The organism is Pseudomonas sp. Van50 (genome assembly GCF_055390755.1).
Genome location: NZ_AP024343.1, coordinates 1599730 through 1656113 on the forward strand (window position 1 = coordinate 1599730; position 56384 = coordinate 1656113).

A 56384-nucleotide genomic window follows, 5' to 3' on the forward strand; every position below is an offset into this window, starting at 1 on the left:
GCGGTGCATGCCGAAGCGCCGACGGCTGAGCAGACCGATTGGCCGCAGATCGTCGGGCTTTATGATGTGCTGCTGCGGGCCGTGCCGTCGCCGGTGATCGAACTCAACCGCGCTGCCGCCCTGGCCAAGCGTGACGGACCGGAAGTCGGCTTGCGCCTGGTCGAGGCGATCCTGGAGCGTGGGGAATTACTCGACTATCACCTGGCCTATTCGGCGCAGGCGGAATTCTGTCGTCAACTGGGACGATTGGACGAGGCGAGGGCCGCGTACCGCCGCGCGCTCGAACTGACGCAGCAGTTGCCGGAACGGCGGTTTATCGAAGGGCGGCTTGCCGGGTTGCAGCCATGAACCACAGTGACGCCCCTTGTGGGAGCGAGCTTGCTCGCGATAGCGGAAGATCAGACACATCAAATGTCGACTGATATGCCCCCATCGCGAGCAAGCTCGCTCCCACAGGTTTTGTGGCTTGGCTGGCTGCGTTGACCCGCAGCCAGCCGGCGTTGATCAGAACTCGTGATCAGCGTTGTCCGGGTTCAGGTCGCTGATGCCCAGTTTGCCCGCAGCCTGTTCGATCGAACCGGTCTGCTTGACCAGTGCGGCGATGGCGTCGCGCACGATCTGGTTACCGGCAGTGTTGCCGGCGGCGATCAACTGGTCGTAGTGCTCACCCTTGTTGGCGTGATCGACCATGACCTGGATCTTGGCTTCGGTGTCGGCCAGGTTGGCCTTGAGCGCGGTGTCCGCGGCCGGGTCGGCCTTGGCGACCAGGGACGACAGGCTGGCGCCGGTCATCTTGGTGCCGTCGACACGGGTGTATTCGCCCAGGTACACGTTACGCACGCCCTTGGCATCGTAGAAGTGCGAGTTGTGGGTGTTGTCGCTGAAGCAATCCTGCTCGTCTTCCGGCGAGTTGGCTTCCAGGGACACCTTCATGCGCTCGCCCGCCAGTTCACCCAGGGACAGGCTGCCCATGCCGAACAGCATCTTGCGCAGGCCGCTTTCGGCCGGCTCGGCTTCCAGGGTGGCGCGGTAGTTGTCGGCCACGTTCGGCTTCCAGTTGCCGACCATTTCCTGCAGGTCATTGACCAGCAGTTGGGTCACGGACTTGAGGTAGGCACGACGACGGTCGTTGTGGCCGCCAGTGGCACCGGCGCCTTCCAGGTAATCCGAAGCGGGGCGATTGCCGGCGCCCGGGCCGGTGCCGTTGAGGTCCTGGCCCCACAGCAGGAATTCGATGGCGTGGTAGCCGGTGGCGACGTTGGCCTCGGAACCGCCCAGCTCGTTCAGGCTGGCGAGTTTTTCCGGGGTGATGTCCTTGACGTCGACCTTGTCTTCGCCAACCTGGACTTCGGTATTGGCGATGATGTTGGCGGTGGCGCCCGGGTTACCCAAGGCGTGCTCGTAGGATTTGTCGACGTAGTCGATCAGGCCTTCGTCCAGGGGCCAGGCGTTCACCTGGCCTTCCCAGTCGTCGATGATGGTGTTGCCGAAGCGGAACACTTCGCTTTGCAGGTACGGTACGCGTGCGGCGACCCAGGCAGCCTTGGCGGCTTTCAAGGTATCGGCGTTCGGCTTGGCCAGGAACGCGTCGACGGCGGTTTGCAGGGTCTTCGCAGTGGATTCGGCATCGCTGTAGACGGCATAGACGATGTCGGCATAGTGCGCGACAACGGCCTTGGCGGCGGCTTCGTCGACTTTGCCGGCGGCAGCAGGGGCGACCGGTGCCGAGGTGCTGGCGGCCGGCGTTGGCGCTTGCGGCGCGGCGGCCTTGTCTTTGCCTTCGCCGCAACCGGCGAGGGAAATAGCGATGGCCAGCAGACTGGCGGTAGCCAGGGGCATACGAATCATGGCGAACATCCTGCTTCGGTGATGGATGGGACAGGCGCGAGGGTGCGCAAAACTGCGACATAATGCGAAAGATTTGCATTATGTGTAAAGGGTTATGGTTGTAAATATTTCTTATTTAATGAAGGGATCGGCAGCGTCTGTAGGAGCTGCCGAGCGAAGCGAGGCTGCGATCTTTCCCCTGCCGATTGAGTCCCAGGCGAAAATCAAAGGATCGCAGGCTTCGCCAGTTCCTGCAGGAACGTGGCAGAAGAGAGGAATCAGAGGATGGACACCTTGCTGCGCTCGGCCTGCTTCAGGTAAAGGCCCAATTCCCGCGCCGGTAGCGGCTTGCTGTAGTAGTAGCCCTGACCTTCGTGGCAGCCCTCGGCGATGATGTAGGCTTCCTGCTCGACCGTCTCGACGCCCTCGGCAATGACCTGCATCCCCAGGCTCTTGCCCAATTGGATGATGGCCCGGACGATGGTTGCGTCGTCTTCGTCGTCGAGCAGGTCCTGGACGAAGCTCTTGTCGATCTTGATCTTGTCCAGCGGCAGGCTCTTGAGGTAGCTCAGGGACGAGTAGCCGGTGCCGAAGTCATCGATGGCAATCAGCGCCCCGGAGCGACGCAGGCTCAGCAAGTGCTGGGCCGCGGTGGTGATGTCTTCCATCAGGCCGGTCTCGGTGACTTCCAGCTCCAGGCTGCGCGGCGGCAGCCGGTACATCTGCAGGAGATTGTTCACCACCCGTGGCAGTTCGGCGTGGTGCAATTGCACTGTCGACAGATTGACCGCCATGCGCAGGTCGAGGAAACCCTGGTCGTGCCATTCGCGCAATTGCCTGCACGCCTGGTCCAGCACCCATTCACCGATGGCGATGATGGTGCCGTTCTGCTCGGCCAGGGGAATGAACAGGTCCGGCGGCACCAGGCCGTGCTCGGGGTGGTGCCAGCGGATCAGGGCTTCAGTGCCCACTACCCGCAGGTCGCGGTAGCTGATCTGTGGCTGGTACACCAGGGTGAACTGCTCGCGGGCCAGGGCCTCGCGCAGGTCTTTTTCCAGTTCGCGACGGCGGCGCATCTCGCTGTCGACGCTGGCAATGTAGAACTGGTAGCGATTGCGCGAGCGGCTCTTGGCCAGGGTCATGGTCTGCTCGGCTTTCTGCAACAGTTTCTCGGTGCTGTCGCCGTCTTCGGGGAAGAGGGTGATGCCGATGGTGGCCCGCAGGCGGATTTGTTGATCGTCGATGGCGAACGGCGCTTCCAGGTCATCGAGGATGCTCTGGGCCAGTTCGGCGGCCTCGTAAGGCTGTTCGATGTCGGCCTGGACCAGGGCGAACTGGTCGCCCCCCAGCCGCGCCAGTGCGCCGAGCCGCCCACTGTGGGCCCGCAGGCGATCGGCCAGGGCCAGCAGCAACTGATCGCCGGTCTGATAGCTGAACTGTTCGTTGATGCCCTTGAAATCATCCAGCCCTACACACAACACCGCCACCCGACGTTGCAGGCGTCCGGCGTCCACCAGGATCTTGTCCAGTTGCTGTTGAAGTTGCTGACGGTTGGGCAGCCCGGTGAGAAAGTCGTACTGGGCCATTCGCAGCAGGCTGTTTTCCGCTTCGTGGCGCAGGTGCGTGTTGCGCTCGATGGATTCGAGCAGTTGGTTGGCCGTGTTGATCCACAGGCCCAGTTCGTTTTGCTCGTGGCCGCGCAACTGCGGGATCTTGTGCGCACTGGGGCGATCGGGGTTGATTTCGGTCAGGTGTTCGATGATCCGCGACAACGGCTTGGTCAGCAGCCAGTGATAGACCAGGTACAGCACCAGGCCCATGGCCAGGGCCCGCAGCATCCCGGAGATGAAGATGATCACCGAGCTGACGATGAAACCTTCGCCGTAGGTGGCCGTGTCGAGGGTAATGCTCAGGTCGCCGTAATATTCGCTGTAGGGGCCACGCCCTACCAGCTGCGTGGTGAAGGTGCGCTCCTTGCCCAGGATCAGGTCGGTCAGCCAGCGGCTTTCGGAGTGCTGCAAGGGGCGGGTTTTTTCGGCGAGCATGGTTTCGCGGGGATGGCCGATGGAGGCCATGCGCACGGCTTCGTCCTGGAACAGGCCTTCGATCACTTGCATGCCCATTTCCCGGTCCAGGCTGTAGACGGCCTGGGTCGATGGATCGCGGAACATGTCGAGGATACGCTGGGCGTCACTGGCGACGGCCTGGTTGGTTTTGTAGGCATCGAACACGATCTGGGCGCAGCTCAAGACCATGCCAACGATCAATGCCGAAAGGAGCACGACCCGGAGCAACTTCACAGACAAGCTGTTCTTGAGTTCCAGCTTCAAAGAGTGGTTCCTTGTTCCGTGCGGGTAGCGTCAAGTTGCCATGAGTATTGGCAATCCTGTGATGTCAGTCAAAGGGACAATCAAACACAAGGGTTTTCGCTTGAAACCTGACCGATATACGTTCTTTCCAGAGTGATTGCTCTACGACCATTGTGTCGGTTGAAAGGCACCGCAACTTGAGGCCCGTCGGGATTTTTTCTTGGATTCCAGACACGAGGTATTTGCCTGGCGATCAATTTTGTCGCGCAAAAAAAACCCGGCACGGCGCCGGGTTTCCTTTGTCTGGCATCGAGCTTAGGCAGTAAAGGCTTTGCCTTCGAACTGCTCGGCGACGAATTTCCAGTTGACCAGGTTCCAGAACGCTTCGACGTATTTCGGACGAACGTTGCGGTAGTCAATGTAGTAGGCGTGTTCCCACACATCGCAGGTCAGCAGCGGGGTGTCGCCGCTGGTCAGCGGGTTGCCGGCACCGATGGTGCTGGCCAGGGCCAGGGAACCGTCAGCCTTTTTCACCAGCCAGCCCCAGCCGGAACCGAAGGTGCCGATGGAGGTCTTGCTGAATTCTTCCTTGAACTTGTCGAACGAACCGAATGCCTTGTTAATGGCTTCAGCCAGGGCGCCGGTTGGTTGACCGCCGGCGTTTGGCGCCAGGCAGTTCCAGTAGAAGGTGTGGTTCCAGACCTGAGCGGCGTTGTTGAAGATACCGCCCGAGGAAGTCTTGACGATTTCTTCCAGGGTCTTGCCTTCGAACTCGGTGCCAGGCACCAGGTTGTTCAGGTTCACGACGTAGGTGTTGTGGTGCTTGTCGTGGTGGTATTCCAGAGTTTCTTTGGAAATGTGTGGCGCCAGTGCGTCGTGTGGATAGGGCAGCGGCGGCAATTCGAAAGCCATGGTGATTCTCCTAATCAGGTCAGTTGCGGTGAGCGCAAGGCCGATCACGGGCGGCCAGACTAGCGCCGGGGAGTTTGTACTCTTTGCGGCGCAGGAGTCGGATCATAGCACCGGGGGTGCGGCATAACCACGCAACAACTGTGTGGAATAGAGGTTCCAGAGCGGTTTGGAATAATCAGCCGGCGACAATCAATTGCATCGCCACGGTAAACATCATCACCGCCACCAACAGGTCCAGGATCCGCCAGGTGCTTGGACGGGCCAACCAGGGAGCCAGCCATGCGGCGCCGATGGCCAGGGTGAGGAACCACAGCAGCGAGGCACTGGCCGCGCCCACCACATAGGCGCCGGGCACGCTCTGCTGGGCCCCGAGGGAACCGATCAGCAGCACGGTGTCGAGGTAGACGTGGGGGTTGAGCAGCGTCACCGCCAGCGCGCTGAGCAACACTGCCCGCAGCGAGCGCACAGCCTGGTTCTCACCCTGTTGCAGGCTCTGCTTCGAACAGGCCCGGCGCAAGGCCAGACTGCCGTACCAGAGCAGGAACGCCGCGCCGCCCCAGCGGGCAATCGACAGCAATAACGGGCTCTGGGCCAGCAAGGTCGCCAAGCCGAACACTCCGGCGGCGACCAACAGGGCGTCGCAGGCGATGCACAGCGCCGCGACCGGCAAGTGGTGCTCGCGGCGCAGGCTCTGGGCCAGCACGAATGCGTTCTGGGCGCCGATGGCCATGATCAGCCCGAGCGCCACCAAGAGCCCGTTCACATAGCTTTGCCACATCGTTTTATCCCCCGGTCAGTTGATGAATTGCTGGCCATTCTCCTGTGGCGAGCTGTATAAGAAAAACCAATATTGCTGATTGCTCATTAGAGAAACTGATGTTCGATTACAAATTGCTTTCTGCCCTGGCCGCCGTGGTCGAGCAGGCCGGTTTCGAGCGCGCGGCCCAAGTGCTGGGTTTGTCGCAATCGGCCATTTCCCAACGGATCAAACTGCTGGAGGCGCGTGTCGGGCAGCCCGTTCTGGTGCGTGCCACACCGCCAGCGCCCACGGAAATCGGCCGTCGGTTGCTCAACCACGTGCAACAGGTGCGGCTGCTTGAGCGCGACCTGCAGAGCCTGGTGCCGGCGCTGGATGAAGAGGGGCTGCCGGAGCGTCTGCGCATCGCCTTGAACGCCGACAGCCTGGCAACCTGGTGGGCCGCTGCCGTGGGAGATTTCTGCGCCGACCATCACCTGTTGCTCGACCTGGTGGTAGAAGACCAGACCGTGGGCCTCAAACGCATGCGCGCCGGTGAAGTGGCGGCCTGTGTCTGCGCCAGCGAACGCCCGGTGGCGGGGGCTCGCAGCGTGTTGTTGGGGGCGATGCGTTACCGGGCGTTGGCCAGCCCGGCCTTCATCGCCCGGCACTTTCCCGACGGCGTGCGGGCCGATCAACTGGCTCGTACGCCGGCATTGGTGTTTGGCCCGGATGATTTCCTGCAGCATCGCTACCTTGCGTCCGTGGGCGTGGAGGGCGGTTTCGAGCATCATTTATGCCCCTCGTCCGAAGGTTTCATCCGTCTTGCCGAGGTGGGGTTGGGCTGGGGGCTGGTGCCAGAGCTGCAAGTGCGCGAACAGCTGGAACGAGGCGTGCTGGTGGAATTGTTGGCAGATAAACCGATCGATGTGCCGCTGTACTGGCATCATTGGCGCAATGGTGGGCAGTTGCTCGGCTTATTGACTGAGCGATTGATCGCAGCGGCAAGCAGCACGCTGCAAGCGGTAAGTGAAAAGCGCTTGGTTTGAAGCTTGTGGCTTGTAGCTCGAATCTGATTTTTAGGAGCATGCATGAAGATTTTGGTCACCGGCGCGAGCGGCTTCATTGGCGGGCGCTTTGCGCGTTTCGCCCTGGAGCAGGGCCTGGATGTACGGGTCACCGGTCGCCGGGCCGAGAGCGTGGAACACCTGGTGCGTCGTGGTGCGCAGTTCGTCCAAGGCGATCTGAACGACCCTCTGCTGGCCCGCGACCTGTGCCTGGATGTCGAGGCCGTGGTGCATTGCGCCGGCTCCGTGGGGCTGTGGGGCCGCTATCAGGATTTCCACCAGGGCAATGTCCAAGTCACGGAAAATGTTGTCGAAGCCTGTCTCAAGCAGAAGGTGCGCCGCCTGGTTCATCTGTCCTCGCCGTCCATTTACTTCGACGGCCGTGACCACCTCGGGTTGACCGAAGAACAGGTGCCCAAGCGCTTCAAGCACCCTTACGCCGCCACCAAGTACCTGGCCGAGCAGAAAGTCTTCGGCGCCCAGGAGTTCGGCCTCGAAGTGCTGGCCCTGCGCCCGCGTTTCGTGACCGGCGCCGGTGACATGAGCATTTTCCCGCGCCTGCTGAAAATGCAGCGCAAGGGCCGACTGGCCATTGTCGGCAACGGGTTGAACAAAGTGGACTTCACCAGTGTGCAGAACCTCAACGAAGCGTTGCTCAGCAGCCTGTTGGCCACCGATTCAGCCTTGGGCAAGGCCTACAACATCAGCAACGGCGCACCGGTTCCGCTGTGGGATGTGGTCAATTATGTGATGCGCCAGATGGAAGTCCCACAGGTCCGACGTTATCGTTCCTACGGTCTGGCTTACAGCGTCGCGGCCCTGAATGAAGTTGTCTGCAAATTGTGGCCGGGCCGCCCCGAACCGACGCTGTCGCGCCTGGGCATGCAGGTCATGAACAAAAATTTCACCCTGGATATCAGTCGCGCCCGGCATTATCTCGATTACGATCCGCAGGTCAGCCTGTGGACCGCCCTCGATGAATTTTGCGCCTGGTGGGGTGTCCAAACAGCCCGCTGATCGGCCCATCATGAACCGAGTGCCAGGTTCGGGGTCAATCGGTGCGGCGGGCGAGAGGGTTATACTCGCCGCATCAAGCCATTATCGGTTTCCCAAAGGTCGAACCATGCCCATGCGTAACGATGCCAACGACGACTTCGATGATGTACCGAGCCTGCGGATGCGGGCCGACATTCCCGATGACGATGATTTCATGCCCAGCCGCCAGCCCCACGTGCAAGCGCGCCCGGCGCCCGTTGCCGCGGCCAAGGTCAAGGGGGCCAGCACCGGGCCGCTGTGGGCGTTGGTCGGCGCGCTGCTGTGTGCATTCGGTTTCCTGGCCTGGTGGAGCTTCCAGCAGATTTCCCTGATGGAGCAGCAGTTGGTGGCGACCCAGGAAAGCTTCGCCCGGATCAGTGAGGATGCGGCGGGGCGCTTGCAGGACATTTCCGGCAAGGTGGTCGCCGGGCAGTCCAACGTCATGAGCGACAGTGAAGCCTTGAAGCTGCAGATCAAACAGTTGGACACCAAGCTGCAGGAACAGGGGCGGCAGTTCGACGGCAAGCTGCAGGAGCAGTACAAACTACAGCAGGCCACGTTCGGCCCCTCTGCCGACCTGGACAAGGAACTGGCCCAACTCATCGCCCAGGCCTCGGAACAGCAGAACACCAACACGCAGTTGCAAGCGTCCAACAAGGAACTCCAGGCCCAGGTCAAGGCGCTGGTGGCTGAAGTGACCGCCCTGAAGAGCCAGGGCGAGGGTGGTGCCTTGGATGCCCAGCTCAAGAGCATCGGTGCTGACATCACCGCCCTGAAAAGAGCCACCTCAAACTCTGCCATCGACCGCCTGGAACAGGACGTGATCGTGCTCAAGAGCCAGCAGGACAAGGGCGGCAACACGGCCGAGTTCGACGCCTTCCGCGGTCAGGTCACCCGTAACATCAACACCTTGCAGGCGCAGATCCAGAACTTGCAGCAGCAACTCCGCGCTGGGGCTCAATAAGCCGTTTGTGCGCGCCAGTGCGCATCATTTCTGAATGTGCCGCCGCTATCGCGAGCAAGCTCGCTCCCACAGGGTCAGCACCCTCCAATGTGGGAGCGAGCTTGCTCGCGATGACATCCTGTCAGTCAATATCAATACCCACTGACTCACCAGGCTCCCCAGCAATCCCCTGAATACTCCAACATCACCCCACGCCGTCTACGCTCTTGAAACACCAACAAGAACGAGGGGCGCACGCATGGGTTTTTTTCACAGGATGGCCTGGCTGGGTGCAATGCTCATGCTGGGGCTGGCTCAGGCCCAGGCGGCCACGGCGGACGATGGCCAGGCGGCCCGGGCGCTGCTGGAGAAGGCCTTGGCCTATTACCACGACAACGGCGACAAAGCCTTTGCCGCGTTCAGTCGCCAAGGGGAATTCGTCGACAAGGATCGCTACGTGTTCGTGGTGGATACCCAGGGTGTGATGCTCGCCAGCGGCGGGCCGTCCCAGGCGTTGATCGGGCGGGACGTGTCCGACGTGCTGGGGCCGGATTTGCGCAAAGCCTTCAAGGACGCCTTGAAAACCCCCGAGGCCAGTGGCATCCAGCAAGCCGAGTACCGCTGGCAGAACTGGACGGACGGCAAGGTCGAGCGCAAGCATGTGTATTTCCAGCGTGTCGGCGAGCGAATCCTGGCTGTCGGCTACTACCTGCCCCGGGCTTCCGCCGAACAGGCCAGGGCGTTGCTGGACAAGGCCTCGAATGACCTGCTGAAAAACGAGAAGGCCACGCTGACGGCGGTCAACTCCCTCAAGGGCGGTTACCTGCAGGATGACTTGTATGTCTTTGTCGTCGACCTCGATACCCGGCGCTATGTCGGCCATGGCACCAATTTGCGCTTGATCAATACCGACTTCGCCAAGGTCAAGGACCCGGATGGCAAACCGGTGGGCGAGCCGATCCTGGCGTTGATCGGGAAACAGGGCGAGGGAGAGTACGAGTACCGCTGGAAGAATCCGGTGACCGGCAAGGTCGAGGATAAACACGCGTACCTGAAGAAGGTCGGGCATTTCCTGGTGGCGGTGGGGTATTACAGTCCTTGATGCGAGGCGCTGGACATTGTGGCGAGGGAGCTTGCTCCCGCTGGAGTGCGCAGCGCTCCCCAAAAAAGGGGGCTGCTACGCAACCCAGCGGGAGCAAGCTCCCTCGCCACAGGTGAATCCCAACAGCCTTCAGACGGTGGCAATCAGCCCGCCACCAGCACCCGAATCGCCTCCAGGCGCAACGCCGCCTTCTCAAGCATCGCCAAGCCTTGCTCGCGCTGTTGGCGCAGGGCCACCAGCTCGCTGTCGCGCACGGTCGGGTTGACCGCTTGCAGGGCGGTCAGGCGGGCCAGTTCCTCGTCGGTATCGGCGGCCAGGCGACGCTGGGCCTCGGCCACGCGTTCGGCGTGGCGCGGGGCGATCTTCTCTTCGCCAGCGTTGATCCGTGGCGTGAGCTGGTCGCGCTGGGCCTGGATGAACTTGTTGGCGCTGGCGCGGGGCACGCTTTCGAGTTGGTCGTTCAGGGTTTCGAACGAGACCCGGGCGGCCAGGTCGTTGCCGTTGGCGTCCAGCAGGCAGCGCAGGGCGGCCGGCGGCAGGTAGCGGCCCAGTTGCAGCGAGCGCGGGGCGACCACTTCACTGACGTAGAGCAGCTCCAGCAACACGGTGCCGGGCTTGAGGGCCTTGTTCTTGATCAGCGCCACCGCGGTGTTGCCCATGGAGCCGGACAGCACCAGGTCCATGCCGCCTTGCACCATCGGGTGCTCCCAGGTGATGAACTGCATGTCTTCGCGCGACAGCGCCTGGTTGCGGTCGTAGGTGATGGTCACGCCTTCGTCGTCGCCCAGGGGGAAGCTGGCGTCGAGCATTTTTTCGCTCGGCTTGAGGATCAGCGCGTTTTCCGAATGGTCCTCGCTGTCGATACCAAAGGCGTCGAACAGGGTTTCCATATAGATCGGCAGGGCAAACTGGTCGTCCTGCTCGAGAATGGCCTCCACCAGCGCATCGCCTTCACCGGCACCGCCGGAGTTGAGCTCCAGCAAACGGTCGCGACCGGTGTGCAGCTCGGCTTCCAGGCGCTCGCGTTCGGCACGGGCCTCGTCGATCAGCGCTTGCCACTGGCCATCGTCGGCTTCTTCCAGCAAGGGCAGCAGGCGCGGGCCGAACTGGTGCTGCAAGGCGTTGCCGGTCGGGCAGGTGTTGAGGAAGGCATTCAGGGCTTCGTGATACCACTGGAACAGTCGCGCTTGCGGGCTGGTTTCCAGGTAAGGCACATGCAGCTCGATGGTGTGCTTCTGGCCGATCCGGTCCAGGCGGCCGATACGCTGCTCCAGCAGGTCCGGGTGCGCCGGCAGATCGAACAGCACCAGGTGATGGGCGAACTGGAAGTTGCGGCCTTCACTGCCGATTTCCGAGCAGATCAGCACTTGGGCGCCAAACTCTTCGTCGGCGAAATAGGCCGCCGCACGGTCACGCTCCAGGATGTTCATGCCTTCGTGGAACACCGTGGCCGGGATGCCGGAGCGCACGCGCAAGGCATCTTCCAGGTCCATGGCCGTTTCGGCGTGGGCACAGATCACCAGCACCTTGGTGCGCTTGAGCATCTTCAGGGTGTCGATCAGCCACTCGACCCGCGGGTCGAAACGCCACCAGCGTTCTTCTTCGCTGGCGTCCGGCTGGGCCTGGAAGCTGACTTCCGGGTACAATTCGGCGTGATCGCCCAACGGCAATTCGAGGTATTCGTCCGGGCAAGGCAACGGGTAGGCGTGCAGCTTGCGCTCGGGGAAGCCCTGCACAGCGGCGCGGGTATTGCGGAACAGCACGCGGCCAGTGCCGTGACGGTCCAGCAGTTCGCGCACCAGGCGGGCGCTGGCTTCGACATCGCCATCATTGACGGCGGTCAGCAAGGCTTCGCCTTCGTTCCCCAGGAAACCCTGGATGGTCTTGTGGGCTTCGGGCGAGAGGCGGCCTTTGTCCAGCAGCTCCTGCACGGCTTCGGCCACCGGGCGATAGTTTTCGCTCTCGGCGCGGAAGGCCTTGAGGTCATGGAAGCGGTTCGGGTCCAGCAGGCGCAGGCGGGCGAAGTGGCTGTCCTGGCCCAGTTGTTCCGGGGTCGCGGTGAGCAGCAGCACGCCTGGGATGGTTTCGGCAAGCTGCTCGACCAGGGCGTATTGCGGGCTGACCTGGTCTTCGTGCCACACCAGGTGGTGGGCCTCGTCGACCACCATCAGGTCCCAGCCAGCGGCGAACAGCGCGTCCTGGGCCTTCTCATCGTCCACCAGCCACTCCAACGCCACCAAGGCCAGTTGAGTGTCTTCGAACGGGTTGCTGGCATCGCTTTCGATGAAGCGTTCTTCGTCGAACAGCGCGACCTGCAGGTTGAAGCGCCGACGCATTTCCACCAGCCATTGATGCTGGAGGTTTTCCGGCACCAGGATCAGGATGCGGTTGGCGCGGCCGGACAGCAACTGACGGTGGATGACCAGGCCGGCCTCGATGGTCTTGCCCAGGCCCACTTCGTCGGCCAGCAATACCCGCGGCGCAATGCGGTCGGCCACTTCACGGGCAATGTGCAGTTGGTGGGCAATGGGCTGGGCACGTACGCCGCCCAGGCCCCAAAGCGAAGATTGCAACTGGCGACTGGTGTGTTCCAGGGTGTGGTAGCGCAGGGAGAACCAGGCCAGCGGGTCGATCTGGCCGGCGAACAAACGGTCGCTGGCCAGGCGGAACTGGATGAAGTTCGACAGTTGAGTCTCGGGCAGGGTGACGACTTCGTTCTGCCCGTTGAGGCCGTGGTAGACCAGCAGGCCATCGACGTCATCGACCTCGCGCACGGTCATTTTCCAGCCTTCGAAGTGAGTGATCACATCGCCCGGCGAAAACCGTACACGGGTGAGGGGCGCATTCCGTAGCGCGTACTGGCGAGTGTCGCCAGTGGCCGGATAGAGCACGGTCAACAAGCGGCCGTCCTGTGCCAGAACGGTGCCTAAACCCAGCTCGGCTTCGCTGTCACTGATCCAGCGTTGCCCCGGTTGATACTGCTGCGCCATGCTGCCTGACTCCCGCCTTGAAAAAGCCGGTTATCTTAACGGAAGGATCCTTCAGACCAAAGGATTTACGTACGCTGATTCATTACCAACGGCACGGAACTTACGCTTGCCCAGCGATCAAACAAGCTCGGCCCTGGTGAACGGTGCAATTGCCAACTGGGTCACAAGTTTCGGACCGGCGGTTCAAGCTGCCACTTTAACCGCCGACAACCTGAAGACAGGAGAACTTTATGTTGCCACCCATGCTCCCTTTGAGCGCTGTACCCATCACCGCTCAACAGGATCCGGTTCGCCAGCGACCGGACATACCGCCCGTGGTCCCGGTGCAGCAAAGCTCCAATGAAAGCACCATTGACCTGCAAAAACGCGACCCGGAAGAGACCGCGCTGCTGTTGCGCGAGGAGCAGCGTCGCCAGCAGGAACGCGACCGTCGCCGCCGCGAGGCCGATGAAGACCCAGAAGTTCACCTCGCCGTACCGGGTACCGAGCTCAACGCCGACAACACTGTGCCAGTGGTGCCGCTGATAGACGACGAGACGCGCCAGGGCCTGTGGGTCGATATCCAGATCTGATCCAGGCGTCTGCCTGCACGCACAGGCTGGTCAACGCCGCCAACAGCCCGCATCATGGGTGCATCCGCAATTCACTGCATGATGCCCACACGCCATGAGCCAAGACGACAAGCTGATCGACCTCAGTGCCGAGCGCGCCAAGCGCGTTCACGACCTCAACGAAAAACGCCTCAATGAAGTCCGCCAGGCTTTCGAACAGGCCATGCCGTTGGGTAAGCCCAAGAAAAAGCCGAAAAACAAACCGAAAAAGCGCTGAACCCCCTCGATCCATTGATGCAGATCAGTTATTTCCCCAGCTTTGCGCCCCGTCGCGGGCGTTATTGACCCCGGTCAATTTTCATCCAGGCCTGATTGGTTACCTTGAACCCATCGCAACAGGGGCAAGACCAGGAGGCCAGTCATGTTTTTCGATAATGTGGTGTTTGCCGGGGTGTTGACGGTCGGCCTCATGTTCGTGTTTTTCGCAGGTTTCGGATTATTCATCTGGAAAGACGCACACAAGCGGAAAAAACCGTAGGTCTTTCCAGCTACAACGAGCACGCAAGGCATTTTGGGCGACTTCGGTCGCCCTTTTTTTTCGGACAAATTTCTCCAGCCCCACACAAAACCATTGTGGGAGCGAGCTTGCTCGCGATAGCGGCGCTCCAGCCGCCATTGATATGGACTGACCTGACGCTATCGCGAGCAAGCTCGCTCCCACATGGGGTGGGTGTTCGGGCATAAAAAAAGGTGCGACCCGCAAGGGTCGCACCTTTTTTGTCAGCCGCAGGAGTCAGCTGCCCAGGGCCTTGGATGCCAGCCAGAACAGCCCGGCCGACAGGGCCACCGTCGCCGGCAGGGTCAGCACCCAGGCCAGCAGGATGTTGCGCACGGTGCCACCTTGCAGGCCGCTCTTGTTGGCGACCATGGTGCCGGCCACGCCCGAGGACAGGACGTGGGTGGTGGAAACCGGCAGGCTGAAGATGTTCGCCGCGCCGATCATGCACGCCGTGGTGATCTGCGCCGACATGCCCTGGGCGTAGGTCATGCCTTGCTTGCCGATCTTCTCGCCGATGGTCAGCACTACACGCTTCCAGCCGATCATGGTGCCCAGGCCCAGCGCCAGGGCGACCGCCAGGATCACCCAGAACGGAGCGTACTCGGTGGTGGCGGTCAGGTCCTTGCGCAGCTTGTTCAGGTCGTCTTTCTCACGAGCAGCCAGGCCCGGCAACTTGCCGACCTTCTTCGCCGTGTCGTCCAGGCAAAGCAGGTAGCGACGAACCTCGATGCGTCGTTCCGACGGCAGCGAATGGTAGTCCGCCACGCCTTTGAGCGTGTCGAGCAGGGCATTGATGGTCGGTTCGGTCTGCTGCGGGTTGCAGCGGAATTTCTCCGGCAGATCGCCTTCCACGCTTTTGCCCAGCGCCAGGAATTCACCCAGGGACTCGTTGTTGCGTTGGTAGAACTGGCTCAGGTGCAGGGTCGCGTCTCGGGTGCGTTCGATCTGGTAGGTGGTGCTGCCCAGGTCGAGGACGAACTGCGCCGGCACGATACCGATCAGCACCAGCATGATCAGGCCGATACCTTTCTGGCCATCGTTGGAACCGTGGACAAAGCTGACGGCCATGGCCGAGATCACCAGGACCAGGCGATTCCAGAACGGCGGGTGCTTCTTGTCGTCGATCTGGCGGCGCTGTTCCGGTGTCTTGTGCATCTTCGACAGCGGGCGCCACCATTTCAGGCCGATCAGCACCAGGGCGGCGATCAGGAAACCGGCCATGGGCGAGAACACCAGGGAGGCGCCGATATCGATCGCCTTCTGCCAGTTCACCCCATCGGCCAACGGGATATCGTTGATCAGCGCGTTGGCCAGGCCTACGCCGAGGATCGAACCGATCAACGTGTGGGAACTGGATGCCGGGATACCGAAGTACCAGGTGCCCAGGTTCCAGGTAATGGCCGCTGCGAGCAGCGAAAACACCATGGCCAGCCCGTGTCCGGTGTTCACATTGATCAGCAGCTCCACGGGCAGCAGGTGAACGATGGCGTACGCCACCCCCACGCCGCCCAGCAGCACACCGAGGAAATTGAACACACCGGAAAAGAACACCGCCAGGTGAGGCGGCATGGCTTTGGTGTAGATAACAGTGGCAACCGCGTTAGCGGTGTCATGAAAGCCGTTGATGAACTCGAAGGCGAGGACAAAAGCCAGGGCGAGCAAGAGGCTCACAAGCACCCAAGCATCCAGTCCGCTGAATAAATCGATCATGAAGGTTTTCTGACCCGGTCGTAAGGGGGCGCGATTATGCCAGAAAACCTCGGTAATCGATGCACTGCCTGCTCATCGGTAACATTCTTCAACGAAATAATTTGTAGGAAAGCCTCAAGCGCGAGGTTTTCCGAGGGGTACGTAACCCCTTGATTCAGGGGCGCAAAGCGCATCCGGCCAGGATCGCCGTCAATTGTAGGACGCCTCGAGAAATTGTATGAAATATCTGAAAAGGAGGTCGGCCATGACCCTTCCCGATTGTCGGACGGAGAGCGGATGGCGGCCCGCTCATGGCGGGCGTGCGCTATGGCTTCCGGCCAGGGTGGCGACCGGAGACCTCTTCACAAGAACATCGGGCCCGGAGCGTCACTGCTCTTCGGCTTTGAGTTCTTTTTCCATTTTCTGAAGTTCCTGGGTGAAGGCCTGGTCCTGAACGGTGGCGCGCTTACGCCAGGGTTTGCGTTCCGGTTCAGGTTGCGCGGCGTAGGTGGTGACCTCCCCGCCGTAAACTTCCTTGTAACGTTGTTCCTGGCGCTCAAGTTCCGCGCGCAGTTCGTCTTTCGTCACAGTTCTACCTAAATTAAATGAAGTTGAATCTGGTGATACGCACTGCATGTGGACATGCAGACGGCCACGGCACCAGAGCTGACAGCTGACGTAGCATCAGGCTTCGCGTTGTTGCCAAACAGGGGAAGCGACCATGAAGGTGCTTCGGGCACCAGGGTCGTGACCACGATGCCTGCGTACGGGAACGATCGATCGACCGTACCGTCGCTGTTTTGCATTATAGCGGCCCAGCCGAATAACACTATCGGGAAAAAGTAAAAGGCGTTGTTGTTGTGTGAACTCATGTTTGTATGTGCAACTTGTACTGCCGCTCGCAGAAGATACCGGCTAATGCCGCTATCCAGATGCCATTCCCGCCGACAAGTTCAATATTGCTAACGTTGTCACGTCAAACCGTGTGTCACTGTTTCCCGCAAACTTACTATCGATCGCGTTCGCGGCAGGCCGCTATTGGACCCAGGCCTGATTGCGATTATCGGTCGACGGTTCGATAATCGAACGATCTTGGCCGGCGGCCCTTGCTTGCCCGTCGGGCAGCCGCTTGAATAGCCGTCACTCCCGGGGAAGGATCAGACATGAACGACCAATTGCGCAATGCCTTCACTTCCGTAGCGCCACCGATCGTCGCCTCGCCGGCCAAGCGGATCCAGGCCCTGACCGGTGATCCCGATTTCATGACGTCCCTGGCCCGCGGGTTGGCGGTGGTCCAGGCCTTCCAGGAGCGCAAGCGGCACCTGACCATCGCCCAGATCAGCCACCGCACGGAAATCCCCCGCGCCGCCGTCAGACGTTGCCTGCATACCTTGATCAAGCTTGGCTACGCCACCACGGACGGGCGCACCTATTCGCTGCTGCCCAAAGTGCTGACCCTCGGTCACGCCTATCTGTCCTCCACCCCCTTGGCCGTTTCTGCCCAGCCATACCTGGACCGCATGAGCGAGCAACTGCACGAAGCCTGCAATATGGCCACGCTCGAAGGCGATGACATTCTCTACATCGCCCGCTCCGCCACCACCCAGCGCCTGATTTCGGTTGACCTGTCGGTGGGCGGGCGCCTGCCAGCCTATTGCACCTCGATGGGCAGGATCCTCCTGGCGGCCCTGGATGATGCGTCGCTGCGCGACTACCTCGACCACGCCGACCTGCAAGCCAAGACCAGCCGCACTTTGCATACACCCGAAGCGTTGCTCGAGTGCCTGCAACAGGTGCGGCAGCAGGGCTGGTGCATCGTCGACCAGGAACTGGAACAGGGCCTGCGTTCGATTGCCGTGCCGGTGTACGACGCTTCCGGTCAAGTGGTGGCCGCGCTCAACGTCAGTACCCATGCCGGGCGGGTCAGTCGCAATGAGCTGGAACAGCGCTTCCTGCCAGGCCTGCTGGGGGCCAGTCGCGACCTGAGCGCGCAACTGTTTACTTAAGCTGTTCGATAAACGCACACAGTCGGCGGCGATGAATTGACGGTATTTGCCTGGCCTCATTAATGTCGCGCAGCGTCATCCGGCGTGTTTCGCCGGTCTCTGATTCGTTCGCCTGCGTTTCTTGCGTGGAATAAAAATAAAATGAACCAGCCCCAGACCTCCGTAGGCCACTGCCTCGATGTGCAGTCCTTCATCAATGCCCAACCCATTTCGCGCTATCAGTGGCGGGTGGTGATCCTCTGTTTCCTGATTGTGTTCCTCGACGGCCTCGATACTGCCGCCATGGGGTTTATCGCCCCGGCCTTGTCCCAGGACTGGGGTATCGATCGCGCCAGCCTCGGCCCGGTGATGAGCGCCGCGCTGATCGGCATGGTGTTCGGCGCGCTGGGCTCCGGGCCGCTGGCCGACCGCTTCGGGCGAAAAGTCGTACTGGTGGGCGCGGTCCTGCTGTTTGGCGCGTTCAGCCTGGCGTCGGCCTACAGCACCAGCGTCGATCAATTGCTGGTATTGCGTTTCCTGACCGGCCTGGGCTTAGGCGCCGGGATGCCGAACGCCACCACCTTGCTCTCGGAATACACTCCGGAACGCAAGAAGTCCCTGCTGGTGACCAGCATGTTCTGCGGTTTCAACCTGGGCATGGCCGGCGGCGGGTTCATCTCCGCCAAGCTGATACCGGCGTTTGGTTGGCACAGCCTGCTGCTGATTGGCGGGATCCTGCCGTTGATCCTGGCAGTCGTGTTGCTGTTCTGGCTGCCGGAGTCGGCGCGTTACCTGGTGGTGCGCAATCGCGGTACCGACAAAGTGCGCAAGACCCTGGCACCGATCGAGCCACACACGGTTGCCCAAGCGACGAGCTTCAGCGTGCCGGAACAGAAAACCGTGAAAGCCCGCAACGTGCTGGCGGTGATTTTCTCCGGCACCTACAGCGCCGGCACCTTGCTGCTGTGGCTGACCTATTTCATGGGCCTGGTGATCGTCTACCTGCTGACTAGCTGGCTGCCGACCTTGATGCGCGACAGCGGCGCGAGCATGGAACAGGCCGCGTTTATCGGCGCGTTGTTTCAATTCGGTGGTGTGTTGAGTGCCGTCTTCGTCGGTTGGGCGATGGACCGGTTCAATCCGCACAAGGTCATCGGCCTTTTCTATCTGATGGCCGGGTTGTTTGCCTACGCGGTGGGGCAGAGCCTGGGCAACATCACCTTGCTCGCCACCCTGGTGTTGGTGGCCGGCATGTGTGTCAACGGCGCGCAATCGGCGATGCCTTCCCTGGCGGCGCGTTTCTATCCGACCCAGGGCCGGGCCACCGGCGTCTCGTGGATGCTGGGCATCGGTCGCTTCGGGGCGATCCTCGGGGCCTGGATGGGCGCGACCCTGCTGGGCCTGGGGTGGAACTTCGAGCAGGTCCTGACGGCCCTGGTCATTCCGGCGGCCCTGGCGACCGCGGCGGTGGTGATCAAAGGCATGGTCAGTCATGCGGATGCGACCTGAGCCAGGGCTTAAGCCTGTAAGTAACCCGGTGGGAGCGAGCTTGCTCGCGATAGCAATGTGTCAGCGGGTGATGCCTGTCTGATCCACCGCCATCGCGAGCAAGCTCGCTCCCACAGGGATCTCTGTGTACTGGGATATATCGATAGCCAAACAACAATCCGTTCGATAAACGAACACTCAGTCGATTATCGGATTGTTTGGCCTTTTCCCGCAGCTTAATCTTCAGTCACTCCGGCGCTTAACCTCGCGCCTTTTTCTTCATGTCGGTCTACTGGAAAACGGGAGCCTGCCCCATGGCTGAAATCCTTTCGCTGCACGACGCGGTGAAGCAATTCGTCAACGACGGCGATACCGTCGCGCTCGAAGGCTTCACTCACCTGATTCCTACGGCGGCGGGTCATGAAATCATTCGCCAGGGCAAGAAAGACCTGACCCTGGTGCGCATGACACCTGACCTGATCTATGACCAGTTGATCGGCGCCGGTTGTGCTCGCAAATTGATTTTCTCCTGGGGCGGCAACCCTGGCGTCGGGTCGCTGCACCGCTTGCGTGATGCCGTGGAGAAACAATGGCCGCACCCGCTGGAGATCGAGGAGCACAGCCACGCCGACCTGGCCAACGCCTACGTCGCCGGCGCCTCCGGCCTGCCATTCGCGGTGTTGCGGGCCTACGCCGGCTCCGACCTGCCGAAGGTCAACCCGCTGATCAAGAGCGTGACCTGTCCCTTCACCGGTGAAGTATTGGCCGCCGTGCCTTCGGTGCGCCCTGATATCACGGTGATCCACGCCCAGAAAGCCGACCGCAAGGGCAATGTGCTGCTGTGGGGCATTCTCGGTGTGCAGAAAGAAGCCGCCCTGGCCGCCAAGCGTTGCATCGTCACCGTGGAAGAAATCGTCGACGACCTGAATGCGCCGATGAACGCCTGCGTCCTGCCGACCTGGGCGTTGAGCGCGGTGTGCCACGTACCGGGCGGTGCCCATCCGTCCTACGCCCACGGCTACACCGAGCGTGACAATCGCTTTTATCAGGCGTGGGATCCGATCGCTCGGGACCGTGAGACATTTACCGCATGGATCAACGAATACATCCACGGCACTCGGGATTTCAGTGAATTCCAGGCCAGACTGGCAGCTGCTTCGCAGGTGAAACCATGACCTACTCCACCAACGAAATGATGACCGTCGCCGCGGCGCGTCGCTTGAAAAACAATGCCGTGTGCTTCGTTGGCATCGGTCTGCCGTCGAAAGCGGCGAACCTGGCGCGGTTGACCTCGTCGCCGGACGTCGTGCTGATCTACGAATCCGGCCCGATCGGTGCCAAGCCCAGCGTGCTGCCGCTGTCCATCGGCGACGGTGAACTGGCGGAAACCGCCGATACCGTCGTACCGACCGGTGAGATTTTTCGCTACTGGCTGCAGGGCGGGCGTATCGACGTCGGTTTCCTTGGCGCGGCCCAGGTCGACCGTTTCGGCAACATCAACACCACGGTGGTGGGCGACTACCATCAGCCGAAAGTCCGCCTGCCGGGTGCCGGTGGCGCACCGGAAATCGCCGGCTCGGCCAAGAGCGTGTTGATCATCCTCAAGCAGTCGGCGCGTTCGTTTGTCGACAAGCTGGATTTCATCACCTCGGTCGGCCATGGTGAAGGTGGCGATTCGCGCAAGCGTCTCGGTCTGCCGGGCGCAGGGCCCGTGGGTATCATCACCGACTTGTGCATCATGGAACCGGAAGCCGGCAGCCATGAATTCGTGGTCACCGCGCTGCACCCCGGCGTGACCCGCGAGCAAGTCATTGCGGCCACCGGGTGGGCGATCCGTTTCGCCGACCAGGTGCAAACCACCGCCGAGCCGACCGAGGTGGAGCTGCGTGCACTGCGCGACCTTGAAGCTCGCACCGCGGCGGCCCACGGCCAGGCACCGGGAGAAGCCTGATGCGCGACGTTTATATCTGTGATGCGATTCGAACCCCCATCGGTCGGTTCGGCGGCGGTTTGTCCGCGGTCCGCGCCGATGACCTGGCGGCTGTGCCGATCAAGGCGCTGATGGAACGCAACCCATCGGTGGACTGGAACGCGGTGGATGAGGTGTTCCTCGGCTGTGCCAACCAGGCTGGCGAAGACAACCGCAACGTGGCGCGCATGGCGCTGCTGTTGGCGGGCCTGCCGCAGAGCATTCCCGGTGTGACCCTCAATCGTCTTTGCGCCTCGGGCATGGACGCCATCGGCACCGCGTTCCGCGCCATCGCCAGCGGCGAAATGGAACTGGCGATCGCGGGCGGTGTGGAGTCGATGTCCCGTGCGCCGTTCGTGATGGGCAAGGCTGACACCGCGTTCTCCCGCAACATGAAGCTGGAAGACACCACCATCGGCTGGCGTTTCATCAACCCGTTGATGAAAGCCCAGTACGGTGTGGACGCGATGCCGCAGACGGCGGACAACGTGGCCGACGATTACGCCGTGTCCCGCGCCGACCAGGACGCTTTCGCCTTGCGCAGCCAACAGCGCACGGCGGCGGCCCAGGCGGCGGGTTTTTTCGCCGAAGAAATCGTGCCGGTGCGCATCGCCCATAAGAAAGGCGAAACCGTGGTCGAGCAGGACGAGCATCCTCGCGCCGACACCACGTTGGAGACCTTGAGCAAACTCAAGCCGGTCAACGGGCCGGACAAGACCGTCACCGCCGGCAACGCATCCGGCGTGAACGACGGCGCAGCGGCGCTGATCCTGGCCTCGGCCGAGGCGGTGAAAAAACATGGCCTGACGCCTCGCGGCAAAGTGCTGGGCATGGCCAGTGCCGGCGTCGCTCCACGGGTGATGGGCATCGGCCCGGTACCGGCGGTACGTAAGCTCACTGAACGCCTGGGCCTGGCGGTCGCCGATTTCGATGTGATCGAACTCAATGAAGCGTTTGCCAGCCAGGGCCTGGCGGTGCTGCGTGATTTGGGGCTGGCGGACGATGCGCCGCAGGTCAACCCGAACGGCGGCGCCATTGCCCTCGGCCATCCGCTGGGTATGAGTGGGGCGCGTTTGGTGATGACGGCGTTGCACCATCTGGAAAAGACCGGCGGCAAGAAAGGCCTGGCGACCATGTGTGTCGGCGTCGGCCAGGGTCTGGCATTGGCCATCGAACGCGTCTGACGCATCGCTCTACTAATAAGAAACCGAGGAATGCTTCATGACTGACAAGCCTGGTTATCGTCGCCCCCAAGCGGGCACCCAGCCGGAGTATCTGCACCCGCCGTACCAGTCCACCAACCTGCGCTCGCCGTCCAAGCCATTGGTGTTCCTGCCGCATTCGTTGTCGGAAATCACCGGTCCGACTGTCGGCGCCGACCGCGTGCAGGAAAAGGACTACGACCTGACCGCCCAGCATGCCGGCGAGCCACTGGGTGAACGGATCATCATTCACGGGCGCGTGCTGGATGAGCACGGTCAGCCGGTGCCGGGCATCCTGGTGGAAATCTGGCAGGCCAACGCCGCCGGTCGCTACAACCATGACCGTGACAACCACGACGCGCCGCTGGACCCGAATTTCACCGGCACCGGTCGCACTGTCACCGATGCTGATGGTTGGTATCAGTTCCAGACCATCAAGCCTGGCGCCTACCCTTGGGGCAACCACCACAACGCCTGGCGCCCGGCGCATATCCATTTCTCCCTGTTCGGGCCGAGCATCCTGACGCGCCTGGTGACGCAGATGTACTTTCCTGGCGATCCGTTGCTGGAGTACGACCCGATCTACAACTGCGTGCCGGACACGAGTGCCAAGGAACGCCTGATTTCCAATTTCGACCTGGAAAAAACCATCCCTAACTACGCCCTCGGTTATCGCTGGGACATCGTCTTGCGCGGCCGCGATGCCACGCCGATGGAGAAATAAGATGACGCTCACCGCCACCACGTCCCACACCGTTGGCCCGTACTACCACATCGGCCTGACCTGGCTGAACCGCGAAGACCTGACTGTCGCCGAAACCCTCGGCCAACGCGTGGCGATCACCGGGCAGGTGGTCGACGGCAATGGTCAGTTCGTCAACGACGCGATGCTGGAAGTCTGGCAGGCGAACGCCGCCGGCAAATACGCCCACCCGGAAGACGACCAGGACAAACCCCTGGACCCGCATTTCGAAGGCTTCGGCCGAGTGCCGGTAGATGCCGAAGGGCGTTTTCGCTTCACCACCATCAAGCCGGGCACCGTACCGGGGCTGGCAGGCACGATCCAGGCACCGCACCTGGTGGTGCTGGTGTTCGCTCGCGGGCTGGTCAAGCATTTGCTCACGCGCATCTATTTCGACGGCGAACAGGCCAACGAAACCGACCCGCTGCTGGCCTGCGTCCCCGAAGAACGTCGCGGCACAATCGTGGCCAAGCCTGATGCGTCGGGTGTGTACCAGTGGAACGTGATCCTTCAGGGCACAGATGCCGAGACGGTGTTCTTCGATTACTGAGTCATGATTTTCCTGTGGCGAGGGAGCTTGCTCCCGCTCGGCTGCGAAGCAGTCGCAAAACCTGGCACTGGGGTCATCCTGATACACCGGGTCGCCGGCTTTGGGCTTGCTGCGCAAGCCAGCGGGAGCAAGCTCCCTCGCCACAGGGGATATGAACCCAGCCCAGAAGTGTATGAACCCACAGGACCACAGCAATGGCATGAACCCTGTGGGAGCGAGCTTGCTCGCGATGGCGGCGCTATAGGCGCTACCGTTTGAAAGACTGTTTGTGGAACGGGATTGTTACGAAGTGTGTCTAGACTTTGTCCATTCCCCAACGAGTGAATAACCCATGGCCACCCCAATCGTCAGCCACTACACCGGTGAAGAGCGCAGCAAGCGCATCTTCGCCATCGTCGGTGCTTCATCCGGCAACCTGGTCGAATGGTTCGACTTCTACGTCTACGCGTTCTGCGCGATTTATTTCGCGCCGGCGTTCTTTCCGTCCGACAACCCGACGGTGCAACTGGTCAACACGGCCGGTGTGTTCGCCGCCGGGTTCCTGATGCGACCCATCGGTGGCTGGATTTTCGGCCGGGTGGCGGATCGTCACGGGCGCAAGAATTCGATGATGATCTCGGTGCTGATGATGTGTTTCGGCTCATTGCTCATCGCCTGCCTGCCCACCTACAAGGACATCGGCGTCTGGGCGCCGGTGCTGCTGTTGTTCGCGCGTTTGCTGCAGGGCCTGTCGGTGGGCGGCGAGTACGGCACCACCGCCACCTACATGAGCGAAGTCGCCCTCAAGGGCCAGCGCGGTTTCTTCGCCTCGTTCCAGTACGTGACGTTGATCGGTGGGCAACTGCTGGCGGTGTCGCTGGTGGTGATCCTGCAACAGTTTCTCAACGAAGACGAACTGCGTGCCTACGGCTGGCGGATCCCGTTCGTGGTCGGCGCCGTGGCCGCATTGATTTCGCTATTCCTGCGGCGGTCCCTGAAGGAAACCAGCAGCAAGGAAATGCGTGAGAACAAGGACGCTGGCAGCATCGCGGCGCTGTTTCGCGACCACAAGGCCGCGTTCGTCACCGTGCTGGGCTACACCGCCGGCGGTTCGTTGATTTTCTATACCTTCACCACGTACATGCAAAAATACCTGGTGAACACCGCCGGCCTGCACGCCAAGACCGCCAGCTACATCATGACCGGCGCGCTGTTCCTGTACATGTGCATGCAGCCGTTGTTCGGCATGCTGGCGGACAAGATCGGCCGGCGTAATTCCATGCTCTGGTTCGGTGCCCTGGGGGCGTTGTGCACGGTGCCGATCCTGCTGACCCTCAAAAGCATCAGCAGCCCGTTCCTGGCGTTTATCCTGATCACGCTGGCGCTGGCAATCGTCAGTTTCTACACCTCCATCAGTGGCCTGGTGAAAGCCGAGATGTTTCCACCTGAAGTGCGAGCGCTGGGAGTAGGGTTGGCCTATGCGGTGGCCAATGCGATTTTTGGCGGATCGGCCGAATACGTCGCCTTGAGCCTGAAAGCCCAAGGCATGGAAAACGCTTTTTATTGGTATGTCACGGTGATGATGGTCGTGGCATTCCTGTTCAGCCTGCGCCTGCCCAAGCAACCGGCGTATTTGCACCACGACCTTTGACCCAACCGCGCCCGGCCTTGAGGCCGGCGCACCCAAGGACTGTTTATGAGCGAACGACCGGGCAATCAGCTGTTCGATGCCTACTTCACCGCCCGCGACATGCGCGAGGTGTTCTGCGATGCGGGGCGGGTCCAGGCCATGCTGGATGTCGAAGCCGCTTTGGCCCGGGCCGAGGCGCGGGTGGGCTTGATTCCGCAAAGTGCCGTGGCGTCGATCGAAAAGGCCTGTCGCGCCGAGTTTTATGATTTTTCGACGTTGAGCGAAGCAATCGCCAGCGCCGGTAATTCGGCAATTCCGTTGGTCAAGGCGTTGGGCAAGCGCATCGCCGCCGAGGATGCCGAAGCCGAGCGCTACGTGCACTTGGGCGCCACCAGCCAGGACGTGATGGACAGCGGGCTGGTGCTGCAACTGCGCCAGGCGTTGGGCCTGATCGAGGGCGAGTTGGCGCAACTGGCCGCCATCCTGGCCCGACAAGCCGAACGCTACGCCACCACACCGCTGGCCGGACGCACCTGGCTGCAGCACGCCACGCCGGTGACCCTGGGGATGAAAATCGCCGGTTGGCTGGGGGCGATCACCCGCAGTCGCCAACGCTTGAAAGAGCTCAAGCCACGCTTGCTGGTGCTGCAATTTGGCGGTGCTTCCGGGACGCTCGCCGCCTTGGGTGACCAAGCGCTGCCAGTCGCTGAAGCCTTGGCCACCGAATTGCAACTGACCCTGCCCGAGCAGCCGTGGCACACCCAGCGTGATCGTTTGGTGGAGTTTGGCGCGGTGCTGGGGTTGATCGCCGGCAGCCTGGGCAAACTGGGACGCGACATCAGCCTGTTGATGCAGACCGAGGCCGGCGAAGCCTTCGAACCCTCCGCCCCGGGCAAGGGCGGTTCGTCCACCATGCCCCACAAGCGCAACCCGGTGGGCGCGGCGGTGCTGATCGGTGCGGCGACGCGAGTACCTGGTTTGTTGTCGACGCTGTTCAGCGCCATGCCCCAGGAACACGAGCGCAGCCTGGGTCTGTGGCACGCCGAATGGGAAACCTTGCCGGAAATCTGCTGCCTGGTCTCCGGTGCCTTGCAACAGGCGCGACTGCTGGCCGAAGGGCTGGAAGTGGATGCGGCGCGCATGGCCCGCAATCTGGAATTGACCCAAGGGTTGGTGCTGGCCGAAGCCGTCAGCATTGTCCTGGCCCAGCGTGTCGGGCGCGATACCGCCCATCATTTGCTGGAGCAATGTTGCAAGCGCGCCGTGGCCGAACAGCGGCATCTACGCGAGGTGCTGGGAGACGAACCCCAGGTCACCGCGCAGCTATCGGCAACCGAGATTGATCATCTGCTCGACCCGGCGCACTACCTCGGACAAGCCCAGACCTGGGTCGTCCGAGCCGTGGCCGAACACCTTGCCTTGAACGCCTGAAAGGAGATTGTTGTGGGATTCGTCAAACTCGCCGAGGGCGATCTGAACTATTGTTTTGATGAGCGGCGACTGGACGGGACGCAAGACGCCCCGGTGCTGGTGCTCTCCAACTCACTGGGCACTGATTTGCACATGTGGGACGAGCAGGTCGCGGCCTTCAGCGAACACTTTCGTGTGCTGCGTTTCGACACGCGCGGCCATGGTCAATCGCTGGTCACCGAAGGCCCCTACAGCATCGAGCAGCTCGGACGCGACGTGCTGGCGATGCTCGATCAGTTGAACATCGATAAGGTGCATTTCTGTGGCTTGTCCATGGGCGGGCTGATTGGCCAGTGGCTGGGGATCAATGCCGGCGAGCGCCTGCACAAACTGGTGGTGTGCAACACCGCCGCCAAGATCGGCGACCCGTCGGTGTGGAACCCGCGCATCGAAACCGTGCTGCGGGACGGCAAGGATGCGATGGTGGCGTTGCGTGATGCTTCGATCGCCCGCTGGTTTACCGCGGATTTTTCCGAGGCTCATCCTGCGAAGGTGAAGAAAATCACCGACATGCTCGCTGCCACATCGCCCCAGGGCTACGCGGCCAACTGCGCGGCAGTACGCGATGCCGATTTCCGTGAGCAGTTGTCGTCGATTCGTGTGCCACTGCTGGTGGTCGCCGGCACCGAAGATGCCGTGACACCACCGTCGGGTGGGCACTTTATCCAGGAGCGGGTCAGTGGGGCCGAGTACGCCGAGTTCTACGCCGCGCACCTGTCCAACGTCCAGGCCGGCGCTGCGTTCAGCACCCGGGTGCTGGATTTCCTGCTTGATTCCAGCCGCGCCTGAGGAGTTCTTTGTGGACGAGAAACAACGTTACGATGAAGGCATGCAAGTACGCCGCGCGGTACTGGGCGATGCCCACGTCGACCGCAGCCTCGATGCCCTGACCGAGTTCAACAGCGAATTCCAGGAGATGATCACCCGCCATGCCTGGGGCGACATCTGGACCCGCCCAGGCCTGCCGCGCCATACCCGCAGCCTGATCACCATCGCCATGCTGATCGGCATGAACCGCGCCGAAGAACTCAAGCTGCACCTGCGCGCCGCCGCCAACAACGGCGTGAGCCGCAGCGAGATCAAGGAAGTGATCATGCAGAGCGCCATCTACTGCGGCATCCCGGCAGCCAACGCCACCTTCCACCTGGCTGAGTCGGTGTGGGATGAACTGGGCGTCGAGTCGCGGGATTAAGTGGGCTTCATTCCCTGTGGGAGCGAGCTTGCTCGCGATCGCGGTGGTTCAGTTGATGGGGATGTTGAATGTGATGACGCCATCGCGAGCAAGCTCGCTCCCACACTGGATCTTCAGTGAGCACAAATTTTGTGCGCGGCACTGATCCCTGTGGGAGCGAGCTTGCTCGCGATGACGGTGGTACAACCTCCATCCATGTTTGGCTTCTACAGCAGGCTGATCGGATAGCTGATGATCAATCGGTTCTCATCAAACTCGTTGGTGCTGTAGTCCCGACGCATCGTTGAGTTACGCCACTTCACATTCAGGCTCTTCAGTGCGCCGCTCTGCACGGTATAGGCCAGCTCACTTTCCCGGCCCCATTCCTTGCCATCGTCGACCGTGGCGGTGTGCACGTTGTCACCGCTGATGTAGCGGTTCATCAGGGTCAGGCCCGGCACGCCGACCGCGGCGAAGTTGAAGTCGTGGCGCAGTTGCCAGGATTTTTCCTTGGCGTTGTCATAGCTGGAGTTGTAGCTGTCGTTGGCCAGGGTGCCGCCGCTGGTGCCGTTGACGCGCATCCAGGCATCATCGCCGCCGACTTTCTGCAGGCCGACGTAGAAGGTGTTGCCGCCGTATTTGGCCGAGAGCATGGCGAACGCGGTTTTGTTGTCCAGGTCGCCGGCCAGGGCGCTGCCGTCTTCCTTGCCGATGAAGTAGCCAAGGTTGGCGCCCAGGGTCCAGTCGCCGATGGGTTGGCTGTGGGTCAGGTTGAAATATTGCTGCTGGTAGATGTCGGACAGTTCCGCGTACCACACGCCAACCTGGGTGCGTTTTTCGTTGAAGGCGTATTCGCCACCGCCGAAGTTGAAACGGTCGGAGGTGAACGCACCGCGGCCGTTCATGGACATGTCTTCCATGCTTGCGTCGTTGCGCGGGCTGTTGCCACGGAACTGGCCGCCGTAGAGGCTCAGGCCGTTGATTTCGGTGGAGGTCACCTGGCCGCCACGGAAGGTTTGCGGCAGGGAGCGGCCGTCGTCGGAACGCAGGATCGGCAGCACTGGCATCCACTCGCCGACCTTCAATTCGGTCTTCGACACCTTGGCCTTCAGGGCTACGCCCAGGCGCCCAAAGTCATCGGCCGGGCGACCGTCGTCATGCACCGGAAGCAATTGCGTACCCGCCGTGCCACGACCGCCGTCGAGCTTGACCGAGTACATCCCCAGTATGTCCACGCCGAAACCGACCGTGCCCTGGGTGAACCCGGACTTGGCGTCGAGGATGAAACTTTGGGTCCACTCTTCGGCCTTGCCCTGGGCGTTGTTCGGGTTGGTGAAGTTGCGGTTGAAATAGAAGTTACGCAGGTTCAGCGTGGCCTTGGCATCTTCGACAAACCCCGATTCCGCCGCCAGGACTGGCAGGGCGGTACCGCTCAGGGCGACGGCAATGAGGCTGGGGAACAAGTGCTGTGTGGGCTTCATGGGCGTTGTCTCTATTTTTTGTGGACGAAGCGGGTCGTTGCCGCACGTTTTGAAGTTCAGGCGGTAAGGGTGGAGCCAGGGGGGTCAGGGCGATCGGGGATCAGCCGGGCGAGGCGGGGCGTAGGGGCATGGCGTCGAACCTGTTGTTATTGGTTTTGTGCGAGGGATGGTGAAGGGCGGCCCGGGATCGGTTCAATTGCCGTTTGCGGGTTTTGGGCGATTATCGAACAGCAAAAAGGGTCGATTGGTTGGATGAAGAGCCTGTGGGAGCGAGCTTACTCGCGATGGCGGCCTGACAGCCGACCTGATTCTGGCATCTGGACTCCGATCCAATGTGGGAGCGAGCTTGCTCGCGAAGACGATGGCACAGTCGTTGAAGATGTTGAATGCTCCGGCCTCTTCACGAGCAAGCTCGCTCCCACAGGGAAAACGCGGTCCCACCAAGAACCAGGTCGGCTACTAGGCCGCCTCGCGGTGGACGTTGATCTTGGCGCCCCATTAACCACGCTGGCTGAACGAAGGTATTGCGCAGTGGGCAACCCGGCATGGATGCCGGGTTAGCCGCGCTGGGCCATGGATGGCCCTTCGCGGCGGCCCACGGAGCAATGCCTTCGTTCAGGCATGCCGAGCCTAGGCGAGGCACCGAGTGGTGGGGCAAAAGCGCTTTGCTTACTTTCGCGCTCTTCGAAAGTGAGCCGCCGTAAGGGCGGAACCCTAAGTGGCCGTTACCGCAGGAATGGATATGTACTCGATCAACAATTTTCTGGCCGTAAGGCCGCCATCGCGAGCAAGCTCGCTCCCACAAGATTTGTGGCCGGTCTGACAGACGCGGCGATTTTTCCGACGAGGTTTTAAGGTTGCTGCTCAGAAGCGGTATCTCTAGCTTGTACGTGTCGCTGCCAATCCAGCGACCGGGACTGCAAGCCCGCCGAATTCGTTAGGCGCCAGCGCCCGGGCCCACGTCTCGGGCTCCCATTGATGCAGGAGCGCCGTTATGAAAAAACACCATCCTTCTTCGCCATCAGAGAGCACTTTCCCCTACAACGACCCCGATCCAGAAAAGCTCCAAGAGGCCGCAGGCCGAGCACTCGATTACCATCTGGGCACCCACCCTGACCCCAAACCCAAAACCTCAACACAAGTCTTCACCGTCATCGATACCATCGACACGGAGTGTCTCCTGGCCAATCTCAGCGAAACCCTGGCCTCGGCCAATGCCATGGTCAGTGACCTGGCGTTCGAGTTGGAGGGCTCGCGGCGGCATGTCGCGCTCGGCGTGGCGCAGATGATCGAGCTGAGTGAATTGTTGGCTAATCGTGCGCTGGATGTCGTCGACCCGCGTTCGCCAAGTCGGAGTTGAAGCAGGCACAAACAAAAAAGCCCACCTTTCGGTGGGCTTCGTGTTTCTGCAGTCAAGGGTCAATCAGAACAATTTCATCTTCGGCGCTTCTTCTTTCACCGGTTCGTTCTTGCCCGTCTCGGCATTCCAACCACCGCCCAGTGCCTTGTACAAATTGACCTCGCTGGTCAGTTGCGCAAGGCGGTCAGTGATCAGCGACTGTTGCGCGCTGAACAACTGGCGTTGGGCGTCGAGGAAGGTCAGGTTGCTGTCGACGCCGATGCGGTAGCGACGCTCGGCCAGGCGGTAGTAGTCCTGGTTGGCGGCAACGAAGTCGGTCTGGGCCTGCAACTGTTCGTTGTAGGTCTGGCGTGCGGCCAGGCCGTCGGAGACTTCCTGGAACGCTGTCTGAATCGACTTCTCGTACTGCGCGACGTTGATGTCTTTCTGGATCTTGGCGTAGTCCAGGCTCGCTCGCAGGCTGCCGGCGTTGAAGATCGGCAGGTTGATCTGCGGCGCGAAGGTCCAGGTGCCCGAACCGCCCTTGAACAGGCCGGACAGGTCCGGGCTCAAGGTGCCGGCGTTGGCCGTCAGGCTGATGCTCGGGAAGAACGCGGCCCGCGCGGCGCCGATGTTGGCGTTGGCGGCCAGCAGGTTGCGTTCGGCCTGGAGGATGTCCGGACGACGTTGCAGCAGGTCCGACGGCAGCCCGGCCGGCACTTCGCTGAGCAGGTCATCGCTCAACGGTTGCGAGTTCAGGTTGGCCGGCAGGCCGGTGCCCAGCAGCAGGGTCAGGCTGTTTTCGTCCTGGGCCACCTGGCGAGTGTAGCGGGCCAGTTGCACACGAGCGTTTTCCACCGCGGTACGCGCCTGGCTCAGGTCCAGGGCCGAGGCCACGCCGACTTCGGCGCTGCGCGAGGTCAGCTTGAAGCTTTGCTCGTAGGCCCCGAGGGTTTCCTGGGTCAGCTTGAGCAGTTCCTTGTCGGCCTGCCAGGTCAGGTAGGCATTGGCGACGTTGGCCACCAGGCTGATCTGGGTGCTGCGGCGGGCTTCTTCGGTGGCGAAGTAGCTTTGCAATGCTTGCTCGCTCAGGCTGCGAACCCGACCGAACAGGTCCAGTTCATAGGCGCTGATGCCCAGGGTGGCCGAGTAGGAACTGCTGATCGCCGCTTCGCCGGTTTGCGAAGCCCGTGCCGGTACCCGCTGGCGACTACCGGAACCGGTGGCCGAGACCGCCGGGAACAGGTCAGCGCGCTGGATGCGGTATTGCGCGGCGTAGGCATCGATGTTCAGCGCCGCGACGCGCAGGTCGCGGTTGTTTTCCAGGGCGACCTGGATCAGCTGTTGCAACGCCGGGTCATGAAAAAACTGCTTCCAGCCTTGCTCGGCGGCGGCCTGGCCGGGCGCCTTGGCTGCCTCGTAGGCCGGCCCTTGCGGGTATTGCGCCGCGACCGGTGCTTCGGGCCGCTGATAGTCGGGGATCAGCGAGCAGCCGCTGAGCACGGCGGCGGCGATGGTCAGGGAGAGGAGCGACTTGCTCATTGGCCAGCCTCTTTAGAAGTTTCAGGAGTATCGTCCTGGTCCGCATTTTTGCGGCGACCTATCGACGACACGGTCACGAAGAACAAGGGCACCCAGAAAATCGCCAGGATGGTAGCGGTCAACATGCCGCCGATCACACCGGTGCCAATGGCGTGTTGGCTGCCCGAGCCGGCGCCGGTGGAAATCGCCAGCGGGACCACGCCGAGGACGAACGCCAGCGAGGTCATGATAATCGGCCGCAGACGCATCCTACAGGCTTCGATGGCGGCTTCCACCAGCGTTCGTCCCTGTTCGTGAAGTTCCTTGGCGAACTCCACGATCAGAATGGCGTTTTTCGCCGCCAGGCCGATGGTTGTCAACAGGCCCACCTGGAAGTACACATCGTTGGACAGGCCGCGCAAGCTGGTGGCCATCAAGGCACCGATGATCCCCAGTGGCACCACGAGCATGACCGCGATCGGAATCGACCAACTCTCATACAGCGCCGCCAGGCACAGGAACACCATCAGCAGCGACAAGGCATACAACGCCGGCGCCTGGGAACCCGACAGGCGTTCCTCATAGGACAGGCCCGTCCAGGAAATACCCACGCCGGCCGGCAGCTTCTTGGCGATGGCTTCGACTTCGGCCATGGCTTCACCGGTGGAATAACCCGGTGCCGGGGTACCGAGGATCTCCATCGCTTCCACGCCGTTGTAACGCGCCAGTTTCGGCGAGCCGTAGACCCACTCGCCCTTGGCGAACGCAGAGAACGGCACCATGGTCCCGGCGCTGTTGCGCACGTACCACTTCTGCAGGTCCTCGGGGCTCATGCGCGAGTTCGGCTGGCCCTGGACGTACACCCGTTTCACCCGACCACGGTCGATGAAGTCGTTCACATAGTTACTGCCCAGTGCAATCGACAGGGTGTTGTTGATCTCCGAGAGCGTGATGCCCAGCGCGCTGGCTTTCTCGTCATCGATTTCCAACTGGTATTGCGGTTCATCGTTCAGACCGTTCGGACGTACCTGGGCCAGCACCTTGCTCTGGGACGCCATGCCCAGGAACTGGTTACGGGCTTCCATCAGCTTGTCGTGGCCGATGCCGGCACGGTCCTGCAGGAACACGTCGAAACCGGTGGCGTTACCCAGTTCCATCACCGCCGGCGGGGCGAAGGCGAACACCATGGCGTCGCGGAAGGTGAAGAAGTGTTGCTGGGCGCGGCCAGCGATCTTGAACACGGTGTTGTCAGCGTTACGCTCTTCCCATGGCTTGAGCATGATGAATGCCAGGCCCGAGCTTTGGCCACGACCGGCGAAGTTAAAGCCGGTCACGGTAAACACCGAGGCCACACCGTCGCCTTCGCCGCCGTCCTTGCTGGGGCGCAGCAGGAACTCGCGCATGTTGTCCACCACCACCTGGGTGCGCTCGGCACTGGAGCCGGCCGGTGTCTGTACCTGGGCAAACAGCACGCCCTGGTCTTCTTCCGGCAGGAACGCTGTCGGGATACGGGTGAACAGCCAGACCATGCCGACCACGATGATCACGTAGGCCAGCAGGTACGGGGCCTTGTGCTTGAGCATGTTGCCCACGCCACGTTCGTAGCTCCTGACGCCACGGTCGAAGGTGCGGTTGAACCAGCCGAAGAAGCCGCGTTTCGGCGTGCCGTGCTCGCCTTTCGGAATGGCCTTGAGCATGGTGGCGCACAGGGCAGGGGTGAAGATCAGTGCCACCAGTACCGACAGGGCCATGGCCGAGACGATGGTGATGGAGAACTGCTTGTAGATCACACCGGTGGACCCGCCGAAGAACGCCATCGGCAGCAGTACCGCCGAGAGCACCAGGGCGATACCCACCAGGGCCCCCTGGATCTGGCCCATGGATTTTTTCGTGGCTTCCTTGGGCGACAGGCCTTCTTCGCTCATCACCCGTTCGACGTTTTCCACCACGACGATGGCGTCGTCCACCAGCAAGCCGATGGCCAGCACCATGCCGAACATGGTCAGGGTGTTGATGCTGAAGCCGAATGCCGCGAGGATCCCGAAGGTGCCCAGCAGTACCACCGGCACGGTCATCGTGGTGATGATGGTGGCGCGGAAATTCTGCAGGAACAGGAACATCACCAGGAACACCAGCACGACCGCTTCGACCAGGGTCTCGACCACGCCCTTGATCGATTCGCTCACCACCGGGGTGGTGTCGTACGGGAACACCACTTCCAGGCCTTGCGGGAAGAATGGCTTGAGGTCGTCGACGGTCTTGCGCAGGGCCTTGGCCGTGTCGAGGGCGTTGGCGCCGGTGGCGAGCCTCACCGCCAGCCCGGAAGCCGGGAGGCCGTTGAACTGGGCGTTGATGCTGTAGTTTTCACCGCCGAGGGCGACATCCGCCACATCGCCGACACGCACTTGCGAGCCGTCCGGATTGACCTTGAGCAAGATGGCCTTGAACTGCTCGGCGGTCTGCAGGCGGGTCTTGCCGATGATGGTGGCGTTCAGTTGCTGGCCGGGCATGGCAGGCAGGCCGCCGAGCTGGCCGGAGGCGATCTGGACGTTCTGCGCGGAAATGGCCGTGCTCACATCCACCGGGGTCAGGTTGAAGTTGTTCAGCTTGGCCGGGTCGAGCCAGATGCGCATGGCGTACTGGGCGCCGAACACCTGGAAGTCACCGACACCGGCGGTGCGCGAGATCGGGTCCTGCATGTTGGACACGATGTAGTTGGACAAGTCTTCCCGGGTCATGCTGCCGTCACGCGACACCACGCCGATCACCATCAGGAAGTTTCTCACTGACTTGGTGACGCGGATGCCCTGTTGCTGCACTTCTTGCGGCAGCAATGGAGTGGCCAGGTTCAGCTTGTTCTGGACCTGGACCTGGGCGGTATCGGAGTTGGTGCCCTGCTCGAAGGTCGCGGTGATGGTCATGCTGCCGTCGGAGTTACTTTCCGAGGACACATAACGCAGGTTGTCGATACCGTTGAGCTGCTGCTCGATGACCTGCACCACGGTGTCCTGCACGGTCTGCGCGGACGCACCCGGGTAGGTCACCTGGATGGCAATGGCCGGCGGCGCGATGCTCGGGTACTGGTTGATCGGCAATTTGAGAATCGATAGAGCCCCGACCAGCATGATCACCAGGGCGATCACCCAGGCGAAAATCGGACGGTCGATGAAAAATTTCGACATGGTTTACTCCCCTTTGCCGCCGGCGGCTTTATCAGCTGCCTTTGCGGGGGCCGGGTTCTTGGTGCCTACGTTGGTGGCTTCGGTGGCCTTGACCTCCACGCCAGGGCGGACGAACTGCAACCCTTCGGTGATCAGGCGATCGCCGGCCTTGAGCCCGTCTTCGATCAGCCACTGGCTGCCGACGGTGCGGCTGGCCTTGAGCTGGCGCAGCTCGACCTTGTTGTCCGCACCCACCACCAGCGCGGTTGGCGCGCCCTTGAGGTCGCGGGTCACGCCTTGTTGCGGTGCCAGGATCGCCGCGCTGTTCACACCGGCCTGCAATTGGGCGTGGACGAACATGCCCGGCAGCAGGGTGTGGTCAGGGTTGGGGAACACGGCGCGCAAGGTCACGGAGCCGGTGGTCTGGTCAACCGACACTTCAGAAAACTCCAACTTGCCTTCGTGCGGATACTGGCTGCCGTCCTCCAGGGTCAGCTTGACCATGGCCGCGTTCTCGCCGGCCTTTTGCAATCGGCCGCTTTCCAGTTCGCGGCGCAGTTGCAGCAGCTCGACCGAGCTCTGCGTCACGTCGACATAGATCGGGTCCAGTTGCTGAATGGTTGCCAGGGCATCAGCCTGGCCGTTGCTCACCAGCGCACCCTCGGTGACCGAGGAGCGGCCGATGCGACCGGAAATCGGTGCGTAGACCTTGGTGTAGCGCACGTTGATCTGGGCCGTCTGCAGATTGGCTTCCGATTCCAGGCGATTGGCCACGGCGGTATCGTATTCCTGACGGCTCACCGCCTGCTCATCCACCAGTTGCTTGTAGCGGTCGGCAATCGACTTGGTGGAGCGCAGGTTGGCCTCGGCGCTCTTGAGGGTCGCTTCGTAGACCGCAGGGTCGATCTGGTACAGCTGCTGGCCGGCCTTGACGTCGGCGCCTTCCTTGAACAGACGCTTGAGAATGATGCCGTTGACCTGTGGCCGTACTTCGGCGACGCGGAACGCGCTGGTGCGGCCCGGCAGTTCCGAGGTCAAGGTGAAGGGCTGGGTCTTGAGGGTTACGACGCCGACCTGAGGAGGGGGCGGTGCAGGCGCAGCCTCTTCCTTTTTGCATCCACTGAGCAGCGATGCCAGGGCGATGGCGGTAACCAGAGCGGTAACAGCTGGCTTGAATTGCATGGAAATCCTCGGGTCCAGGCGCGCAAGGGGCGCACTCGAAGGTGGAAGGTAAAAAAGCAGCAGTAATTCAATTAGTAGGATGCTAAGAAATATACTTACGTACACGGTTGTTTGTAAACAGCCAAATTGCGTAATATCCGGATTTACAAAAACCTGACAAAGGGCCTGAGTAGATCGGAGGGGACGCGCTTCAAGCGACGTCGCCTCGTATTTTGCTCTGCTGATTCTTACGCATTGCTGACGCAATCCTGATTGAGGTGTTTACTGCCATGGTCCGTCGTACCAAAGAGGAAGCCCAGGAGACTCGCAGCCAGATAGTCGAAGCGGCCGAAAAGGCGTTCTTCGAGCGAGGCGTGGCCCGCACCACTCTGGCGGATATCGCGACGCTGGCCGGCGTGACGCGCGGTGCTATCTATTGGCATTTCAGCAACAAGGCGGACCTGCTCCAGGCCATGCTCGATACCTTGCATGAGCCGCTCGATGACCTGGCCCGCGCCAGTGAGAATGAAGAGGAGCTTGACCCGCTGGGCTGTACGCGCAAGCTGCTGGTGCAATTGTTTCAACAAGTTGCCCTGGACCCGAAGACCCGACGCATTAATGAGATTCTGTTCCATAAGTGTGAATTCACCGATGAAATGTGCGATCTGCGCCAGCAGCGGCGCCAGGTCAGTCTCGACTGTAATGTGCGTATTGCCTTGTCGTTGCGCAATGCGATGAATCGTGGCCAGCTACCGGCGGACCTGGAACCGGAAAGGGCGGCGATTGCCCTGCATGCCTATGTCGACGGTATTCTTTATCAGTGGCTGCTGGCCCCCGATAGCTTCCCCCTGGCCGGTGAGGCTGAGCGCTGGGTGGATATCGGGCTGGATATGCTGCGCCTGAGCCCTAGCCTGCGCAAATGAAACAAAATGCGTAATTGCTTCGGCTTGTTTCATGACAAGAGTTCGAAATAGCTTTTATAAACTGAATGCTGTCGTGGTTGAAAGGCAATCATGAACAAATTTTGTAGGGGATTTGTTTCGTGACCGGCAGCGACTCCGTCGGCTCCCGATCCCACGGAGTAAGCTTGCAGGAGAATCGCCGGCTCATGTCAACGTCTTGGCGGGGCCGCAGGCTCACCGACCTGGTTCGATAATGAGGCGAACGGTGTAGTTGAAGGGGGGCTCAAGCATCTTCCGGGAAATTTCCGAGCGGCACGTGTATTCGCCATTGCCGGTGTAAGTCGTCCTGCTCTTCCAAGTGGGCTTATAGCTGGGTTCCAAAGCGCCAGGCACGATGGAGACCTGCAAGCGAGTGTGCATTTGACATTCAAAGTTGAAATGGCTCATTTCATAATTAAGGACCAGTTCGACAGGTTTGACTTTTTTTAATGTCGGGCGCCAGCCGGCTCCGGGGTAGGTGTAATCCCTGAAGTGCTCGATATGGAATCTATAACTTGATGTTGGATCGATGTCGTGGGCGCTCAAGGAAAAATCCTCGGCCTGGGGTGGGTCGGTTAACAGGTTGTTCATTTTCAATGTGCCGCGGGTGTTGTTGGCAATCTCCACGGTCACTTCGGTATTGGCCTGGCTGTGGGCAACCATGGCGGGGCCCAGCAGGAGGGCGAGAATGAAGTTTTTCAGGATGTTCATGGTAAGGCATCTCTCATAAGTACACGGTTCACTGGCGTTCGCCTGCAAACTGATGGTGTCTGGTTAGTGGGTGTTGCTGGAATGTTAAAGTTCTTAATGTGTGGCTGGGTGAAGTGTAAGTTTCAATCCTTTGTATCAGTGGTTGGTGCGTTCGAGCGTTATTATTAGCGCCGTTGCGTGATTGAATCCATGCTGGATGAAAGTTGCCTTGTTATTTAATGTTGCTGTTCGCGTTGATTGCGCGTGGCCGAAGTTTTACAGGTATAAAAAAAGCCCCGGCTCTTTCGAGTCGGGGCTTTTTTATAAAGCGGCTGGTGCGAGCTTACATCACGGGGTAATCAATGTACCCCACTGGGCCTTTCCCATAGAAAGTTTCAGGATGCGGCTCGTTCAACGGTGCATTGGCCTTCAGGCGTGCCGGCAAGTCCGGGTTGGCAATGAACGGAACCCCGAACGCGACCGCGTCAGCCTTGCCAGCCGCCAGCCAGGCGTTGGCGCTGTCCTTGGTGAAGCGTTCGTTGGCGATGTACGGGCCGCCGAACGCCTGCTTGAGTTGCGGACCGATGCTGTCATCGCCTTCCTTCTCACGGGAGCAGATGAAGGCGATGCCGCGCTTGCCCAGTTCACGGGCCACGTAGCTGAACGTCTCCAGACGGTTTTCGTCGCCCATGTCATGGGAGTCGGCCCGTGGCGCCAGGTGCACGCCCACTCGGCCGGCGCCCCAGACTTCAATGGCTGCGTCGGTCACTTCCAGCAGCAGGCGGGCACGGTTTTCCAGGGAACCGCCGTACTGGTCGGTGCGCTGATTGGTGCTGCTTTGCAGGAACTGGTCGAGCAGGTAGCCGTTGGCGCCATGGATTTCCACGCCGTCGAAACCCGCGGCCTTGGCATTCTCGGCGCCGACACGGTAGGCGTCGACAATGTCGGCGATTTCAGCGGTTTCCAGTGCGCGCGGCGTCGGGTAGTCGGCCAGGGGGCGAACCAGGCTCACGTGGCCCTTGGGCTGGATCGCGCTGGGCGCCACGGGGGCTTCGCCATTGAGGTACGACGGATGGGAGATCCGGCCCACATGCCACAGTTGCAGGAAGATCTTGCCGCCGGCGCCGTGGATCGCCTTGGTGATGTTGGCCCAGCCGCGCACCTGGTCGTTGGACCAGATGCCCGGGGTGTCGGGGTAGCCCACGCCCATCGGCGTGACGGACGTGGCTTCGCTGAGGATCAGGCCAGCGGAGGCGCGTTGCACGTAGTACTCGGCCATCAGCGCGTTGGGGACGCGGCCTGCGTCGGCGCGGCAGCGGGTGAGTGGAGCCATGATGATGCGGTTCTTCAGCTCGATGTCGCCGAGTTTGATAGGGTCGAAAATAGTCGCCATGAAAATACAACCTCGAAAGTGGAAGGGTTAAATCAATGAGTCGCCGGGGCCAGGTCGGCATTGCCGCCCTGGCGGAAAGTGATCAGGGTGACCAGCAGCGCCAGCACGGCCAGCGCGCCGGCGGCCAGGGGCACGGAGGTCAGGCCCAGGCCATGGTCGATGACGCTGCCGCCGACCCAGGCGCCCAGGGCGTTGCCGATGTTGAAGGCGCCGATGTTCAGGGTGGACACCAGGTTGGGTGCGTCTTTGCCGAAGGTCACCACGTTGACTTGCAGGGCCGGCACGGCAGCGAAGCAGGCGGTGGCCCAGAGGAACAGGGTGATTTCACTGGGGATCAGCGCCACGCTGGTCCAGCTCAGGACGGTGGACACCACGGCCATGGTGAGGAAGACGCCCATCAGGGTGTTCGCCAGGCTCTTGTCCGCCAGCTTGCCGCCGATGATGTTGCCCAGGGTCAGGCCCAGGCCGATCAGCACCAGGGTCCAGGTCACGCCACGGGGCGACACGCCGGTCACTTCGCCCAGCAGCGGGGCGACGTAGGTGAACAGGGTGAACACCGACGCGGAGAACAGCGCGGTCATGCTCAGGGACAGCCACAGGCCGGCGCCTTTGAGCGCTACCAGTTCCGAGCGCATGTCGAGTTTCTCTTCATCGCGCTTGGCTGGCAGGAAACGAATCAGGCCGATCAGCGCAATCACACCGATGACGGTCACCGCCCAGAAGGTCGAACGCCAGCCGGCCTCCTGGCCCAGTGCGGTGCCCAACGGCACGCCGAGCACATTGGCCAGGGTCAGGCCGGTGAACATCAGGGCCACGGCCGAGGCGCGCTTGTTGGGCGCCACCAGGCCGGCGGCCACCACCGAACCGATGCCGAAGAACGCGCCGTGGCACAGGGCGGTGACGACCCGGGCGAACATCAGCACGTTGTAGTCGCTGGCGATCGCGCAGAGCAGGTTGCCGACGATGAAAATCCCCATCAGCGCCACCAGGGCGGCCTTGCGCGGCAGCCGGGCGGTGGCCAGGGCCATGAACGGTGCGCCGATGGCCACGCCCAGGGCGTAGCCGGTCACCAGCCAGCCGGCGCCGGGAATCGACACGCCCAGGTCAGCCGCCACGTCGGGCAACAGGCCCATGATGACGAACTCGGTGGTGCCGATGGCGAAGGCGCTCAGGGCCAGGATCAGGAGTGAGAGGGGCATGATGAGTCCTTGTCGGGTCAGAGCTCTTGGCTCATTTGCTTGAGGAACTGCTGGATCACTTCCTCGTTGCGTTTGAAGAAGTGCCATTGACCGACCTTCTGGCTGGTGATCAGCCCCGCCCGTTGCAACACCGCCAAGTGCGCAGACACCGTGGATTGCGACAGGCCGCAACGCTGGTCGATCTGCCCGGCGCAAATGCCGAACTCGTGGTTGTGCAACTGCTCGGGGAACTGGACCTTGGGGTCTTTGAGCCAGTTGAGGATGTCTCGCCGTACTGGGTGCGCCAGGGCTTTTATTATTTCGTCGAGGTCGAGGGTCATGGGTGGCAGGCTCGGGGGGTGAGTAAAACGCTATATCGCGATAGAGCGAACCTTAAATCGTTATTTCGCGATACACCAATATGGATTTGATCTGAATGCCGAACAAATCGCTATATCGGGTTATAACGATATGGGCGCGGGGGTGCTAAGCTGCGGTCCATGAACTATCTCGCGCACCTGCACCTCGGCGGCCCTGGCCGGGAACAACTGCTCGGCAGCCTCTACGGCGACTTCGTCAAAGGGCCGTTGCAAGGGCAGTACGATCCGCAGATCGAAGCGGCGATTGCCCTGCATCGGCGCATCGACATGTACACCGACCGCCATCCCTTGGTGGACATTGCCCTGTCGCGTTTTTCCACGGTGCGACGGCGCTATGCCGGGATTGTGCTGGACGTGTTTTTCGATCACTGCCTGGCCCGGGACTGGGCGTTGTACGGCGAAGGGCCGCTGGTGGATTTCACGTCCCGTGTCTACCAGGTACTGCGCACCGAACCGCAGTTGCCAGGGCGCCTGGCACAGATCGCGCCGTATATGGCGGCGGATGACTGGCTGGGGTCTTATCAGGAATTCGACGTGCTGGGGCAGGTACTGCGCGGCATTTCCCGCCGCCTGTCCCGACCCGAGGAACTGGCCGGGGCGATGGCGGAGTTGATCGAGCTTTATGAGCCGCTGAGCGAGGATTTCCGGTTGTTCTACCCTCAGCTTCAGGATTTTGCTCAAAACCAGGTCACGCCGCAGGACTAATTGTGGGAGCGAGCTTGCTCGCGATAGCGGTGTATCAGCCAGTTCATCTGCTGAATGTTAAGCCGCTATCGCGAGCAAGCTCGCTCCCACAAGGGATCCTTCTGCACGAAAGGATCCGGTTCAAGCCGCGATGGCAGGCCGCATCGGCGCTTGCTGTTTCTCGGGAATCGTCCCGAACAGCGCCTTGTGCACCGCCTGTTGCGCCTGGAACGCCAGGGCCGCGCGTTCCTGGCCGTGGCAGGCAATCGGTTCCAGCAGATGGATGTGCACGTCGCCCCGATCATTGGCGAACAGGCGCATCAGGTGCGACAGCAAATCATCATCGCCAATGAACGGTGCCAGCGAATCCGGCTCACCGTCGCGCAGGTAACGGATCGCCACTGGCTGCAACGCCACATCGGCATCAATGGCGGCAGACAACAAGCGCCCATGGAACGTGCGCAGGGATCGGCCATCGGTGGTGGTGCCTTCCGGGAACATCAGCAGCGGATGGGCCTGTTCCAGGTGGCGGCTCATTTGTTTGCGGATCAGTTGGCTGTCACCCGACCCGCGCCGGATAAACAGGCTGCCGGCCTTGGCGGCCAGCCATCCGGCCACCGGCCAGGTGCGCACTTCGGCCTTGGACAGGAATGACATCGGTGTGAGCATGCCCAGCAACGGGATGTCAGTCCAGGACACATGGTTACTGACCCACAGCATCGGCCGTTGCGGCAGTTGACCGTGGACGGTGACTGAAAAGGGCAGGGCATGGCTCAGCCGCGCCATGAAGAACCGCGACCAGCGCTGGCGACGGACCATCGAGTTGGCGACCCCCAGGCGTTCGAACAGGCCGAACACGCTGGCCATGCTCAGGCCCAGGGTCACCACCAGCAAGACTCGCGCGATACGCGCGTACACCCGCAACCGGCTCATTACACGGCTGCCTTGAAGTGGCGGGCGTAGCGCGGGCAGAGTTCGTCGCGCTTGAGCAGGATGAACACGTCGGCCACCTGGAAGTCCTCGTCCCAGCACGGCTCGCCGCAAATCTTCGCGCCCAGGCGCATGTAGGCCTTGAGCAGCGGCGGCATTTCGGCGATGACGTTGGACGGTACGTCCAGGCTCGGCAGCGGTTTTTTCGGCACGGCCTGCAGGTGTTCGGTGCACAGGTAGCGTTCGCGCAGGCGCTGCATGATTGCCTGGGCCTGGATGCCGCCATCCTGCATCGGAATGCTCGCGCAGCCCATCAGGTAGCTGTAGCCGCCTTCGTTCAGGACTTCGGCCAGTTCGCCCCAGAGCACCGCGATGGTGCCGCCGTTGCGGTAGGCCGGGTCGACGCAGGTACGACCGATTTCCAGGATCGGGCCCTTGAGATGGACCAGGCCGTGGAGGCTGAATTCTTCTTCGCTGTAGAACCGGCCCAGGCTGCTGGCGGCCTGGTGGTCGAGCAGGCGCGTGGTGGCCACGAGGCGGCCGGTGTTCAGGTCGCGTACGCCGATGTGGGCGCAGTGAACATCATAGTCATCCATGTCCAGACCCACTTCCGCGCCTTTGAGCTTGGCGTTGAATTCGCCGCTGAAGACGTTGAAGCGCAGGGCCTGGGCTTCTTGCAAGGCGTGGGCGCCGATCAGGCGTTCGGCTTGCAGGCGGCGTTCATTGCCGGTGTCGCTGATGCGGGCGATCTGGGTCATAGCGAATCTCCGTGCGGGCTGTTCAGTTGCAGCCTGTCGACTTTCTTTATGCAGCCATGTTGTGCAAAGTCAGGCTATGTAGCCCCGGTGTCATCGCCATGAAGCTTTGGTGATGCTTATATGACAGCCTTCAAGGAGCCCTCTCATGCCCTGGCACACCCTGATCGAACGTGGCGAGCGCCTGCCCACCTATCCGGACCTGGCTGAAGGTTATGCCGTGTTGTTGCAACGGCTGGGGCCGGTGACGCCGTTCGAGTTGGCCGTGGTCGGCGCCCGGTCGATGGCCACGCCGGGGCTGGCGTTCCTGGTGGGGTACCAGGCGGCGCTGCGGGTGCTTTGGCCGAGCGCGCCCCAGAGCCTTGGCGCCCTGTGTGCCACCGAACAACGCAGCCTGCGCCCGGCGGACATGCAAACCCGCCTCGACGATTTGCGCCTGAGCGGGCGCAAGGATTTCGTCACCGCTGGCGACGCCGCCGAGTGGCTGCTGATTGCCGCTCGCAGCGAAGCGCCCGGCGAAACGCCACGACTGAACCTGGCAGTGGCCTATGCGGGCGAGCCCGGCGTGACCCTGGAAAAACTCCCCGCCATGGGCCTGATGCCGGACATCAGCCATGGCCGCGTGCTGCTCGACGGCGCGCTGTGCGAGTTGCTGGCCGGTGATGGCTGGGACGCCTACGTCAAACCGTTCCGCACCCTGGAAGACCTTTATGTACTCAGCGCGATGACGGCCTGGTTGTATGGCGTCGGGCAGGAATGTGCCTGGCCCCAGGTGTTGCAATTGCGCCTGCTGGCGTTGCTTGCCGGCTGCGCGGAGGTGAGTCGCCACAACCCTTCCAGCCCTGCCGGGCATGTGCTGCTGGGCGGGTTGTTCGCCCAGTTCCAAGGGCTCGACGACGAACTCGACGCTGCCCTGGCCGCCGGGCCTGCGACGTGGCGCGAGATGTGGACGCGGGATAAAGGGGTGATGGAGCTTGCGGCGGGGGCCCGGGCCAAGCGGTTGGCCAAGGCGTTGGGAACTTCATTGGGTTGAAGGGCCTCATCGCGGGCAAGCCTTGCTCCCACAGGTTTTGAGTGGACCATGCTTGAGTGGTCAAGACAAAATCTGTGGGAGCAAGGCTTGCCCGCGATGGCGTCGGTACTGTCGACACAAGCCTCGAAACTGTCATCAAGTCTGCATAGGCTCTGAAGGTTCAACCCTGCGAGCCCCAAGCATGTCCAAAGGCTGGTTCCTGATCCCGCTGCTGATACTCAACCTGAGCGTCCGGGCCGAAGACTGGCCCGGCGAGCAATGGCCAAGCGGCCCGACTCCGAGCGGGCCGGCCATCGACGCCTTGGAACAATACGCCTTCCCACCCCGGGACGACGCGAGCCGTGAGGGCATCCGTACCGATGCGCTGCTGGTGATCCAGGACGGTCGACTGATCTATGAACGCTACGCCGGGCCGACCACCGCCCAGACCCCGCACCTGACCTGGTCCATCAGCAAAAGCCTGTTGGCGACGGTGTTCGGCGTGGCCTACGGTGAACAGCGCTTTGCCCTGGACGATCCGGCAGCCAAGTACTACCCACCCCTGAACCGGCACCCGGGCCTGACCCTGGCCGATCTTTTCCACTGGGCGTCTGGCCTGGACTGGCAGGAGGACTACGAATACTCGCCACTCAAGTCCTCGGTGGTGGCGATGCTCTATACCCGCGGGCGTCATGACATGGCGGCCTTTACCACGCGGCACGAAAGCTTCAGCCCCCCGGGGCAGGCGTTTCGTTATTCCAGCGGTGACAGCAACCTGTTGGCGGCGGCCCTGAAAAACATCGTCGGTGCGGCACGCTATCCCGATTATCCCTGGACGGCCCTGTTCGAGCCCCTTGGCATCCGCCACGCGACTTGGGAAACCGACGCCAGCGGCACGTTCGTGGGATCGTCCTATGCCTACCTCACGGCGCGGGACCTGGCGCGTGTCGGGTTGTTGATGCAACGGGACGGCCGCTGGGGCGAACGGCAACTGATCCCCAAGGATTGGGTCGCGTTCAGCCGCGAACCGTTCGTGCACTTCCAGGCCGGCCAGGACGAAGCCGTGCCGGGCGGGCACTGGTGGCTCAACCGCAGCGCCGATCCGACGCTCCACCCCTGGCCCGATGCGCCGACGGATACCTTCGCCGCGCTGGGCCATTGGGGCCAGGCGCTGTACATCATCCCCAGCGCCAGACTGGTGATCGTGCGCTACGGCGACGACCGCGACGGCAGCTATCGCCATAACGAACTGCTCAAGCGCGCCATGGCGGCGTTCGCCGGGAAGGGGCAGCCATGAAGCGCAAAATCCTGCTGACCTTGCTGTCGGTGCTACTCATTGCCCTGTTCAGTTGGGTCTGGTTGGAGCGGGTGGCATTGCGGGCTTTCCCCGACATCATCAGTGCCTACACCGCCAAGGAATACTGCTCGTGCCGCTATGTGATGCAGCAACCGGCCGAGTATTGTCGGGGTTATGTGAAGCAGGCAGTGCCCATCCGCGATTTTCTCGAGACCGTTGAAGCCAAGCGCGTCACCGTCAGCGGGTTGGGGCGTAGCCACAGCGCCCAATGGCTGGGGGAGCGGCAGGGGTGTCGGTTGGAGCCCTGAACTAACCTTTGGAAACATGGCCTCACGTCGATCCTATTGTGGGAGCAAGGCTTGCCCGCGATGGCGATGTTGAAAACGCCATCGCGGGCAAGCCTTGCTCCCACAGATAAACCTCTTGCCCCCAGGTTCTCTGTATTCCTGGGCGGTTGTTGAAACAGACAGTTTGCAAGCGCCCTCGGCCCGGTTAAGGTTCGCCACAGGTTTATCTGCCCCCCGAGTGTGTATGTTCAAGCGGTTTTCCCCTCACGCGGTCGCCAGCCTGCTGCTGGCCTGCGCAGCGTTGCCGGCCCAGGCCGACTGGTACCTGGACGGCGAGTCGTCGCGGTTGTCGTTTATCAGCAGCAAAAACGGCAACGTTTCCGAGGTCCAGCGTTTCCTGGTGCTGCACGGTCAAGTCCAGCCCGACGGCTTGGCGCGCCTGGAAGTGGAGCTGGAATCCATCAACAGCGGCATTCCCCTGCGGGACGAGCGCATGCGCGCCGAGTTGTTCCAGATCAAGCAATTCGCCGAAGCCACCGTTACCGCCAAGATCGACCTGGCACCGATCCAGGACCTGGCCAATGGCGCGCAGCTGGAGTTGCGCCTGCCGCTGACGGTGAACCTGCACGGCAAGCAGCATGAGTACCCCGTCGAACTGCTGGCGACGCGCCTGGATGAACGCCGCTTCCAAGTGGTGACCCTGGAGCCGGTGGTGCTCAACGCGGCGGATTTCGATCTGGCGCCGGGCCTGGAAAAGCTCCGCAACCTGGCCGGGTTGTCGGCCATCAGCCTGTCGGTGCCGGTGAATGCGGTGCTGATCTTCACGGCGCGCTGACATGAGCGGCCCGGTCTTTCCCTGGCGTGAAGGCAATCGCTTCGAGCTGTTGATCGACGGCCCACAGTTCTTCCCACGCATGCTGGTGGAAATCGCCCGTGCCCAGGAGCAGGTCGAGCTGGAGCTGTACCTGGTGGAGGCGGGGGCCTGCGCCGAGGCGATGGTCCAGGCACTGGTGCAGGCCGCCGAGCGGGGCGTTCGCGTACGCTGCCTGTTCGATGACTATGGCAGCCTGGCGTTTACCCTGGCCCTGCGCAAGCGCCTGACCGAGGCTGGGGTGGAGTTGCGTTTCTACAATCGCCTGAGCTGGCGCCGCTGGGTGCGCAACCTTTATCGGGATCACCGCAAGCTGTTGTTGGTGGACCAGCGCCTGGCCGTGGTCGGTGGCACCGGGGTGACCGATGAATTCTGGAACCCCCTCGACGACCGCAGTGAGTGGCACGAAGTGATGGTGGAAATCGTCGGCCCGCTGGTGCTCGACTGGCAGTTGCTGTTCGACCGCCAGTGGCTTGCCAACCGTCATCGGCGGGCCTGGAAGCCAGCCTCCAATTTCGGCTTGCCGCGCCTGCCGCGCATCCCGCCGGTGGGCGAAGGCATGGGCCGGGTGGCGTATGCCGACGCCCGCCAGCATCGCGACATCCTGCAATCGCTGTCCCGGGCATTGAACAGCGGCCAGAAACGCATCTGGATGGCGACGCCATATTTCCTGCCGACCTGGAACGTGCGCCGCTCCTTGCGCAAGGCCGCCGCCCGGGGCATCGACGTGCGCCTGCTGCTGACCGGCCCGCGCACCGATCACCCGTCCGTGCGCTACGCCGGGCACCGTTACTACCCGCGATTGCTCAGGGCCGGCGTGCAGATTTTCGAGTACCAGCCGTGTTTCCTGCACCTGAAGATGGTGTTGGTGGATGATTGGGTCAGCATCGGCTCCTGCAATTTCGATCACTGGAACCTGCGTTTCAATCTGGAAGCCAATCTGGAAGCCCTGGATTCCAGGCTCAGCAGCGCCGTGGCGGCCAGTTTCGAACGGGATTTCGCCCAGAGCCTGCAAGTCAGCCTCGACGCCTGGCAGCGCCGACCGTTGTGGAAGCGATTCAAGCAGCGGGTGTGGGGGTTGGTGGATCGGGTGGTGGTGAATCTGTTGGATCGGCGCGGTTAGCTCAAGCACCCAGATACAACTGTGGGAGCGAGCTTGCTCGCGATAGCAGAGTATCAGCCAATGTCGATGCGGCTGATCTGACGCCATCGCGAGCAAGCTCGCTCCCACAGTGGATTTTCAGCGGTCACAAAAGCGTTTGCCACAGAACCCATTGTGGGAGCGAGCTTGCTCGCGATAGCGGAGTGTCAGTCGATATCGATGCGGCTGACCTGACGCTATCGCGAGCACGCTCGCTCCCACAGGAGGATCAAGTTGTTCTGAAGGTCAGAGCAACTCAAAACTCTGCTGCTTCACGTCCTGGGAATCCAGGCCGATCTGCACGTTGAACTTGCCCGGCTCTGCCCCGTACTTGAGCTGGGCGTTGTAGAACTTCAGGTCGTCTTCGGTGATGGTGAAGTGGATGACTTTCTTCTCGCCAGCCTTGAGCATCACCTTGCGGAAGTTCTTCAGCTCTTTCACCGGGCGAATGATCGAGCCGGTCACGTCCTGGATGTACAACTGCACCACGGTTTCGCCGTCACGCTTGCCGGTGTTTTCCAGGGTTACGCTGGCATCGAGCTTGCCGGTCTTGTTCAGCGTGGTCGATGACAGGGCCATGTCCGACAGGCTGAACTCGGTATAGCTCAGGCCGTAGCCGAACGGATAGAGCGGGCCGGTGGTGTCATCGAAATACTGCGAGGTGTAGTTGCCCGGCTTGCCCGGCGTGAACGGCCGGCCAATGCTCAGGTGGTTGTAGTAGGTCGGAATCTGCCCCACCGAGCGTGGGAAGGTGATCGGCAGCTTGCCCGACGGGTTGTAGTCGCCGAACAGCACGTCCGCGATGGCGTTGCCACCTTCGGTGCCGCTGAACCAGGTTTCCAGGATCGCATCGGCCTGCTGCTTTTCTTCCAGCAACGACAGCGGACGGCCATTCATCAGCACCAGCACCAGGGGCTTGCCGGTGGCCTTCAGGGCCTTGATCAGCTCGCGTTGGCTGGCCGGGATGTTCAGTTCGGTACGGCTCGACGACTCATGGGACATGCCACGGGACTCGCCCACGGCGGCCACCACCACATCGGCGTCCTTGGCGGCTTGCACCGCTTCGTCGATCAAAACCTGGGCCGGGCGCGGGTCGTCCACCACTTCCGGGGCGTCGAAGTTGAGGAAGTTCAGGTAGTCGAGCACCTTCTTGTCGCCGGTGATGTTGGCGCCACGGGCGTAGATCAGCTTCGACTCGGCGCCCAGGGCGCGGGTCATGCCATCGAACAGGGTGACCGATTGCGCAGGGCGCCCGGCCGCGGCCCAACTGCCCATCATGTCGATCGGTGCCTTGGCCAGCGGGCCGACCAGGGCGATCTTCGCGGTCTTCTTCAGGGGCAGGGTCTGGTTGCGGTTTTCCAGCAGGACCAGGCTGCGGCGTGCCACGTCACGGGCATCGGCGCGGTGCAGGCGGCTTTCGGCGTAGGTGTCGACCGGGTCGTCCTCGGCCTTGCCGATGCGCAGGTACGGATCCTTGAACAGGCCCATGTCGTATTTGGCCGCGAGCACTTCGCGCACGGCGTTGTCGATGTCGCTCTGTTCGATCTCGCCGGCCTTGAGCAGCCCTGGCAGTTCCTTGCCGTAGAGCGAGTCGTTCATGCTCATGTCGATGCCGGCCTTGATCGCCAGCTTCGCCGCTTCGCGACCGTCCTTGGCGACGCCGTGCTTGATCAGTTCGAAGATGGCGCCGTGGTCACTGACCGCCAGGCCCTTGAAGCCCCATTCCTTGCGCAGCAGGTCGTTCATCAGCCAGGTGTTGGCGGTGGCCGGCACGCCGTTGATGGAGTTCAGCGCGACCATCACCCCGCCGGCTCCGGCGTCGATGGCGGCGCGGTAGGGCGGCAGGTAGTCCTGGTACATTTTCAGCGGACTCATGTCCACGGTGTTGTAGTCCCGACCGCCTTCCACTGCGCCGTAGAGGGCGAAGTGCTTGACGCTGGCCATGATGCTGTCGGCCGCGTTGGCGCCGTTGCCCTGGAATGCCTTGACCATCACCCCGGCGATGCGCGACACCAGGTAGGTGTCCTCGCCGAAACCTTCGGAGGTCCGGCCCCAACGTGGGTCGCGGGAAATGTCGACCATGGGCGCGAAGGTAATGTCCAGGCTGTCGGCCGCGGCTTCCTGGGCGGCGATGCGCCCGGAGTGGTAGATGGCGTCCATGTCCCAGCTCGAGGCCAGGGCCAGGGGGATCGGGAAAATCGTGCGGTGGCCGTGGATCACGTCATAGGCGAAGAACATCGGGATCTTCAACCGGCTGCGCATGGCCGCGTCCTGCATCGGACGGTTCTCATCGCGGGTGATGGAGTTGAACGTACCGCCAATGTTGCCGGCGGCGATTTCCTTGCGAATCATCTCCCGGGGCATTTCCGGGCCGATGCTGATCAGGCGCAATTGGCCGATCTTCTCTTCGAGGGTCATCTGCTTCATCAGATGGCTGATGAAGGCGTCCTTGTTCTCTATGGGGGCGGGCAGGTTGTCGGCAAATACGGAGTGACTGGCCAGACTGACAAACAGGCCCAGCAAACACAGCTTCTTCATGAATAGTTTTCTCGCAAGCCTAAAGGGCGGTGATCAGGACACGCCGGTCAGCCAAAATGTGAGGAGCGGCTATTGTTGTTCGGTCAAATACAGCACACTTTCGAGCCCAGGGGGCTGAACTTAGTTTCGCACCGCGCATCTTTTAGCCCATCGACCCGTTTCAATCCAGTGCGGCGGCAGATTATGCCCCAGACGCCAGTGAGATAGGTGGCCGGGTTTTTCCAATGTCATGCCAGGGAGCGCTTCATCCAATGAATCCACGAGTGAATCACCTTCGCAGCCTGCCGATGCTGGCCTTGATGCTGCTTACCACGCTGCTGGCCGGTTGCGGCATCAATAACATCCCGACCCTGGACGAACAGGCCAAGGCCGCCTGGGGCCAGGTGCAGAACCAGTACCAGCGCCGTGCGGACCTGATTCCCAACCTGGTGGAAACCGTCAAGGGCTACGCCCAGCACGAGCAGGAAACCCTGACCGCGGTGATCGAGGCGCGGGCCAAGGCCACGTCGATCCAGGTGGACGCCAGTACCTTGGACAACCCGGAAAAGCTCAAGCAGTTCCAACAGGCCCAGGACCAGTTGACCGGCGCGTTGAGCCGGCTGATGGTGGTGTCCGAGCGTTATCCGGACCTCAAGGCCAACCAGAATTTCCTGGCGCTGCAATCGCAGCTCGAAGGCACCGAGAACCGCATCGCCGTGGCACGCCGCGACTTCATCCTGGCGGTGCAGAAGTACAACACCGAGATCCGCACGTTCCCGGGCCGCCTGTGGCACAGCGTGATGTACAGCGACCTGCCGCTGCGCGAGACTTTCGAGGCCACCAGCTCCAATGCCGAAAAAGCCCCTGAAGTGAAGTTTTGATCAATTCGGCAGTTTGAAGCGTTGTGGGAGCGAGCTTGCTCGCGATGGCGGCGGCACATTCAGCATTGCTGCAAGCTGACCCACCGCTATCGCGAGCAAGCTCGCTCCCACACAAGGAGTTGCGATGCGAGTGTTGAAATTTGGCCTGGTGCTGTTGCTCTGGGTGTTTGCAGTCACGGCACAGGCCGAATTGAAGTTTCCAGCGCTGACCGGGCGTGTGGTGGACACCGCCCAGATGCTCGACCCTTCGGTGCGCGCGCAACTGGAGACGCAGCTCAAGGCCCATGAACAGGCGACCGGCGAACAGGTGGTGGTCGTGACCCTGGCGGACCTGCAGGGCAGCAGCATCGAAGATTTCGGCTATCAGCTGGGGCGCCACTGGGGCATAGGGCAGAAGGATAAAAACAACGGCGCGCTGCTGATCGTGGCCCGGGATGACCGTAAACTGCGCATCGAAGTGGGCTACGGCCTGGAGGATCGCCTGACCGACGCCCAGAGTTCGGTGATCATCAACCAGGTGATCACGCCGGCCTTCAAGACCGGCAACTTCAACAAAGGCATCAGCGACGGCGTCGCGGCGATGCTGGTGGTGCTGGGCGGCAGCCCGCTGGACGAGCCGGCGCCGGCATACAGTACGGATGAACAGCAGGAGCAGGGCGATTTTGTCGAGCGCCATGCCGGGTTGTTCATCTTCCTGGTGATCCTGTTTATTTTGACGATATCGGTCTGCCAGATGCTCGGTATCCTGCCGGCCGGGCGCGGTGGCTCCAGCGGTTCGGGCAGCTCCGGTGGGGGCGGCTTCAGCGGTGGAGGCGGCGGTGGCGGCTTCAGCGGTGGCGGTGGCAGTTTCGGGGGCGGCGGTTCGTCGGGCGGCTGGTGACAATAATAATGAGCAGGCACTTTTAACCATGGCATTACTGACTGAACACGAACAACGCAAGGTCGCCGAGGCCATCGCTCGGGTCGAGCAGCATACCGACGCCGAACTGGTCACGGTGCTGGCCGCCCGCGCCGACGACTACGCTTACATCCCGCTGCTATGGGCGAGCCTGCTGGCGCTGGTGGTGCCCGGCGCGGTCCATTACCTCACCGGTTGGTTGGCCCTGCACAGCCTGTTGCTGGTGCAGTGGGTCAGTTTCATCGTGTTGTGCCTGGTGTTTCGCATCCCAAGGATCACCACTCACCTGATCCCCCGTTCCGTGCGTCACTGGCGGGCCTCCAACCTGGCACGCCGGCAATTTCTCGAGCAAAACCTGCACCACACCGTGGGCAGCACGGGCGTGCTGATCTTTGTCTGCGAGGCCGAGCGGTATGTGGAAATCCTCGTCGATGAAGGCATTTCCAGACACCTGGACAACACATGCTGGGACGCCATCGTCGCAACGTTCACCCAGCAGGTGCGCCAGGGGCAGACCTTGCAGGGGTTCGTGACGTGTATCCAAGCCTGCGGCGAATTGCTCAAGGAACATGTGCCGGTGACTCATGAGCGCAATGAGCTGCCGAATCGGTTGGTGGTGCTGGGCTGAAAGTTTCCTGTCGGCACAAGCCTGTGGGAGCAAAGCTTGCTCGCGATGAACGATGACTCGGTTTTGCCTGCCGAATCGCGGCGTATTCATCGCGGGCAAGCCTTGCTCCCACAGAGGCTACTGCTCGCCACACCAACTTTTCCGTGCCCTCGCTGCCCATCCCCCTAAAATACCGGCATTCCCGATCCGCCCGCCCCGAGGCCGCTTGTCCATGTCCGCCACCGCAACTCCAGCCCGTCCCGCGCCGGATCACCACGCCCAGTTCATCGAACTGCTGCACACCAGCCTTGAACAAAACGCTTTCATCAAACTGGTGCTGGCCAAGTACGTCGGGGATGAGGTGGACCTCCAGCGGCTGATCATCAAGCAGCTGACGGTCAAGGACCAGCCGTGCCTGTCCTTCGTCTACCGCTACAAGACTCGCGACATCACCAAGAATCTCCCCCTGGCCGAAGGCGTGGACACTATCGCCGCGCTGTTGCCAGCGTCGTTCAAGAACGCGCATTTGCTGGCGGTCACTGACGAGGCGCAGTTGGAGTACAGCAAAAAGGGCAAAAGCTCGCTGTTCAAGAGCAAGCCCCAGCAACTGCGAGAAGTGCCGTCTGCCGAGCACAACCGCGAGAAGAACCGCTTCCTCGACCTGAACCGGCCGTTTTTGGCCGACCTGGGCGTGACCAACCACAAGCACGAGCTGATTCCGGCGATGTCGCGCAAGTGGAAGCAGATCAACAAGTTCATCGAGGTCTTCAGCCACGCGCTGACATCTTCGCCACTGGCCCTGGACCAACCGGTGCGGGTCTCGGATTTCGGTTCGGGCAAGGGCTACCTGACCTTCGCCATCCACGATTACCTGCGCAACACCTTGCAGGCCGAAGGCGTGGTGACCGGTGTCGAGCTGCGTGAAGACATGGTCAAGCTGTGCAACGAAGCCGCCGCGCGGCTGGAGCACCCGGGCCTGAGTTTCCAGCACGGTGACGTGCGCAGCGTGGCGCCGAGCGCGGTGGATGTGATGATTGCCTTGCATGCCTGCGACATCGCCACCGACTACGCGATCCACATGGGCATTCGCTCGGGTGCCTCGATCATCATGTGCTCGCCGTGCTGCCACAAGCAGATCCGCCTGCAGATCCAGAGCCCGGCCTTGCTCAAGCCGATGCTGCAATACGGTCTGCACCTGGGCCAGCAGGCGGAAATGGTCACCGACAGTTTACGGGCGCTGTTCCTGGAAGCCTGCGGCTACGAGACCAAGGTCTTCGAGTTCATCTCCCTGGACCACACCAACAAGAACAAGATGATCCTGGCCGTCAAACGCGCCGAACCTGTGGATCCCACCGAGCTGCTGGCAAAGATCGAAGCACTCAAGGCCTTCTACCACATCACCGAGCATTGCCTGGAAACGCTGCTGCGGGCGGATGGTTATCTCGAGCACTGAGGCCCCAGTGGGAGCGAGCTTGCTCGCGATGGAACGATGACGCGGTGTGCCTGAAGACCCCATCGCCTGAATCGCGAGCAAGCTCGCTCCCACAGACTGTCCTGCCACTTCATTTTTGTGCAGTCCGTCAGGTAATGACGGGTTATCGCTCATCCGCCGACTTACCGGACTACCTTTAATGCGTTCACCCCTCACGCATTTCCAAAGGAGCCCAACCAATGGCCGCCAAGAAAATCCTGATGCTGGTCGGCGATTACGTCGAAGATTATGAAGTCATGGTGCCATTCCAGGCCTTGCAGATGATTGGTCACACCGTACACGCCGTGTGCCCGGGCAAAAAGGCCGGGCAGACGGTGCGCACGGCGATCCACGATTTCGAAGGCGACCAGACCTACAGCGAAAAGCCGGGGCACTTGTTTGCCCTCAATCATGATTTTGCCAGTGTCCAGACCGTTGACTATGACGCCCTGCTGGTGCCGGGCGGGCGCGCGCCGGAATACCTGCGCCTGGACGAAGCGGTCCTGCAACTGGTGCGCGATTTCGACCTGGCGGGCAAGCCGATTGCCGCGGTGTGCCACGGTGCACAATTGCTGGCCGCGGCGGGCATCCTGGAGGGGCGCGAATGCAGCGCCTACCCGGCGTGTGCCCCGGAAGTACGCCTGGCGGGCGGGACCTACATCGACATTCCCGTGACCCAAGGCCATGTTCAAGGCAACTTGGCGACTGCACCGGCCTGGCCTGCGCACCCAAGCTGGCTGGCGGGGTTCCTGACCCTGCTGGGCACGGCTATCACTTTGTAGTAACGCACTGGCAAGGCAAGCGCAGCGGGTCTTTACTCTCGGGACATGCCCTCATTGCCTGGAGAACAATCATGTCCGGATGGTACGAAATCAGCAAAAGCAGCAGTGGCCAGTTTCGGTTTGTACTCAAGGCGGCCAACGCCGAGATCATCTTGACCAGCGAGCTGTACACCACCCGCAGCGGCGTCGACGGCGGCATTGCTGCGGTGCAGAAAAACAGCCCGTTGGCCGAGCGCTATGAACTCAAGAACACCAAGGACGGCCATCCGTACTTCAACCTCAAGGCCGGTAACCATGAAGTGATTGGCAGCAGTGAGGCGTATTCATCGGACGCCGCCCGGGACAAAGGCATCGCCAGCGTCAAGGCTAACGGACCGACGACGGTCATCAAGGACAAGACCGTGGCTGCGCTCTGACGGGACAGCAATAAGGGCGCCTGGCCTGTGGAGGGGAATCATGTGTGGGAGCAACGCTTGCTCGCGATCCAGGCGCTGCGGTTGTGCAGGCTAAGCGAGCCATTGTTCATCACGAGCAAGCTTTGCTCCCACAAATAGATCCCCTCGCTACACGTTTTTTACCCTGCCTTTAAACCTCCACCGGCACCGACAGCTTCGGATCGCCCAGTGGATGGCTCTTGGCATCGAAGAAGCGCAATTGCACCTCCAGCCCCTGGAACACCTTGGCGTAATGCCGTTTCTGGTGCTGGATGAACGCCTGGCTGCGCGGGTAGATCGAAATCGCCACGGTTTTCGGTGCGGCCAGGCGCAGGGCATGGACAATGTGCCGGTCCTGCTCGCCCAGGGCATGGCCGAACAGGCACAGGTTGTCGCCATGGCGCAGCAACTGGTCGTAGCAGAACGACAGGTAATCGCTGCTGCGGATGGTCTTGAGCTTGTCCGCGCTGGGGCCTTCATTGACGAACAGTGGCACGTCGTCGAGGGTCTTGATCGTGTTGTTGATGGCGAAACTGCCCAGCAAGGTGCCTTCGGTGGACGTGAGCTTGCGCGCCGTGCCGTCCTGGTTGCGCACCAGGTGCAGGCCACCGTGCAGGTACAGCAAGCGCGGTTTGTCCGTGGTCACCTGGCTCAGGTCGAAACTGT

At 61.8% G+C, this 56384-nt stretch carries 52 protein-coding genes (2 of these 52 only partly in view); 33 read left to right on the forward strand and 19 right to left on the reverse strand.

All coding sequences use genetic code 11. From position 1 onward, the window contains the following. Positions 1-348, forward strand: the end of a protein-coding gene (locus tag ACZ5M5_RS07050; protein WP_060738838.1) for an RNA polymerase sigma factor. The gene continues 891 nt to the left of window position 1, outside the view; the window shows 348 of its 1239 coding nt (coding positions 892-1239); its start codon lies off the left edge, out of view; the stop codon is at positions 346-348. Positions 349-504: 156 nt separating this feature from the next. Here the strand turns inward: ACZ5M5_RS07050 and ACZ5M5_RS07055 are convergent, their stop codons facing one another. From ACZ5M5_RS07055 to ACZ5M5_RS07070, 4 genes are all read right to left on the reverse strand, one after another. Further along, positions 505-1848, reverse strand: coding sequence for an imelysin family protein (locus tag ACZ5M5_RS07055; protein WP_464738815.1), 1344 nt, complete (start codon positions 1846-1848; stop codon positions 505-507). Positions 1849-2105: 257 nt separating this feature from the next. Beyond that, positions 2106-4157, reverse strand: coding sequence for a putative bifunctional diguanylate cyclase/phosphodiesterase (locus ACZ5M5_RS07060; protein ID WP_060738836.1), 2052 nt, complete (start codon positions 4155-4157; stop codon positions 2106-2108). 294 nt (positions 4158-4451) lie between these two features. Then, positions 4452-5048 carry a superoxide dismutase gene (locus ACZ5M5_RS07065; RefSeq protein ID WP_060738835.1) on the reverse strand — a complete coding sequence of 199 codons (597 nt, stop codon included), beginning with the start codon at positions 5046-5048 and terminating at the stop codon, positions 4452-4454. 175 nt (positions 5049-5223) lie between these two features. Then, positions 5224-5826, reverse strand: a complete 603-nt coding sequence (locus tag ACZ5M5_RS07070) for a LysE/ArgO family amino acid transporter (protein ID WP_092203858.1) — start codon at positions 5824-5826, stop codon at positions 5224-5226. A gap of 98 nt (positions 5827-5924) precedes the next feature. On the opposite strand from ACZ5M5_RS07070, the gene ACZ5M5_RS07075 reads away from it, so the two are divergent. From ACZ5M5_RS07075 to ACZ5M5_RS07090, 4 genes are all read left to right on the forward strand, one after another. Next, positions 5925-6833, forward strand: a complete 909-nt coding sequence (locus ACZ5M5_RS07075) for a LysR family transcriptional regulator ArgP (protein WP_464738816.1) — start codon at positions 5925-5927, stop codon at positions 6831-6833. Between the two features lie 42 nt (positions 6834-6875). Next, complete coding sequence (locus ACZ5M5_RS07080) at positions 6876-7868, forward strand: NAD-dependent epimerase/dehydratase family protein (protein ID WP_464738817.1); 993 nt, start codon at positions 6876-6878, stop codon at positions 7866-7868. Positions 7869-7974: 106 nt separating this feature from the next. Beyond that, positions 7975-8850, forward strand: a complete 876-nt coding sequence (locus ACZ5M5_RS07085) for an ATPase (RefSeq protein WP_103309400.1) — start codon at positions 7975-7977, stop codon at positions 8848-8850. A gap of 238 nt (positions 8851-9088) precedes the next feature. Beyond that, positions 9089-9931: a cache domain-containing protein gene (locus tag ACZ5M5_RS07090; RefSeq protein ID WP_060738830.1), complete on the forward strand. Its 843-nt coding sequence runs from the start codon at positions 9089-9091 to the stop codon at positions 9929-9931. Positions 9932-10074: 143 nt separating this feature from the next. On the opposite strand, the gene rapA is transcribed toward ACZ5M5_RS07090, so the two are convergent. Further along, positions 10075-12921 carry an RNA polymerase-associated protein RapA gene (gene rapA, locus ACZ5M5_RS07095; protein ID WP_060738829.1) on the reverse strand — a complete coding sequence of 949 codons (2847 nt, stop codon included), beginning with the start codon at positions 12919-12921 and terminating at the stop codon, positions 10075-10077. A gap of 230 nt (positions 12922-13151) precedes the next feature. On the opposite strand from rapA, the gene ACZ5M5_RS07100 reads away from it, so the two are divergent. The 3 genes from ACZ5M5_RS07100 to ccoM all read left to right on the forward strand — a co-directional run bounded on the left by ACZ5M5_RS07100 (position 13152) and on the right by ccoM (position 14010). After that, the gene (locus ACZ5M5_RS07100) at positions 13152-13493 is read left to right on the forward strand and encodes a hypothetical protein (protein WP_060738828.1); all 342 of its coding nucleotides are present in this window, start codon (positions 13152-13154) and stop codon (positions 13491-13493) included. A 94-nt stretch (positions 13494-13587) separates the two neighbouring features. Continuing rightward, a complete protein-coding gene (locus ACZ5M5_RS07105; RefSeq protein ID WP_003184513.1) occupies positions 13588-13749 on the forward strand; it encodes a hypothetical protein in 162 nt (53 codons plus the stop codon). 144 nt (positions 13750-13893) lie between these two features. Beyond that, on the forward strand, positions 13894-14010 hold the full coding sequence (ccoM, locus tag ACZ5M5_RS07110) for a cytochrome c oxidase subunit CcoM (protein WP_025212288.1): 117 nt from the start codon (positions 13894-13896) through the stop codon (positions 14008-14010). A 255-nt stretch (positions 14011-14265) separates the two neighbouring features. Here ccoM and ACZ5M5_RS07115 read toward each other — a convergent pair whose 3' ends face one another. Further along, positions 14266-15741 carry an inorganic phosphate transporter gene (locus ACZ5M5_RS07115; RefSeq protein ID WP_060738827.1) on the reverse strand — a complete coding sequence of 492 codons (1476 nt, stop codon included), beginning with the start codon at positions 15739-15741 and terminating at the stop codon, positions 14266-14268. A gap of 366 nt (positions 15742-16107) precedes the next feature. Beyond that, the gene (locus tag ACZ5M5_RS07120; protein ID WP_003184509.1) at positions 16108-16308 is read right to left on the reverse strand and encodes a hypothetical protein; all 201 of its coding nucleotides are present in this window, start codon (positions 16306-16308) and stop codon (positions 16108-16110) included. Between the two features lie 575 nt (positions 16309-16883). Here ACZ5M5_RS07120 and pcaR point away from each other — a divergent pair. The 11 genes from pcaR to pcaC all read left to right on the forward strand — a co-directional run bounded on the left by pcaR (position 16884) and on the right by pcaC (position 27927). Next, positions 16884-17726: a pca regulon transcriptional regulator PcaR gene (pcaR, locus tag ACZ5M5_RS07125; RefSeq protein WP_003184507.1), complete on the forward strand. Its 843-nt coding sequence runs from the start codon at positions 16884-16886 to the stop codon at positions 17724-17726. A 141-nt stretch (positions 17727-17867) separates the two neighbouring features. Next, entirely contained in the window at positions 17868-19214 is a 1347-nt protein-coding gene (gene pcaK / locus ACZ5M5_RS07130; RefSeq protein ID WP_464738818.1) for a 4-hydroxybenzoate transporter PcaK, read from the forward strand. Between the two features lie 293 nt (positions 19215-19507). Further along, positions 19508-20368 (forward strand): CoA transferase subunit A, encoded by an 861-nt coding sequence (locus ACZ5M5_RS07135; RefSeq protein WP_072409760.1) that lies wholly within the window; start codon positions 19508-19510, stop codon positions 20366-20368. After that, entirely contained in the window at positions 20365-21144 is a 780-nt protein-coding gene (locus ACZ5M5_RS07140) for a CoA-transferase subunit beta (protein WP_053182625.1), read from the forward strand. The genes ACZ5M5_RS07135 and ACZ5M5_RS07140 overlap by 4 nt, the downstream gene beginning before the upstream one ends. Beyond that, the gene (gene pcaF, locus ACZ5M5_RS07145) at positions 21141-22346 is read left to right on the forward strand and encodes a 3-oxoadipyl-CoA thiolase (RefSeq protein ID WP_176814202.1); all 1206 of its coding nucleotides are present in this window, start codon (positions 21141-21143) and stop codon (positions 22344-22346) included. Before ACZ5M5_RS07140 ends, pcaF begins: the two co-directional genes overlap by 4 nt. Before the next feature lie 37 nt (positions 22347-22383). After that, positions 22384-23088, forward strand: coding sequence for a protocatechuate 3,4-dioxygenase subunit beta (gene pcaH / locus ACZ5M5_RS07150; protein WP_464738819.1), 705 nt, complete (start codon positions 22384-22386; stop codon positions 23086-23088). 1 nt (position 23089) lies between these two features. Beyond that, on the forward strand, positions 23090-23656 hold the full coding sequence (gene pcaG / locus ACZ5M5_RS07155; RefSeq protein ID WP_464738820.1) for a protocatechuate 3,4-dioxygenase subunit alpha: 567 nt from the start codon (positions 23090-23092) through the stop codon (positions 23654-23656). A 331-nt stretch (positions 23657-23987) separates the two neighbouring features. Next, on the forward strand, positions 23988-25286 hold the full coding sequence (locus ACZ5M5_RS07160; RefSeq protein ID WP_464738821.1) for an MFS family transporter: 1299 nt from the start codon (positions 23988-23990) through the stop codon (positions 25284-25286). 45 nt (positions 25287-25331) lie between these two features. Beyond that, positions 25332-26696 (forward strand): 3-carboxy-cis,cis-muconate cycloisomerase, encoded by a 1365-nt coding sequence (locus ACZ5M5_RS07165; protein ID WP_464738822.1) that lies wholly within the window; start codon positions 25332-25334, stop codon positions 26694-26696. A gap of 12 nt (positions 26697-26708) precedes the next feature. Next, positions 26709-27524, forward strand: coding sequence for a 3-oxoadipate enol-lactonase (gene pcaD, locus ACZ5M5_RS07170; RefSeq protein WP_192262222.1), 816 nt, complete (start codon positions 26709-26711; stop codon positions 27522-27524). 10 nt (positions 27525-27534) lie between these two features. Beyond that, the gene (pcaC, locus tag ACZ5M5_RS07175) at positions 27535-27927 is read left to right on the forward strand and encodes a 4-carboxymuconolactone decarboxylase (RefSeq protein WP_092172689.1); all 393 of its coding nucleotides are present in this window, start codon (positions 27535-27537) and stop codon (positions 27925-27927) included. A 206-nt stretch (positions 27928-28133) separates the two neighbouring features. On the opposite strand, the gene ACZ5M5_RS07180 is transcribed toward pcaC, so the two are convergent. Continuing rightward, positions 28134-29387: an OprD family porin gene (locus tag ACZ5M5_RS07180; protein WP_060738817.1), complete on the reverse strand. Its 1254-nt coding sequence runs from the start codon at positions 29385-29387 to the stop codon at positions 28134-28136. A gap of 994 nt (positions 29388-30381) precedes the next feature. Here ACZ5M5_RS07180 and ACZ5M5_RS07185 point away from each other — a divergent pair. Continuing rightward, positions 30382-30747 (forward strand): DUF6124 family protein, encoded by a 366-nt coding sequence (locus tag ACZ5M5_RS07185; RefSeq protein WP_464738823.1) that lies wholly within the window; start codon positions 30382-30384, stop codon positions 30745-30747. A 63-nt stretch (positions 30748-30810) separates the two neighbouring features. Here the strand turns inward: ACZ5M5_RS07185 and adeC are convergent, their stop codons facing one another. Genes adeC through ACZ5M5_RS07200 form a run of 3 tightly spaced genes read right to left on the reverse strand, consistent with a single transcriptional unit; the run spans position 30811 to position 36590 of the window. Continuing rightward, a complete protein-coding gene (adeC, locus tag ACZ5M5_RS07190) occupies positions 30811-32268 on the reverse strand; it encodes an AdeC/AdeK/OprM family multidrug efflux complex outer membrane factor (RefSeq protein WP_464738824.1) in 1458 nt (485 codons plus the stop codon). Further along, positions 32265-35429 (reverse strand): efflux RND transporter permease subunit EmhB, encoded by a 3165-nt coding sequence (gene emhB, locus ACZ5M5_RS07195; protein ID WP_103310578.1) that lies wholly within the window; start codon positions 35427-35429, stop codon positions 32265-32267. The genes adeC and emhB overlap by 4 nt, the downstream gene beginning before the upstream one ends. Before the next feature lie 3 nt (positions 35430-35432). Beyond that, entirely contained in the window at positions 35433-36590 is a 1158-nt protein-coding gene (locus tag ACZ5M5_RS07200) for an efflux RND transporter periplasmic adaptor subunit (RefSeq protein WP_060738815.1), read from the reverse strand. A 269-nt stretch (positions 36591-36859) separates the two neighbouring features. Here ACZ5M5_RS07200 and ACZ5M5_RS07205 point away from each other — a divergent pair, with 269 nt between their 5' ends. Next, the gene (locus ACZ5M5_RS07205) at positions 36860-37492 is read left to right on the forward strand and encodes a TetR family transcriptional regulator (protein ID WP_060738814.1); all 633 of its coding nucleotides are present in this window, start codon (positions 36860-36862) and stop codon (positions 37490-37492) included. Between the two features lie 213 nt (positions 37493-37705). Here ACZ5M5_RS07205 and ACZ5M5_RS07210 read toward each other — a convergent pair whose 3' ends face one another. The 4 genes from ACZ5M5_RS07210 to ACZ5M5_RS07225 form a co-directional block, all read right to left on the reverse strand. After that, positions 37706-38221: a hypothetical protein gene (locus ACZ5M5_RS07210; RefSeq protein WP_103310580.1), complete on the reverse strand. Its 516-nt coding sequence runs from the start codon at positions 38219-38221 to the stop codon at positions 37706-37708. A gap of 322 nt (positions 38222-38543) precedes the next feature. Continuing rightward, positions 38544-39593 (reverse strand): alkene reductase, encoded by a 1050-nt coding sequence (locus ACZ5M5_RS07215; RefSeq protein ID WP_060738812.1) that lies wholly within the window; start codon positions 39591-39593, stop codon positions 38544-38546. A 32-nt stretch (positions 39594-39625) separates the two neighbouring features. Then, on the reverse strand, positions 39626-40792 hold the full coding sequence (locus ACZ5M5_RS07220; RefSeq protein ID WP_018607025.1) for an MFS transporter: 1167 nt from the start codon (positions 40790-40792) through the stop codon (positions 39626-39628). 17 nt (positions 40793-40809) lie between these two features. Next, on the reverse strand, positions 40810-41112 hold the full coding sequence (locus tag ACZ5M5_RS07225) for an ArsR/SmtB family transcription factor (RefSeq protein WP_003198672.1): 303 nt from the start codon (positions 41110-41112) through the stop codon (positions 40810-40812). Positions 41113-41271: 159 nt separating this feature from the next. On the opposite strand from ACZ5M5_RS07225, the gene ACZ5M5_RS07230 reads away from it, so the two are divergent. Then, complete coding sequence (locus ACZ5M5_RS07230) at positions 41272-41856, forward strand: acyl carrier protein phosphodiesterase (protein WP_103310583.1); 585 nt, start codon at positions 41272-41274, stop codon at positions 41854-41856. Between the two features lie 120 nt (positions 41857-41976). Here ACZ5M5_RS07230 and ACZ5M5_RS07235 read toward each other — a convergent pair whose 3' ends face one another. Beyond that, positions 41977-42768, reverse strand: a complete 792-nt coding sequence (locus ACZ5M5_RS07235) for a lysophospholipid acyltransferase family protein (protein WP_060738810.1) — start codon at positions 42766-42768, stop codon at positions 41977-41979. Next, positions 42768-43523 (reverse strand): L-ornithine N(alpha)-acyltransferase, encoded by a 756-nt coding sequence (olsB, locus tag ACZ5M5_RS07240; protein ID WP_103310585.1) that lies wholly within the window; start codon positions 43521-43523, stop codon positions 42768-42770. The genes ACZ5M5_RS07235 and olsB overlap by 1 nt, the downstream gene beginning before the upstream one ends. A 145-nt stretch (positions 43524-43668) precedes the next feature. Here olsB and ACZ5M5_RS07245 point away from each other — a divergent pair, with 145 nt between their 5' ends. The 5 genes from ACZ5M5_RS07245 to ACZ5M5_RS07265 all read left to right on the forward strand — a co-directional run bounded on the left by ACZ5M5_RS07245 (position 43669) and on the right by ACZ5M5_RS07265 (position 48110). Then, positions 43669-44553 (forward strand): acyl-CoA dehydrogenase, encoded by an 885-nt coding sequence (locus ACZ5M5_RS07245; protein ID WP_464738825.1) that lies wholly within the window; start codon positions 43669-43671, stop codon positions 44551-44553. Between the two features lie 181 nt (positions 44554-44734). Then, entirely contained in the window at positions 44735-45829 is a 1095-nt protein-coding gene (locus ACZ5M5_RS07250) for a serine hydrolase domain-containing protein (RefSeq protein WP_464738826.1), read from the forward strand. Continuing rightward, entirely contained in the window at positions 45826-46137 is a 312-nt protein-coding gene (locus tag ACZ5M5_RS07255; RefSeq protein WP_207281216.1) for an amidase, read from the forward strand. The genes ACZ5M5_RS07250 and ACZ5M5_RS07255 overlap by 4 nt, the downstream gene beginning before the upstream one ends. 223 nt (positions 46138-46360) lie before the next feature. Then, the gene (locus ACZ5M5_RS07260; RefSeq protein ID WP_464738827.1) at positions 46361-46951 is read left to right on the forward strand and encodes a YceI family protein; all 591 of its coding nucleotides are present in this window, start codon (positions 46361-46363) and stop codon (positions 46949-46951) included. A 1-nt stretch (position 46952) separates the two neighbouring features. Beyond that, positions 46953-48110, forward strand: a complete 1158-nt coding sequence (locus ACZ5M5_RS07265) for a phospholipase D-like domain-containing protein (protein ID WP_060738804.1) — start codon at positions 46953-46955, stop codon at positions 48108-48110. A 264-nt stretch (positions 48111-48374) separates the two neighbouring features. Here ACZ5M5_RS07265 and bglX read toward each other — a convergent pair whose 3' ends face one another. Continuing rightward, complete coding sequence (gene bglX / locus ACZ5M5_RS07270; RefSeq protein WP_464738828.1) at positions 48375-50666, reverse strand: beta-glucosidase BglX; 2292 nt, start codon at positions 50664-50666, stop codon at positions 48375-48377. Between the two features lie 251 nt (positions 50667-50917). Here bglX and ACZ5M5_RS07275 point away from each other — a divergent pair, with 251 nt between their 5' ends. From ACZ5M5_RS07275 to ACZ5M5_RS07300, 6 genes are all read left to right on the forward strand, one after another. Continuing rightward, on the forward strand, positions 50918-51526 hold the full coding sequence (locus ACZ5M5_RS07275) for a LemA family protein (RefSeq protein WP_464738829.1): 609 nt from the start codon (positions 50918-50920) through the stop codon (positions 51524-51526). A gap of 124 nt (positions 51527-51650) precedes the next feature. After that, the gene (locus ACZ5M5_RS07280) at positions 51651-52406 is read left to right on the forward strand and encodes a TPM domain-containing protein (protein WP_060738801.1); all 756 of its coding nucleotides are present in this window, start codon (positions 51651-51653) and stop codon (positions 52404-52406) included. Positions 52407-52434: 28 nt separating this feature from the next. Beyond that, entirely contained in the window at positions 52435-53052 is a 618-nt protein-coding gene (locus tag ACZ5M5_RS07285) for a TPM domain-containing protein (protein WP_060738800.1), read from the forward strand. Between the two features lie 211 nt (positions 53053-53263). Next, entirely contained in the window at positions 53264-54484 is a 1221-nt protein-coding gene (locus ACZ5M5_RS07290; RefSeq protein ID WP_103310328.1) for a class I SAM-dependent methyltransferase, read from the forward strand. Between the two features lie 218 nt (positions 54485-54702). Continuing rightward, positions 54703-55284, forward strand: coding sequence for a DJ-1/PfpI family protein (locus tag ACZ5M5_RS07295; RefSeq protein ID WP_464738830.1), 582 nt, complete (start codon positions 54703-54705; stop codon positions 55282-55284). A gap of 71 nt (positions 55285-55355) precedes the next feature. Then, positions 55356-55700 carry a YegP family protein gene (locus ACZ5M5_RS07300; RefSeq protein ID WP_464738831.1) on the forward strand — a complete coding sequence of 115 codons (345 nt, stop codon included), beginning with the start codon at positions 55356-55358 and terminating at the stop codon, positions 55698-55700. 169 nt (positions 55701-55869) lie between these two features. Here ACZ5M5_RS07300 and ACZ5M5_RS07305 read toward each other — a convergent pair whose 3' ends face one another. Then, on the reverse strand, positions 55870-56384 hold the 3' portion of the coding sequence (locus ACZ5M5_RS07305) for a DUF4917 family protein (protein WP_464738832.1). The gene runs 505 nt beyond the window's last position; only the last 515 of its 1020 coding nucleotides appear in the window; the start codon falls outside the window, past its right edge; its stop codon occupies positions 55870-55872.

Excerpts from the sequence above, each read along its gene's own strand:
- adeC (WP_464738824.1), bottom strand. The coding sequence starts at position 32,268 with ATGAGCAAGTCGCTCCTCTCCCTGACCATCGCCGCCGCCGTGCTCAGC.
- ACZ5M5_RS07085 (WP_103309400.1), top strand. The coding sequence starts at position 7,975 with ATGCCCATGCGTAACGATGCCAACGACGACTTCGATGATGTACCGAGC.
- ACZ5M5_RS07160 (WP_464738821.1), top strand. The coding sequence starts at position 23,988 with ATGGCCACCCCAATCGTCAGCCACTACACCGGTGAAGAGCGCAGCAAG.
- olsB (WP_103310585.1), bottom strand. The coding sequence starts at position 43,523 with ATGACCCAGATCGCCCGCATCAGCGACACCGGCAATGAACGCCGCCTG.
- ACZ5M5_RS07245 (WP_464738825.1), top strand. The coding sequence starts at position 43,669 with ATGCCCTGGCACACCCTGATCGAACGTGGCGAGCGCCTGCCCACCTAT.
- ACZ5M5_RS07075 (WP_464738816.1), top strand. The coding sequence starts at position 5,925 with ATGTTCGATTACAAATTGCTTTCTGCCCTGGCCGCCGTGGTCGAGCAG.
- ACZ5M5_RS07100 (WP_060738828.1), top strand. The coding sequence starts at position 13,152 with ATGTTGCCACCCATGCTCCCTTTGAGCGCTGTACCCATCACCGCTCAA.
- ACZ5M5_RS07055 (WP_464738815.1), bottom strand. The coding sequence starts at position 1,848 with ATGATTCGTATGCCCCTGGCTACCGCCAGTCTGCTGGCCATCGCTATT.
- ACZ5M5_RS07180 (WP_060738817.1), bottom strand. The coding sequence starts at position 29,387 with ATGAAGCCCACACAGCACTTGTTCCCCAGCCTCATTGCCGTCGCCCTG.
- ACZ5M5_RS07205 (WP_060738814.1), top strand. The coding sequence starts at position 36,860 with ATGGTCCGTCGTACCAAAGAGGAAGCCCAGGAGACTCGCAGCCAGATA.
- pcaR (WP_003184507.1), top strand. The coding sequence starts at position 16,884 with ATGAACGACCAATTGCGCAATGCCTTCACTTCCGTAGCGCCACCGATC.
- ACZ5M5_RS07080 (WP_464738817.1), top strand. The coding sequence starts at position 6,876 with ATGAAGATTTTGGTCACCGGCGCGAGCGGCTTCATTGGCGGGCGCTTT.
- ACZ5M5_RS07165 (WP_464738822.1), top strand. The coding sequence starts at position 25,332 with ATGAGCGAACGACCGGGCAATCAGCTGTTCGATGCCTACTTCACCGCC.
- ACZ5M5_RS07235 (WP_060738810.1), bottom strand. The coding sequence starts at position 42,768 with ATGAGCCGGTTGCGGGTGTACGCGCGTATCGCGCGAGTCTTGCTGGTG.
- ACZ5M5_RS07220 (WP_018607025.1), bottom strand. The coding sequence starts at position 40,792 with ATGCCCCTCTCACTCCTGATCCTGGCCCTGAGCGCCTTCGCCATCGGC.
- ACZ5M5_RS07230 (WP_103310583.1), top strand. The coding sequence starts at position 41,272 with ATGAACTATCTCGCGCACCTGCACCTCGGCGGCCCTGGCCGGGAACAA.
- ACZ5M5_RS07215 (WP_060738812.1), bottom strand. The coding sequence starts at position 39,593 with ATGGCGACTATTTTCGACCCTATCAAACTCGGCGACATCGAGCTGAAG.
- ACZ5M5_RS07210 (WP_103310580.1), bottom strand. The coding sequence starts at position 38,221 with ATGAACATCCTGAAAAACTTCATTCTCGCCCTCCTGCTGGGCCCCGCC.
- ACZ5M5_RS07140 (WP_053182625.1), top strand. The coding sequence starts at position 20,365 with ATGACCTACTCCACCAACGAAATGATGACCGTCGCCGCGGCGCGTCGC.
- ACZ5M5_RS07115 (WP_060738827.1), bottom strand. The coding sequence starts at position 15,741 with ATGATCGATTTATTCAGCGGACTGGATGCTTGGGTGCTTGTGAGCCTC.
- ACZ5M5_RS07225 (WP_003198672.1), bottom strand. The coding sequence starts at position 41,112 with ATGACCCTCGACCTCGACGAAATAATAAAAGCCCTGGCGCACCCAGTA.
- ACZ5M5_RS07070 (WP_092203858.1), bottom strand. The coding sequence starts at position 5,826 with ATGTGGCAAAGCTATGTGAACGGGCTCTTGGTGGCGCTCGGGCTGATC.
- ACZ5M5_RS07275 (WP_464738829.1), top strand. The coding sequence starts at position 50,918 with ATGAATCCACGAGTGAATCACCTTCGCAGCCTGCCGATGCTGGCCTTG.
- ACZ5M5_RS07105 (WP_003184513.1), top strand. The coding sequence starts at position 13,588 with ATGAGCCAAGACGACAAGCTGATCGACCTCAGTGCCGAGCGCGCCAAG.
- bglX (WP_464738828.1), bottom strand. The coding sequence starts at position 50,666 with ATGAAGAAGCTGTGTTTGCTGGGCCTGTTTGTCAGTCTGGCCAGTCAC.
- pcaH (WP_464738819.1), top strand. The coding sequence starts at position 22,384 with ATGACTGACAAGCCTGGTTATCGTCGCCCCCAAGCGGGCACCCAGCCG.
- pcaG (WP_464738820.1), top strand. The coding sequence starts at position 23,090 with ATGACGCTCACCGCCACCACGTCCCACACCGTTGGCCCGTACTACCAC.
- ACZ5M5_RS07285 (WP_060738800.1), top strand. The coding sequence starts at position 52,435 with ATGGCATTACTGACTGAACACGAACAACGCAAGGTCGCCGAGGCCATC.
- ACZ5M5_RS07280 (WP_060738801.1), top strand. The coding sequence starts at position 51,651 with ATGCGAGTGTTGAAATTTGGCCTGGTGCTGTTGCTCTGGGTGTTTGCA.
- emhB (WP_103310578.1), bottom strand. The coding sequence starts at position 35,429 with ATGTCGAAATTTTTCATCGACCGTCCGATTTTCGCCTGGGTGATCGCC.
- rapA (WP_060738829.1), bottom strand. The coding sequence starts at position 12,921 with ATGGCGCAGCAGTATCAACCGGGGCAACGCTGGATCAGTGACAGCGAA.
- ACZ5M5_RS07255 (WP_207281216.1), top strand. The coding sequence starts at position 45,826 with ATGAAGCGCAAAATCCTGCTGACCTTGCTGTCGGTGCTACTCATTGCC.
- ACZ5M5_RS07135 (WP_072409760.1), top strand. The coding sequence starts at position 19,508 with ATGGCTGAAATCCTTTCGCTGCACGACGCGGTGAAGCAATTCGTCAAC.
- ccoM (WP_025212288.1), top strand. The coding sequence starts at position 13,894 with ATGTTTTTCGATAATGTGGTGTTTGCCGGGGTGTTGACGGTCGGCCTC.
- ACZ5M5_RS07250 (WP_464738826.1), top strand. The coding sequence starts at position 44,735 with ATGTCCAAAGGCTGGTTCCTGATCCCGCTGCTGATACTCAACCTGAGC.
- ACZ5M5_RS07260 (WP_464738827.1), top strand. The coding sequence starts at position 46,361 with ATGTTCAAGCGGTTTTCCCCTCACGCGGTCGCCAGCCTGCTGCTGGCC.
- ACZ5M5_RS07200 (WP_060738815.1), bottom strand. The coding sequence starts at position 36,590 with ATGCAATTCAAGCCAGCTGTTACCGCTCTGGTTACCGCCATCGCCCTG.
- ACZ5M5_RS07065 (WP_060738835.1), bottom strand. The coding sequence starts at position 5,048 with ATGGCTTTCGAATTGCCGCCGCTGCCCTATCCACACGACGCACTGGCG.
- ACZ5M5_RS07265 (WP_060738804.1), top strand. The coding sequence starts at position 46,953 with ATGAGCGGCCCGGTCTTTCCCTGGCGTGAAGGCAATCGCTTCGAGCTG.
- ACZ5M5_RS07290 (WP_103310328.1), top strand. The coding sequence starts at position 53,264 with ATGTCCGCCACCGCAACTCCAGCCCGTCCCGCGCCGGATCACCACGCC.
- ACZ5M5_RS07185 (WP_464738823.1), top strand. The coding sequence starts at position 30,382 with ATGAAAAAACACCATCCTTCTTCGCCATCAGAGAGCACTTTCCCCTAC.
- pcaK (WP_464738818.1), top strand. The coding sequence starts at position 17,868 with ATGAACCAGCCCCAGACCTCCGTAGGCCACTGCCTCGATGTGCAGTCC.
- ACZ5M5_RS07300 (WP_464738831.1), top strand. The coding sequence starts at position 55,356 with ATGTCCGGATGGTACGAAATCAGCAAAAGCAGCAGTGGCCAGTTTCGG.
- ACZ5M5_RS07090 (WP_060738830.1), top strand. The coding sequence starts at position 9,089 with ATGGGTTTTTTTCACAGGATGGCCTGGCTGGGTGCAATGCTCATGCTG.
- ACZ5M5_RS07295 (WP_464738830.1), top strand. The coding sequence starts at position 54,703 with ATGGCCGCCAAGAAAATCCTGATGCTGGTCGGCGATTACGTCGAAGAT.